The organism is Aliikangiella coralliicola (genome assembly GCF_007004725.1).
Lineage (GTDB): Bacteria > Pseudomonadota > Gammaproteobacteria > Enterobacterales > Kangiellaceae > Aliikangiella > Aliikangiella coralliicola.
In genome coordinates this window covers 115,343-173,013 of the sequence record NZ_ML660163.1, presented here as the reverse complement: position 1 = coordinate 173,013, position 57,671 = coordinate 115,343, and the positions used below count along the sequence as shown (strand labels likewise).

The 57,671-nt window shown below is 41.1% G+C and carries 30 protein-coding genes (2 of these 30 running past the window's edge); 14 read left to right on the top strand and 16 right to left on the bottom strand.

The window, feature by feature from the left end; genetic code table 11:
- From FLL46_RS09680 to FLL46_RS09660, 5 genes are all read left to right on the top strand, one after another.
- Positions 1-1,663, top strand: the 3' end of a protein-coding gene (locus tag FLL46_RS09680) for a Calx-beta domain-containing protein (protein ID WP_168204113.1). It extends 4,742 nt beyond the left edge of the window; 1,663 of the gene's 6,405 nt are visible here — the last part of the coding sequence; its start codon lies off the left edge, out of view; the stop codon is at positions 1,661-1,663.
- Between the two features lie 152 nt (positions 1,664-1,815).
- Positions 1,816-2,091, top strand: coding sequence for a hypothetical protein (locus FLL46_RS09675; RefSeq protein WP_142893309.1), 276 nt, complete (start codon positions 1,816-1,818; stop codon positions 2,089-2,091).
- Between the two features lie 92 nt (positions 2,092-2,183).
- Positions 2,184-4,325 (top strand): PKD domain-containing protein, encoded by a 2,142-nt coding sequence (locus FLL46_RS09670; protein ID WP_142893308.1) that lies wholly within the window; start codon positions 2,184-2,186, stop codon positions 4,323-4,325.
- 9 nt (positions 4,326-4,334) lie between these two features.
- Positions 4,335-4,895 (top strand): hypothetical protein, encoded by a 561-nt coding sequence (locus FLL46_RS09665; protein ID WP_142893307.1) that lies wholly within the window; start codon positions 4,335-4,337, stop codon positions 4,893-4,895.
- Between the two features lie 278 nt (positions 4,896-5,173).
- Positions 5,174-6,670, top strand: coding sequence for a TIGR03032 family protein (locus FLL46_RS09660; protein WP_142893306.1), 1,497 nt, complete (start codon positions 5,174-5,176; stop codon positions 6,668-6,670).
- Positions 6,671-6,825: 155 nt separating this feature from the next.
- Here FLL46_RS09660 and FLL46_RS09655 read toward each other — a convergent pair whose 3' ends face one another.
- The 5 genes from FLL46_RS09655 to FLL46_RS09635 all read right to left on the bottom strand — a co-directional run bounded on the left by FLL46_RS09655 (position 6,826) and on the right by FLL46_RS09635 (position 21,083).
- Positions 6,826-12,906: a beta strand repeat-containing protein gene (locus tag FLL46_RS09655; protein WP_142893305.1), complete on the bottom strand. Its 6,081-nt coding sequence runs from the start codon at positions 12,904-12,906 to the stop codon at positions 6,826-6,828.
- Positions 12,907-13,398: 492 nt separating this feature from the next.
- Entirely contained in the window at positions 13,399-16,896 is a 3,498-nt protein-coding gene (locus FLL46_RS09650; protein WP_142893304.1) for a PKD domain-containing protein, read from the bottom strand.
- A 939-nt stretch (positions 16,897-17,835) separates the two neighbouring features.
- Positions 17,836-18,426 (bottom strand): ATP-binding protein, encoded by a 591-nt coding sequence (locus tag FLL46_RS09645; RefSeq protein ID WP_142893303.1) that lies wholly within the window; start codon positions 18,424-18,426, stop codon positions 17,836-17,838.
- Positions 18,427-18,429: 3 nt separating this feature from the next.
- On the bottom strand, positions 18,430-18,912 hold the full coding sequence (locus FLL46_RS09640; protein ID WP_142893302.1) for a sensor histidine kinase: 483 nt from the start codon (positions 18,910-18,912) through the stop codon (positions 18,430-18,432).
- Positions 18,913-19,112: 200 nt separating this feature from the next.
- Positions 19,113-21,083, bottom strand: a complete 1,971-nt coding sequence (locus FLL46_RS09635; protein ID WP_142893301.1) for a 5'-nucleotidase C-terminal domain-containing protein — start codon at positions 21,081-21,083, stop codon at positions 19,113-19,115.
- 352 nt (positions 21,084-21,435) lie between these two features.
- On the opposite strand from FLL46_RS09635, the gene FLL46_RS09630 reads away from it, so the two are divergent.
- The 3 genes from FLL46_RS09630 to FLL46_RS09620 all read left to right on the top strand — a co-directional run bounded on the left by FLL46_RS09630 (position 21,436) and on the right by FLL46_RS09620 (position 26,572).
- On the top strand, positions 21,436-23,517 hold the full coding sequence (locus FLL46_RS09630) for a S9 family peptidase (RefSeq protein WP_142893300.1): 2,082 nt from the start codon (positions 21,436-21,438) through the stop codon (positions 23,515-23,517).
- Between the two features lie 307 nt (positions 23,518-23,824).
- Complete coding sequence (locus FLL46_RS09625; RefSeq protein ID WP_142893299.1) at positions 23,825-24,799, top strand: bifunctional helix-turn-helix transcriptional regulator/GNAT family N-acetyltransferase; 975 nt, start codon at positions 23,825-23,827, stop codon at positions 24,797-24,799.
- A 207-nt stretch (positions 24,800-25,006) separates the two neighbouring features.
- Entirely contained in the window at positions 25,007-26,572 is a 1,566-nt protein-coding gene (locus FLL46_RS09620) for a sensor domain-containing diguanylate cyclase (protein ID WP_168204112.1), read from the top strand.
- 131 nt (positions 26,573-26,703) lie between these two features.
- Here the strand turns inward: FLL46_RS09620 and FLL46_RS27840 are convergent, their stop codons facing one another.
- From FLL46_RS27840 to FLL46_RS09590, 6 genes are all read right to left on the bottom strand, one after another.
- Positions 26,704-28,884: a S8 family serine peptidase gene (locus tag FLL46_RS27840; protein WP_168204111.1), complete on the bottom strand. Its 2,181-nt coding sequence runs from the start codon at positions 28,882-28,884 to the stop codon at positions 26,704-26,706.
- Between the two features lie 410 nt (positions 28,885-29,294).
- The gene (locus FLL46_RS09610) at positions 29,295-29,783 is read right to left on the bottom strand and encodes a hypothetical protein (protein ID WP_142893297.1); all 489 of its coding nucleotides are present in this window, start codon (positions 29,781-29,783) and stop codon (positions 29,295-29,297) included.
- Positions 29,784-29,895: 112 nt separating this feature from the next.
- On the bottom strand, positions 29,896-32,832 hold the full coding sequence (locus FLL46_RS09605; protein ID WP_142893296.1) for a reprolysin-like metallopeptidase: 2,937 nt from the start codon (positions 32,830-32,832) through the stop codon (positions 29,896-29,898).
- 366 nt (positions 32,833-33,198) lie between these two features.
- On the bottom strand, positions 33,199-37,473 hold the full coding sequence (locus tag FLL46_RS09600) for a hybrid sensor histidine kinase/response regulator transcription factor (RefSeq protein WP_142893295.1): 4,275 nt from the start codon (positions 37,471-37,473) through the stop codon (positions 33,199-33,201).
- 62 nt (positions 37,474-37,535) lie between these two features.
- Complete coding sequence (locus tag FLL46_RS09595; RefSeq protein WP_142893294.1) at positions 37,536-37,799, bottom strand: hypothetical protein; 264 nt, start codon at positions 37,797-37,799, stop codon at positions 37,536-37,538.
- 30 nt (positions 37,800-37,829) lie between these two features.
- The gene (locus FLL46_RS09590) at positions 37,830-38,102 is read right to left on the bottom strand and encodes a hypothetical protein (RefSeq protein WP_142893293.1); all 273 of its coding nucleotides are present in this window, start codon (positions 38,100-38,102) and stop codon (positions 37,830-37,832) included.
- An 824-nt stretch (positions 38,103-38,926) separates the two neighbouring features.
- Here FLL46_RS09590 and FLL46_RS09585 point away from each other — a divergent pair.
- The 3 genes from FLL46_RS09585 to FLL46_RS09575 all read left to right on the top strand — a co-directional run bounded on the left by FLL46_RS09585 (position 38,927) and on the right by FLL46_RS09575 (position 50,166).
- The gene (locus FLL46_RS09585; RefSeq protein ID WP_142893292.1) at positions 38,927-48,412 is read left to right on the top strand and encodes a fibronectin type III domain-containing protein; all 9,486 of its coding nucleotides are present in this window, start codon (positions 38,927-38,929) and stop codon (positions 48,410-48,412) included.
- A gap of 834 nt (positions 48,413-49,246) precedes the next feature.
- Positions 49,247-49,450, top strand: coding sequence for a hypothetical protein (locus tag FLL46_RS09580; RefSeq protein WP_142893291.1), 204 nt, complete (start codon positions 49,247-49,249; stop codon positions 49,448-49,450).
- 254 nt (positions 49,451-49,704) lie between these two features.
- A complete protein-coding gene (locus FLL46_RS09575; protein ID WP_142893290.1) occupies positions 49,705-50,166 on the top strand; it encodes a hypothetical protein in 462 nt (153 codons plus the stop codon).
- A gap of 102 nt (positions 50,167-50,268) precedes the next feature.
- On the opposite strand, the gene FLL46_RS09570 is transcribed toward FLL46_RS09575, so the two are convergent.
- Positions 50,269-50,514, bottom strand: coding sequence for a hypothetical protein (locus tag FLL46_RS09570; protein WP_142893289.1), 246 nt, complete (start codon positions 50,512-50,514; stop codon positions 50,269-50,271).
- 517 nt (positions 50,515-51,031) lie between these two features.
- Between FLL46_RS09570 and FLL46_RS09565 the strand changes: the two genes are divergently transcribed.
- The 3 genes from FLL46_RS09565 (at position 51,032) to FLL46_RS09555 (ending at position 53,272) form a co-directional block, all read left to right on the top strand.
- Positions 51,032-51,892 (top strand): hemopexin repeat-containing protein, encoded by an 861-nt coding sequence (locus FLL46_RS09565; protein ID WP_142893288.1) that lies wholly within the window; start codon positions 51,032-51,034, stop codon positions 51,890-51,892.
- Between the two features lie 347 nt (positions 51,893-52,239).
- Positions 52,240-52,614: a hypothetical protein gene (locus FLL46_RS09560; protein ID WP_142893287.1), complete on the top strand. Its 375-nt coding sequence runs from the start codon at positions 52,240-52,242 to the stop codon at positions 52,612-52,614.
- Between the two features lie 118 nt (positions 52,615-52,732).
- Positions 52,733-53,272: a hypothetical protein gene (locus FLL46_RS09555; protein WP_142893286.1), complete on the top strand. Its 540-nt coding sequence runs from the start codon at positions 52,733-52,735 to the stop codon at positions 53,270-53,272.
- 27 nt (positions 53,273-53,299) lie between these two features.
- On the opposite strand, the gene FLL46_RS09550 is transcribed toward FLL46_RS09555, so the two are convergent.
- The 4 genes from FLL46_RS09550 to FLL46_RS09535 form a co-directional block, all read right to left on the bottom strand.
- Entirely contained in the window at positions 53,300-54,247 is a 948-nt protein-coding gene (locus FLL46_RS09550) for a DUF2931 family protein (protein ID WP_168204110.1), read from the bottom strand.
- A gap of 97 nt (positions 54,248-54,344) precedes the next feature.
- Complete coding sequence (locus tag FLL46_RS09545; RefSeq protein ID WP_142893284.1) at positions 54,345-55,679, bottom strand: phospholipase effector Tle1 domain-containing protein; 1,335 nt, start codon at positions 55,677-55,679, stop codon at positions 54,345-54,347.
- A gap of 14 nt (positions 55,680-55,693) precedes the next feature.
- Positions 55,694-56,770, bottom strand: a complete 1,077-nt coding sequence (locus FLL46_RS09540) for a beta-ketoacyl synthase N-terminal-like domain-containing protein (protein WP_142893283.1) — start codon at positions 56,768-56,770, stop codon at positions 55,694-55,696.
- Between the two features lie 294 nt (positions 56,771-57,064).
- On the bottom strand, positions 57,065-57,671 hold the 3' portion of the coding sequence (locus FLL46_RS09535; RefSeq protein ID WP_142893282.1) for an FHA domain-containing protein. The gene runs 293 nt beyond the window's last position; 607 of the gene's 900 nt are visible here — the last part of the coding sequence; its start codon lies beyond the right edge, outside the window; its stop codon occupies positions 57,065-57,067.

Here is a 57,671-nt window from a genome sequence, read left to right as displayed (position 1 = left end):
TGATTCGACTTATGAAGGCGATGAATCTTTTACCGTCACTTTAAACAATTTGCAAAGTATTGGTGATTCTTCACTCGGTTCAGTAGCAACCACAACGATTACTATTCAAGAAGACGACCCGGTTCCACCAGCTGGTGAAATCGGTTTTGAGTTTGCTGCTGATCAAGTGAATGAAAATGATGGTGATATTTCTCTTAAGGTTGTGCGTGATGGGGGAAGTTATGGTGAAGTTTCCGTTTCTTTAGTGACTCAAGATGATAGTGCGACGGCCACTAACGATTATGTGGCTTCAAGTCAGACACTGACTTTTGCTGATGGGGAAATTGAAAAAGTTATCACCATTAGTTTAGTAAATGACAATGTCTATGAATCCGACGAGTCATTTAGCGTAGTTCTATCAAATGTGACTGGTGGTGCTACCTTAGGTACTTCGACTGCAACCGTAACCATATTAGATGATGAACCTGTGCCACCTGCGGGTGTGTTATCCATTGAAAATGACAGTTATCAAGTAAATGAAAATGATAGTTCATTCGATATATCTGTTATCAGAACTGGCGGAGACTTTGGAACAATTAGTGTTGATATTGTTTCGCAGAATGACTCAGCTACTGCAGGTGATGATTATCAAAGTATCAATCAAACTTTAACTTTTGCTGATGGTGAAATTGCTAAAACAGTCTCTGTTAACTTAATTGATGATTCAACCTATGAAGGTGATGAGAGTTTTAATCTAGAGCTGACGAATGTAGTTGGTACCTCAATTAATAATCCGAACAACTCAACAGTCACCATTTTAGAAGATGATGCCGTTCCACCAGCAGGCGTGATTCAATTTAGTGGCGCGACTTATTCAGTTGATGAAGGTGATGGCAGTTTAACGGTCACGGTAGTTCGCTCTAATGGAAGCTTTGGTGATGCAAGTATTGGTATTAGTGTCGAGGGTGGTAGCGCTACTAATCTTTTAGATTATCGATTGAGTGATGAACAACTGACCTTTGTTGATGGTGAAACCAGTCTATCGTTCACAATTTTAATTCTTGATGATAGTGAGTATGAAGGCGAAGAAAATTTAACATTGCGATTAACTCACTTAAATGGTGATGCGAGTTTAGGCAGTATCGAACAAACCACTATTACTATTGCTGAAAATGATCCGGTCCCAGCAAGTGGTGATATTCAATTCAGCGGAAGCTCATTTAGCATTAGTGAGTCGTTTAGTGAATTGACCATAACCGTTTTAAGAGCCAATGGTAGTTTTGGTGACATTAGCCTTGACTATGAATTTACTAATGGTACCGCTATTAATGGTGAAGACTTTAACGCAACTAACGGGACTTTGTTTTTCGCCGATGGAGAGACAAGCCAAACGATAACGATTGGTATTGTTGATGACACTCAGGATGAAACCAATGAGTCTTTTGAGATCGCATTAACTAATCCCACTAACACCATTATCACAGGCGAAAATAGCGCTACGATAACTATCACCGACAATGATGTCTCAGCAGAAGATGAAGAGGAACAGACAGCATCTTCCGGTGGTGGTGCAATGTATCAAATTCTATTTGTGTTATTAATTTTGGTTGGGGCTAGGAAGCTCGCTATGCAAAAGTTTGTTATGCGAAAAGTTACTAGCACTAGTAAAAAAACAGAATTTTGATTGAGTTAAATATTTAATATGATTTGCGAGTTTTACCTCTATTTTAACTCCTTTTGCTATATGAATTTTCTGAGGTAGTAAATAAGAAAAAATGTCGAATCACATTGATTTCTAAAGCGTTGTTGAGAGCCGCAATTGGATAAAAATTAAAAATGATTAAAAAAGAAGTGAGTTTGTATTTTTTGAATGAGAAAGAAGCTTTGCCGCGAGTCCATGTGTCTCTTGTGGATGATGAACTGGTTAAAGCTTTCTCATTTGAACCTTTAGAGAGTAGTTGTTATGGCGAGAGATTTATTCGATGGTTTGAAAAGAATGTTTCACCCGTTTTTAGTGAGTTCAATTTTGTTTTTTATGGAGAATGCCAAGAGTATTTCTTTCTCTATAAAACTTTATACCAAAGAGGCGCGAAAGTAAGCCTCGTTAAATAATATTAATAATAATGATGCACTGAAATTTTGTATCAGTGTATTTCGGGATAGTGCTCTATGAAATTAATCCTGCGACCTTTAGAAGGAGAAAAATGATGTTGTCTAGTTGTAAAGTAAGATCAGGTAAGCAAACTACTCGCCAGGTAAATCTATTTTCAGTACCTGGTATCGCGTTAGTTTTCTCTCTGATATTTGTTATGTCTGCCTGTGGAGGCGGTGGAGGTGGTTCTGCCGATGACTCTGACGGCGGATCTGATAATGGCGGCGGTTCTGCAAATACATTACCGGTGGCAAATGCTGGTGCGGATCAAAACATAAATTTGGGCGCTGTGGTTACATTAGACGGCAGTGGAAGCTCTGATCAAGATGGTGACGCTTTAACTTATCAGTGGTCAATCAATAGCGCTCCTAACAACAGCAGTGCAACGCTCAGTAACGATACCAATGTTTCGGCAACTTTTACACCTGATGTTGTTGGAACTTATGTTATCCAGTTGGTCGTGAACGATGGAACTGGCAACAGCACGCCAGACACTGTTTCTATCTTTGTGGATGCCACAGGTAATAATGCACCAGTTGCAAATGCAGGTAGTGATCAAACCGTTGTCATAGGAGATTTAGTTAGCCTGGATGGCTCTGGAAGTTCCGATGCAGATGGTGATAATTTAACTTATGCTTGGAGCTTTAACAGTGTGCCGCCTAACAGTAATGCCTCTTTAAGTGATGCGAGCTTAGAGTCTCCAACGTTTACTGCTGATGAAGTTGGTGATTATGTGTTGCAATTAGTCGTTAACGATGGTACTCAAGATAGTTCGCCAGATACGGTGATCATCGCTGCTAGTTCGTCACAGCAAAACACGCCGCCTGTTGCTCGCGCAGGTGATGATAAACTGACCTTCATTGGTAACGACTTATCACTTGATGGTAATGACAGCAGTGATGCTGATGGTGATACTTTGAGTTATAGTTGGACTTTAGATGAAAAGCCGGTTGATAGTAATGTTTCTCTGATTAATCCTGATTCTGCAATCCCAGTTTTGGTTCCCGATGCAGAAGGGAGCTATGTCGTTTCTCTGGTTGTCAATGATGGTACTGAAAATTCTAGTTCTGATAGTGTCATTATTAATGTTGCTAATTGGCAAATCAATACCTCAACCCGTTCTAACCATATTGAAGAAAATGGCGAAGGCGTGTTAGTTAATGTTCAATCGGTTTTGGCGACCAGACAAAATAATGAAGAATTTACTTCATTCACCGCGACTGGTATTCCGAACTATACCGTGACCATAACTCAGGATATGATCGACAAATTAGATAGTCGACCCAATGTAAATCGAGATTTTAAGTCGCCTACGCAAAGAACGACTGCACAAGTTGGCGATGTGATTGAATTTGGTCAGGACATTAATTACGACTCCGACCGCACCTGTGATTTGGGCTATTGGCCTCCTGGCCCCGAATGTCCAGTTCTCAAAAATAAAGATAATAAAATTCCATCGTCACCAAAACCGGCGACACAAACCTGCCAGGTTGGTTTAGGTACTGTGGGTGTCATGCTTAACGGAACTTCGGTTTTTAACTGGGGCGATGCCATGAGCTACAACGACGAAGGTGTTTGGAATAATCTTGCGCCGAAATTTGAAGTTTATGATGTGGATATTTGTTCAGGCCATGCCGAGGTTCAAGGCGAATATCATCACCACACTTTTTCCAGTTGCTTGCAAGATTTAATGGGAGATGATGGCTCTAATCACTCACCTATTTATGGTTTTGCAGCAGATGGTTATCCAATTCATGGACCTTATCAAATGCAAGGTGTTTTAGCTAAGACCGCTTGGGTTGAACGTGACTATGATGATCCGAATTCAGCCAGTGGTTGTGGGGTTGCCGGTGAACGTACTTGTCAGTTGGTTGATCAATACGACTTGTCAAAAGGGACGGTTAACGTAACTGCCGGTCCGACTACGAGCGAAGAGTTGGAATCTATTTCAAGAAATCCTATTGATGCAGGTGAAGGCGTTTATTTTGAAGATTATTATTATGATGCCAGCTTAACTGCACAAGGTAATGAGTATCTGGACCAGCATAATGGACATGAACACGATAATCTTGGCTATCATTATCATATTACTGTGGAAGATGTGAATGGAACACTAACACCAGTATTTCCTTATCAAGTCGGGCCGACTTTTTATGGTGAGTTACCAAGCGATGGTATCACTTCCTGCGAGTAGGTCAGCGAAATGTTGATAAATAAAATCGTTCTATTTATCGGTTTGTTCAGCTGGGCACTTAGTGCCCACTCTGCTGAACAATCGATGCCCATGAATCACCAAATGCCGATGAATCATAAAATGCCCATGAATCAAAATATGCCAATGGGACATAATATGGCTGGTATGGTACATGATCATCAACCTGTAGCAGTGCCAGATGGCGCTGCTGTTCCCCAATTAGAGATTCGACTATTCAGGGATGAAATGTCAGGATTTAATCTACATCTAAGACTTGCCAATTTTAATATCGCACCGCCCGAGTTTGAAAAAACACTTGGGCGAATATTGGAAGGTCATGCGCATCTCTACATTAATGGTAAAAAAGTTCAACGTGTTTATGGACGATATGTGCATTTACCGCATGAGATGTTTAAAGAGGGCATTAATATGGTGATGGTTTCATTAAACGCGCATAATCATAATGTTTGGACTTACAAGGAACAGCAGATTTTGGCTTCAATTGCCATTCAGCGCGATAGAGAAAAATTTCACTTGGCTGATTTTGCTTCTTCTCCAATCAAACAATAATTTCAATTGAGAGTAAATATTCGAAAAATACTTTAAATTGATACCCATTGTGCTAAATTTATTTCACAATAGTATCTGCTTTTTGGTTTTGTCCCATAAAAGTAGTTATACGATAAAATGACTCAACTATATGCCATGAGAATGCCGTTTAGGTAGACGCTTAAATTTGAATTCTATATTGTTAGAGTCATTTGTACACTGCTCAGGTCAATTCCTAATGCTTTAGATTCACATTTTTAACCTGTCCTCCATTAACTTCTTAAAGTACTAGTTCCACTATGACAGAAACGAATAAACAAGAATTAACCCCTGAACAACAAGAGCAAAATAAAAATCAGGAGTTAGCCAATCAGCAACAATTGGAAAACCTTGCCAGTGTCCATACCAATGGTTTTACTGAACTACTAAAATACTTCGGCATTAGTTTGGCAATTAGTACTTACCAAGCCGGCAAGCTGATTTTAGCGCGCGAAGAGGATGGTGTCACTAACACTCATTTTCGACAATTTAATAAACCGATGGGTATGGTTGCTTCGGCTGATCGCTTAACATTAGGAACAGCTGCGCAAATTTGGGATTTTAGAAACGTCCCAACAGCGGCGCATAGAATAAGCCCGGTTAAAAAACATGACGCTTGCTATTTAATGCGTGATGTTAAGACAACAGGTGATATCGATATTCACGAAATGGCATGGGTGGATGAAGAGTTATGGTTTATTAATACGCGTTTTTCCTGCTTGTGTACTTTTAAGCCTGGCTTTAGTTTTAATCCGCGTTGGCGACCACCCTTTATTACAGAATATGATATGCGTGATCGTTGTCACTTAAATGGTTTGGCAATACGCGATGGCAAGCCCCGTTATATTACCGCATTAGGTGAAACCGATACCGAAGGAGGCTGGCGCAAAAATAAAGCCGCTGGCGGTATTTTAATGGATATTGAAAGCAATGAATTTATTCTTCGAGGATTATCAATGCCTCACTCCCCACGCTGGCATAATAACAAGTTGTGGTTTTTGGAATCTGGTCGTGGCACATTAAATTATGTTGATCCAGTAACCGGAGAAAATATTGTTCACGCAGAGCTACCCGGTTTTACTCGTGGCTTGGATTTTATCGGTCAATACGCGGTGATTGGTTTATCACAAGTCCGTGAAACCGCAGTATTTGCCGGTTTACCATTAACCCAAACTCAACCGGTGCGCCATAGTGGTGTGTGGATTGTCGATTTAAAAGATGGTGAAATTAAAGCTTTTCTAAAGTTTGAAAAAGGAGTTCAAGAAATCTTCGCCGTATCAGTATTACCCTGGAAATTCCCAGATGTTATTAACGATGATTTAAACTTGCTCGGTAGCACTTATGTGTTAACGGATGAAGTACTTAATAATACCTGTCAACCAGACAAGAACTGGTCGACCGCTGAAATTCATTTTGAAGAAGGCAACCGGTTATTTAATGATGGAAAAGTTAAGGAGGCTATTGAGAAATATAAGCAATGTCTCGAAATGATGGATAACTATGTTCCCGCACGATACAACTATGGTGTTGCATTGGGTAATTTAGACCGTCATGAAGAAGCCATTATTGAGCTTGAAAAAGTGCTTAAAGAAGATATCGGTCACGCCGAAGCAATCAACAGTATTGGGTTTAGTCACAGCAAACTAGGTAATACAGAAAAGGCTAGAGAGTATTTTGAAAGAGCGATTCAAATTAGACCTAATTATGAGCAAGCAAAATCTAACTTGAAGGCTTTAAATGAAAAAGTGAATGAGTAAAAAGTTGCTCTACCATTTAAAGTGTAAATTAAAGTAAAAGCCGCTTTCAAAATTCATTGCTAAAAAATTAGCTCAAACTCAACCTGACAGATACCTGTATGAAAATGGGTAACTGTCAGATTTCATCGTAACTAATCCACTTAAGAAACTAGATTCTACTTAATCACTAACCGACGTCTTGCTGCGGCTAGTGCAGCTATCATTAACAACCACAAGTTAAGCGAACCTCCACCGGATGAAGATGCAAAGTCGTTATCATTGTTGATGACGGTGACTGAACTGATTGGTAGGCCATTGTAATCGGCATCATCACTGCTAGCGGTAATACTAATGCTATAGGCAATGTCACCATCGACAGGAATATCGTCAACACCTGTGACCATGACTGTTTGAGCCGTTGACCAATTATCAGGAGAAAAAGTTAAGCTCGTTGTACTCAGTGTACCTTCTGTCCGATCGTTATTGGTCAAAGTAATAATCACTTCATCGGTGGGGGCTGAACTAAGAACGATTTCAAAACTATCGCTAGTGGCATCTTCATTAGTCGATAGCAGCGTTTTGCTCACTTCGATCGTTTTATCAGAGCCATTGTTATTGTTACTACTTTCATTATCTAAATTGATCACGGTTACGTTCGATAGCAACTGTCCATCGAAATTAGTATCAAGACTACTCACGCCAAAACTGATGTTGTAAGCAATATCGCCATCATTCAGGTTATCATCAACACCGCTAACGGTAATGGTTTGCGCTGTCTGCCAATTATTGGCATCAAACGTCATACTAGAAACACTTAAAGCGCCTTCGCTTGGATCGTCATTGGTTAAAGTAATAGTGACCTCAGCAGTTGGTTCAGAATTCAACGTAACGGAAAATTGATCCTGGTTGCCGCCTTCTGAAGTAACGAGCGTGTTCTTGCTGATACGGATTTCTGAGTTTTCATTGTCAGTATTTAATACCGTGACTCCTGCAAGTGGTAGGTTATTAAATTGACTATCAATACTACTCACTGAAAAATTAATGCTATAAGCTTGGTCGCCGTCATTGATACTATCATCTACGCCAGTCACTGCCACGGTTTGCGCTGTTGACCAATTGCTTGAAGTAAAGGTTAAACTTGATGTGCTTAATATACCTTCAGTCGCGTCTGTATTGGTTAAGTTAATAGTCACATCGGCTGTTGGAGCAGAGCTTAGAACCATGGAAAAACTATCACTAGTTCCATCTTCCGAAGTTAATAAAGTATTTTTACTGACCTCAATACCGGAAGTTTCATTATCTAAATTTAGAACTTTTACATCGCTCACAGATAAACCATCAAACAGACTATCCATACTGCTAACAATCAACGCAATATTGTAAGCTTGATCACCATCATCGATATTATCGTCCACACCGGTCGCAGTGACAGTTTGTGGGGTTGACCAATTGCTTGAGGTAAAGGTTAAACTCGAAGTATTTAATGTGCCTTCAGTGTTATCGCCATTAGTTAATGTCACTGTGACATCATTGGTAGGCTCGGAATCGAGTACCACGGTAAAGCTATCACTGGTGCCGTCCTCAGAAGTCACTAAAGTGCTTTGACTTAATGTAATGCCTGATGATTCATTGTCGTTATTTAAAACAGTGACATCAGCGACTGATAAGCCGTTAAAGTTCACATCGCTGCTGCTGACACTAAAGCTAATGCTATAAGCTTGGTCGCCATCTTCGATCGCATCGTCTACACCGGTAGCCGTGACTGTTTGAGGGGTATTCCAATTGCTTGAGTTAAAAGTTAAGCTCGAAGTACTTAATGTCCCTTCAGTGTTATCGCCATTGGTTAAAGTGATCGTCACATCATTGGTTGGCTCAGAATCCAGCACAACCGTAAAACTATCACTGGTGCCATCTTCTGAAGTCACTAAAGTATTTTTACTCAAAGAAATCCCCGATGATTCATTATCGGTATTAAGAACTGTTACATCGGCAATTGATAGACCATTGAAATTATTATCACTACTACTGACACTAAAACTCACGCTATAAGCTTGGTCGCCATCTGTAATGGCGTCATCCACACCGGTCGCTGTGACCGTTTGAGCGGTACTCCAGTTGCTTGAATTAAAAGTTAAGCTTGAAGTGCTTAATGTACCTTCGGTGCTATCGCCATTAATTAAGGTAATTGTCACATCATTGGTAGGCTCAGAATTCAGTACTAGAGTAAAACTATCTGAAGTACCATCTTCTGAAGTGACTAGCGTGCTTTGACTTAAGGTAATGCCTGATGATTCGTTGTCGGTATTAAGAACTGTCACATCAGAAATTGATTGACCATTAAAGTTTGCATCACTGCTGCTCACACTAAAACTGATGTTATAAGCTTGGTCACCATCTGCAATCGCATCATCCACGCCGGTAGCTGTAACCGTTTGAGCCGTACTCCAATTGCTTGAATTAAAAGTAAGGATTGAAGTACTTAAGGTGCCTTCGGTGTTATCACCATTAGTTAAAGTAATCGTGACATCATTGGTGGGCTCAGAATTAAGCACAACCGTAAAGCTATCTGAAGTACCATCTTCTGAAGTGACTAGCGTGCTTTGACTTAATGTAATGCCTGATGATTCATTATCGGTATTAAGAACTGTTACATCAGAAATTGATTGACCATTAAAATTCGCATCACTACTGCTGACGCTAAAACTGATACTATAAGCCTGGTCACCATCTTCTATCGTATCGTCCACACCGGTCGCCGTGACCGTTTGAGCTGCATTCCAATTACTTGAATTAAAAGTTAAGCTCGAAGTACTTAACGTGCCTTCAGTGTTATCACCATTGGTTAATGTGATGGTCACATCACTCGTTGGCTCTGAATCCAGCACAACACTAAAGCTATCACTGGTACCATCTTCTGAAGTCACTAAGGTATTTTTATTCAAAGAAATCCCCGATGATTCATTATCGTTGTTTAATACGGTGACATCGGCAATTGAAAGGCCGTTGAAATTATTGTCGCTACTGCTAACGCTAAAACTGATGCTGTAAGCTTGATCACCATCTTCTATCGCATCGTCCACACCGGTCGCTGTAACTGTTTGAGCCGTACTCCAATTGCTTGAATTAAAAGTTAAGCTCGAAGTATTTAATGTGCCTTCAGTGTTATCGCCATTGGTTAATGTAATTGTCACATCATTGGTTGGCTGGGAATCCAACACAACGGTAAAACTATCACTGGTACCATCTTCTGAAGTGACAAGAGTGCTTTGACTTAATGTAATGCCTGATGATTCATTGTCGGTATTAAGAACTGTGACATCAGAAATTGATTGACCATTAAAATTCGCATCACTGCTGCTCACACTAAAACTCACGCTATACGCTTGATCTCCATCTGCAATGGCATCATCTACGCCGGTAGCTGTGACTGTTTGTGCGGTTGACCAATTACTTGAGGTGAAGGTTAAACTCGAAGCACTTAATGTCCCCTCAGTACTATCGCCATTCGTTAATGTGATAGTGACATCACTCGTTGGCTGGGAATCCAGCACAACCATAAAGCTATCACTGGTGCCGTCCTCTGAAGTTACTAAGGTACTTTTACTCAAAGAGATCCCTGATGATTCATTATCGTTGTTTAACACGGTGACATTGGCGATTGAAAAACCATTGTAGTTCGCATCACTACTGCTCACACCAAAACTCACGCTATACGCTTGATCACCATCGTCGATGGCATCATCGACACCGGTAGCTGTGACCGTTTGCGGGGTACTCCAGTTGCCTGAGTTAAAAGTTAAGCTTGAAGTATTTAAGGTGCCTTCACTACTATCGCCATTGGTTAATGTAATCGTCACATCATTGGTTGGTTCTGAATCAAGTACCATTGTAAAACTATCTGAGGTGCCATCTTCAGAGGTTAATAAAGTACTTTTATTGACACTAATGCCAACAGTTTCCCCTTCATCCTCATTAGTCGCCGAAACATCAGGGCCTGAAAGTCCAGAATAATTGCTATCAGCGCTACTTGCATCCAGATTAATTAAATAAGTGATATCGCCATCAACAATGTCATCATCAACCCCTGTCACTGTGACTGTTTGCGGAATAGACCAATTGCCTGAGTCAAAAGTTAAGCTCGAAGTACTTAAACTACCTTCAGTGCTATCGCCATTGGTTAATGTAATCGTCACATCATTGGTCGGCTCGGAATCAAGCACAACAGTGAAACTATCACTGGTGCCATCTTCAGCGGTTAATAAAGTACCTTTATTAACACTAATGCCAACGGTTTCCCCTTCATCCATATTAGTCACTGAAACGTCAGGGCCTGAAAGGCCAGAATAATCACCATCAGCGCTACTTGCATCCAGATTAATTAAATAGGTGATATCGCCATCAACAACATCATCATCAACTCCCGTCACTGTGACTGTTTGTGGCATATTCCAATCGCTGGTTGTAAAAGTCAGTGAACTAACATCAAGCAGCCCTTCCGTGGTGTCATTATTCGTCAGTGTAATATCGACATTACTGGTAGGTGCCCTATTTAAAACCACCGTAAATGAGCTATCAGTACCACTCTCACCGGTACTCAAATTACTGCTACTGACAGCAATTAAATCATTCTCTTCAATGGTCACTGTGGCGGCTGATGTTTCATCGATATCTAAGCTATGTGTACCGCTTGAGCTATAGGCGGGATTCGATAAGGTGACAGAAAAATCTTCATCCCCTTCAAAAATACTATCTTCAGCGATATTCAAAGTAATGGATTGTGAAGTCACACCGGCGGCAAAAGATAAGGTGTTAGTCACCGCCGTATAATCATCACCTGAAGTGGCTGTATTATCGCTAGTCGCATAGTCGACGGTAGTGGCATCATTGCTACCAGTAAAATTAACCGTCAAGGTTATCGTACCATCGCCTTCATTGACGCTGTAATTCTCATTATCCCATGAAAAACGTGGGCGATATTCAACCGCACCGATATCACAGTTGCCATCGTCACGAGCTAAACCGCGTTGATCGGTATCAGTGGCTAAGCCGATACCACAATTAGTGTTATCTCCAGCATCGATCACGCTGCTTGTGTAAGCGGGGGCGAGTGTATAGGTATCTCCGCCGTTATCAGCCAACGCTCCTAAATTGGGATCGCCACTTAAAGCGGGGGTACCACAATAATAACTCGTAGCATAGGTTCCATCTCCTGTGCCACCGTCTTCTATTAAATTATTCACTTGGGTTATTGGGGTACTACCTTCCCTAGTACAATCCAGTGAATTTCCTGCTATAACCGTATTGGATATTGTCGCGTTACTTGGTTGATATACGTGCAAGCCTTGAGCAAAAGGGGCATTTCCACCTACGGCACCACTGTAGGCTGTTGTGCTAGCAGCACTATTGCCTGAAATAGTGCTATTGGTAACTGTTACATTATTAGCGCCGAGGTATGCCCCGCCGACTGTGTCGGATGAGTAATTATTAGTTATTGTTGAGTTATTAATGGTTATGTGATTACCGTTAGCACTATGGAAAACATGGATTCCTGCTCCCCGTGTACCTCGATTACCAGAAATCGTACTGTTATTAACGGTTAAATCACCTCTACTTACTCGAATACCTGCTCCGGAACCACCATTGATAAAACTACCTGAACTCGTATTCTCACTGATGGTTGAATTGTCGATTGTAACGTTTGTGATAGCACCAAAAACACCGCAGCCCCTTCCTCCACAATTATTAGCAGTAATCACCGAATTGCTCAATGTCAAAGTGCTAAGTGAATTCGCGTCTATATAAACAGCTGAACCACTCCCGCTGTTTCTTGTATTAGTAATCGTCAATCCGTTTAGATCAATGGTTTTACCACTAACGTTTCTGGAAGAAATTGCGGTATAGCTATCGTCGCCATCGATTGTGATATCAGGGGTATTATCACCATCAATATCCCCGTCGATAGCGGTATTTTCTGTGATTCTTGTTAAATTAGAGGCTAAAGTGACAGTACTTCCACTTAAGCTGTTGTCAAACACAATGGTATCGTCGCCACTGCCAGCAGCACAGTCATCTTCCGCACTGTTATCATCATTGTTGGCTGAAATGATGGCTTCGCGTAGCGTACAAACCGCATCATCAACAGTGGTATCATCAGTACTGGTTACCGTAATGGTTGCGGCCTCTGTTGAACCAACCAATAGCGCTTGGCTAACCGCTAAAGCTAAAAGACTTTTCTTGAGTGTTATTGGGGATGACATATTAATTCCTACATCGTTTCTTTTGAATAGCAAATCGTCTATAAGCGATTGCTTTTTAATTAGTTCGTTTTGCTCATTTATTGCGATTTATGTGCCAATCTTGAATTTTCTTTAATAAACAAAGAGTTAGCTAAAAAACTTAACTGATGGCACTGATATGCGTACTTTTTATAAGAGAAATGCTGATCTATAAGCACTAAATGCTTAAACCTAAAAACCTCAGTTGAGCGACTGCTAACGGTATTAACAAGTAACAGAGTGGGGCTAAATGAAGGGAGAAAGTGAAGGGAGGAGAGGATAGCATGTTACTAATACCAAACATGCCCTTTCTTACAAAATTGATTAATCTATACCCTGCGTTGGTAGGAGCCACAAACCGTGATTGAATATGAGCTAAAATGGGCAGCATTAAATCCGCTGCCCTTTTAGTTTTGATAGATTTATTAACAGAATACCGATTATTAACAGAGCACTCTTTATACTTAAATGTCTTTACCTTCGACGAAAAAATAAAAGACCTGCTAATAACATCCATGCACCGAAGCTACCGCCGCCGCCGTCGCTTTCATCAGGTTGAGTTTGCGTCTCTGCATCAATGGTAATTGTTTTAGTCGTTGTTGCACTGCCGTCGAGCTCATCATTAACCGTTAAAGTGACAGTGTAAGTACCATCGTCGGCAAAAGTATGCGATGGGTTTGATTGTGTGGAAGTGTTACCGTCACCAAAGTCCCAAGAGTAACTTCTAGGATTAGCACTGACAGCTTGCTCACTAAAGTTTACCGTTTTACTCGATACGGAATAATCAAAGTCTGCGAGAACCTCGCCTCTCAAAACAGCATTACCTTTGCGATAGATTGACTCTAACTGTTCACTTTTTACTACAGTAAATAAGTCTGAAGTCGTTACTTCTTGAATGAGCGTAGTAGAGCTGTCTAAATTCTCATAACTATTGAGTGCCTGACTTAGCTCTGTACTGTTAAATGTCACGCTACTTCCCTCTAACCAGGATTTAAATAAAAGCACCGTACCGGTAGAAGCATCGACTAATCGCCAGCTATATTTTAAATTGTGACCTTCTGGATCGACTGCTGGAGACCATGAGAATTCTGTTGTTTGCGAACTTTTATGATTGAAGCTTGCGGTTTGTAAAACCGGTGCCGATGGCGCTTGATCCGCTTGCACACCAAAGTATGTTTCAAGAATGGCAGCACCAGCGTCTCTAATTTGTTGTCCGTACGAATGATCAAAATCTTCGAGTAACTGATCATAAATTTGGAACTTCAATTGGTTTTCACCCAATGCGGTTTTTTCTTCATGGAACAAAGTTAAATCTTCATTGGTTCGAGGGGCTTGATCCAAGTAGCTTGTCACTCGCTCGAGTGCACCGTCACAAGCTGGATAGGCAGATAGTTGATTAGCCGTGTCAGTTGATGGATGGATACCCCAAAAGTGAAACAAACTCGCCAAATTACATTGAAGCGCATCAGAGCCGGTTAATAAAAATTCGTCATGCGAAACGCCATATTGGGTATCCGCTGGTGTTCCGCTAAGTGTATCTTGTACGTAGAACTTTTCATAAATAGTACCAATGGCTTCCCATCCACCAAAAATATCAGCGAGATCGACAAACTTAGCGTGACCTCTTGCTTGGTATGAAGTTTCAATGGGTTCAAAGTCTGTTGTAGGGTCCATGCCGATAGGGTTTCCGTTCCTAAAGTTATGCGTCACCATCCAATCGATTGCGGCATCAGCACGACTAAATTTTTGATAACCTGATACTGCTAGAGCTTCGTCATAATCGAGTCCAAATAGCTCATTAAAAACGGCTGCCCCAGGCACGTTAACAAAGGATTCTTGTTCGCCGACATTGATAAATCGACCATAGTGGTGGTGACCCAATTCGTGCAACATAATCGCGAACTCTTCACCGCCGGCCCAATCACCACTGTTTAGCACGCCAAACGGTGAGTAATTCCCATCGGTGATCCCATTTGAACCTTCTGCCCAAAAACCGGGTGTAACTGGATAGCCTCCCGGGTAAGAACCAACCACAGCGGAAGCGGAATCTAACATATAGCCTTCAGCTCTGACTCTTTCGAGAGGGCGACCATGGAGAACTTGAAAAATATCCATAATCTGATCCCATTTTTCCAATAACACGTCAGGCTGATCAAAATTTTGAATGTCTGAAGTCGGTACTGTAATTACAAATTTATCAGATTCAAATTCTGCAAAAAGCCCAGGATATTGTTTAATTGTATTCCATTCTACCAGCGAGGTTTCACGACCCGTTTTGGTTGAAAAGTACGGTGCCCTTACGGCGTTGTTAATACCAATATCTATCCATCCTAAATCTGTGCCCTGAGGAACAAGAACATAGATGCCGCCGCCAAACGGATTAATAACGTCAAATTCAGCCGCTTCAATTCGGTAGTCGACGCTTATAAGCGGAAAGCGATTGGTCGAGGATATGAGTGTGTGGTTTTCATGTTGTCCACCAACACGAATATGTAAGCCAGAATCGACCAGCGCGGGATCAACTGTAATGGTGACAGTTTCTCCAGCAGGCGCATAAAAACCGGTAGGGCGATACACATATGACGTGAGTTCGCTGTTCGGGTTTAGTTGCATACCACCCATTAAATAACCAGGGTCGAGCACATATTGCGCTAAAACTTCTGCAGAACCATTTTCAATTCGTGCGGCGTTGTTTGGTAACTGACCGGGAAAGTAAGAGTGCTCTGTGAATGTGATATTTTCCGCCGCAGAAGCATTTGCGGGAGTTAAACCACTCTTCATCATCCACACGCCTAAATCTACGTAGGCTTTTGAAATCGCTGTGAAATCATCATATCGACTATAATCTGTATTGTCCCGATTGATGATTACATAAAGAGAACCATTTGATTGCGCGTGAGCATCGATAAAAGCTTTTGCTTCTGAGCTAAAATCGGCAAAATTAGTCCCTTCCAGATTTGCTCGAATGCTGACTAATAGTTGCTCTTGATCGGCTTCTGAAAGAGTGGCTGTGCCTTGAAGATGTTCTGTTAAACTAACCAGTGCTGCACGAACTATATTAGCGTCCCCTGGAGGTTTGGGAGATTGGATGATAAGGTTATCGACCACAAAATCTGCAACTGTCACTGTCGTGTTTACCCCACCATCAATTTCAGACTCGTAGTGCCAGGGCGGTGTTTCTCCGTCCGGTGAATAGTGAGCACCAACCCGAATTTTTCTTGTTGCTAACCAGTCAATGAAAAGAGAAGGGTCAATGGTGTTACCATTGATATTAGCTGTCAGGGATTGCTGATATATTCTGCCGTTCATGCCAAAAGAAACCACTTCTTCAGCAAAATCTACGTCAACTGAAACAGTATGCCATTCATCCATTGGAATATCATAAAAGCGAGCGGCAATTTCAGTGTCGCCAACCCCAATATTAAAATCGACGAAAAGCATACCTTCAGCTTGCCACTCGATTTTCTCGTTGTATGCGGTGACTTTGAATCCGGGTTCTGAATAATCCCAAGTCTTATTACTCACTATCACTCTGGCACTTTCGTCAATGCCGGTGTTCGGGATCATAAAATCAACACTAATATAAAAAGATTGGTCTCTGTCGATGTCTTGACTTAGTTGTAGCGGCAGATCTATCCAACGCTTTCCAGGCATGTTGAGCCCCATGCCATTTTCAGATTGCAGGTAGCTTTCGTCGCCATGGAGAGTTAATGCATATTGGCTAGATTCGTCAGATAAATCATTTTCAAAACGATAATTAGAGTCGATGGTAGCTAAAGTCTTAGATGCAACCTGTGGATGAGCAACCACTTTATTGTTTTTCTTAATCACACCATCTTGCGCTTGGTTATATTTAGTTGCCGGTCCGTGTGCAACAGCTGCATAGGGTATCAATGCAAAAAAGGAAATTAAAGGTAATAGCGATTTTCTTAAACCTAGGTTTTGAAAGAAATTTTCGATTGAATGTTTCATGGATTCACCTGACTACAAAAATGTTTTTACGATCTGTATTAATGGAAGAAATTCCGGAATTACTATCACCGCCATCGATTTTGATGGCAGAATAGTCATCTTCTGAATAACAAATCGTCTATAAGCAATTGCTTTTCACTAGGTCAAATAAAGCGATTTATGTGCCAATTATGATTATTATTTAATAAACAGAGGGTTAGGGGAAAAATATAAGATATAGAACTCATATTTCTATTTTCTATAAGAAAAATGCTGATCTATAAGCACTAAACGCTTAGAGCTATAGTGGAGTCGGTTGTACTAGACACCGATATAGTTGGTTTACTATTTAATGAATTGATTAACTCCAACGGATTAACGATGTCGATAGGTTTTCTTTAATGCCGGTATTGTTATGAGAAATTGTTGGACGGCTAAAAAATTCGGCCGTTACTATCTTTATAAGGGCTAAATACCAAAATTAACTCATTCAAGTAAGAAGTAAGTGATCGACTATCAAATGAGAGTCGATTCAGTTCTCAACGATTGTTTCTGTAAGACATTGTTTTAAGTTGAATATCTAATTAAAATCCCATGTGTTTTCGCAATGCACTTGTATAAAACTCTTAATCTTTGAGTGATTTAGTACGACTCGCGAATGATGAGTTTGAACTAAAGGGTCTGGAGCATTCAATAGGATAATTTAGATGGCCATATTATGCTTTCAATTGTTGGCCACATTATGGTTTCAAGAACAAAATACTACGTCGGATCCGACTCATAATCGGTTGGCCCACCCGGGGTCGCGCACGACTTCAAGTCTGTGAGGGCCCACTATTTTTGCGGCAAACCCAAAGTTTTCTTTTCTTTCTAAGCATCGTTATAGTGTATCACTACGTTTATGGTTTATATGAAACTATAGTTGCGACATTTACTCTGCAGGTTGAACTACTTAGGAGCTTAACTGGTTTCGTGTTTTTCCAACCACTCCGCGAGCTCTTTAAACCGATACTTCTCAACATATGGGCGTGTTTTATTAAGAAATGGGGCAAGCTCCCGTTGCAGCTCAAGTTCTTTTAGAATTGAGCGGATACCTAGAATGTTGTGACGCTTAGTCTGCTCAATTAAAGCATCAAGTTGATGTTTTTGAGGGAGAATAATTGGCTCATTTTGTTGAGCTGTCGTAGCTGAGATTGACACATCATCAGAATTAATATTTTCTTTTCCGATTACGGGTATATTTAACTCAAACCAAAATTTGCTACCTTTTTTAGGTTCGCTTTTTAGTTGTAGTTTTGAACCCATCAGTTTTACGAGTCTTTGACTAATTGTAAGGCCCAGACATGTACCTTCCGCGCGCGTTATTGCATTGTCAAGTTGCTGAAAGGGTATGAAAATAGATTGCAGTTGTGATTTTTCAATACCGATTCCGGTATCTTCTATTTCAAATTTGAGGCGGCAAATATCTGACTTAATGGATTTTAGCCTAACCGAAAATGATACATGTCCTGAACTGGTAAATTTAACCGCATTGCTCAGAAGATTTAACAAAACCTAGCGTAACCTTTTATCATCTATTTTCACTATTGAAGGCAAATCTTTATCAAAATTATATGCGAAAGGCAGGTTTTTAATCTGAGTACTTATTTGTGTCATTTCGATCATGGTTTTTAAAAAGCTATGTAAATCAACTTCTACAGGATGAAGTGTCAGGTTTTCTTCATTGGCTCGTGAAAACTCAAGGATGTCGTTGATCATTAGTAGCAGGTGATCGGCACTTCTATCGATCGCCTTGATGCCCTGGCCATAATTATTCATCATTTCCAGATCTCGTTTGTATAACTGAGTGTATCCGAGAATCGCATTCAAGGGAGTGCGAAGTTCGTGCGTTACATTAGCCATAAAACGGCTTTTCGCCTGGTCGGATGCTTCCAGAATTTGCTTGGCAATGTGCAAACGATGATACATTATCACTAACCACACTGTTGCAATTAATCCAAAAACTAATCCAGACTCGGCAAAGAGCTTAGATTTCATTGGATTCAGTTAGGGAACTTTTAAGGACTGAAGCTCGAGAAAGATGTGGACCTGATAGTGAAAGAATACCCCAATTCTGGGCGTAGATGTTAAGTCAGTGTGCCCACGGAGTGCTGTGAGTATTCTTGCATCAACCCGACCTGGAGGATTGATAGAATTGAAATAGCTGTCCAATAGAACAGCTATTTTATTTTTCGATGCTAGTAACCAACACAATCGTTATTAGTACCATGGTCGCATCCATCGCGGCCTATATAGTTTTGAGTTGAATACTCAGAAACTGGCAATTTTTGAACTGGCTGTGCGGCATTGGTTAAACTTTCAACATAGTCGATAAAGCCCTGAGCGTATTCTGTGTAAGTGTCAACAAAATCACCGGCTTCGAAGACTTCGCCAAAAGTTGTATATCCGTCACGACCCGACGCAATAAAGTCATTAGTAACCACCGTATAAGTCGCCGCTAATTCGATAGCTGTCCAATCGCCGGCCACTCGTGAATTGACTTCAACGTTACTAATGCGGCTACCATGTGCTTGAGAAGCATCAACTGAGAAACGTAAACCAGAAGCATAGGGATATGAACCGCTTGAACCATCATTGTCGAGTGTATTTGCTAATGCTTCTTCTAATACATCAACAATTTGCTGTCCTGTCATTTCTAAAGTGACTAGTGTGTTTGAGAAAGGTAGCAAGGTATAAGCGTCACCGATTGAATAATCACCAGCAGCAACATCAACACGAACACCACCACCATTTTGAATTGCAATATCAGCTGTAGGAGTAACCGTTAGAAAAGCTTTTGCGACGACATTAGAAATATCGCTGCCATAAACATAGTTTGCTGAGACATCGCATAAGTTTGAACGACCTTGTCCAGGGAAACGTTCTAAACAAAGATCTTCCGCTATGGTGCCAATGATAGTTTGGCGCAAAATATCGACATCTGCGTCAAAAGTTTCAAGCATGACTTGAGTCGTTGCATCAGAAGGCGTAACCACAACTTCAGGATGACTTGTTAGTGAAGCAATTACTGTCCCGTAATCTGCACCAGAGAGAACCCGGTCGTCATCGTCAGCATGTTCATAACTAATTTCAGCTTCTATTGGCATATAAGGGTGACCACCACAAGAAGTCACATGACCATTCTCATCGAAACTTACATCCAGTTTACCCATGATATGAGCATATTCCCAAGCTTGAACAACACAGACTTTATTGCCGTCTAAATTGGTAGCTTCTGCTGGATAATCAGCAACTGGATTGAAACCTAAATCACTAAATGTGCTGTCGCCTAATAATGTGTGAGAATCACCACCAACAATCACATCAACACCAGTTAAGGCTGCAGCTAACGCTAAATCATTTTCGTACTGATAGTGAGTCATTAATACAATGTGATTAACACCCATCGCTGTCAATTCATCGATGTATTGTTGTGCTGTGGTTGTTTCGTCCAGAAATTCAGTGGTTGCATCTGGGCTAGAAGAGTTTTGTGTTTTTCCTGCGATATCGATGCCGATAATGCCAATTTTGTGGCCGCTTCTCTCTATGATAGTGTAAGGCTGAATATAACCAGAAGACACTGCAGAAGTTTCGCCGGGAACAATGTTAGCTGCTAAAGTAGGCGTTTCACACGCAGTCGAATTTAACCAGTTTAAAAAGTTTGCTAAACCAGAGTCGCCGTCGTCGAATTCATGGTTACCTAACGCGAATGCATCAAAACAAACTTGATTCATCATTGCCGCGTCGGCCTGACCTTTAAACAAGCTGTAGTATAAGGTTCCAGTAATTGCATCGCCGGAATGAAGTTTCAATACATTTTCTGACTGACCTTCTAAAGTATTAAACAGGCTCACTAACATTGGAAAACCACCATAATTAACAGTGACTTCTTCAAGCGGATTGCCACCATCTATTGTGGTTGTTAATCCGAGACCAGTCACATCAAGATCGAAATCATCTTTTGCAATATGCGAGTGGTGATCGTTCATATGTAGGATGGTTAAGTCAAGCGTCATATCCGCATTTTGACCCGCAGATCCCTGGATTCCTTGTTCGCCTTGAGGACCTTGAACACCGTCTTCTCCGTCGGAACTACAACCAGTCAACAAAACGGTCCCTAATACTAAACTTGTTAATGATTTTAATGAGCTCTTCATTATTTTATTCATTTTTCTGCAACCTGATTTTTCCTGAAATTTGCTCAAATAGTTGAAGTGCTTTTAAAAAACTCACCTAATATTTGAGTTCTGAGATATTTGTTGGGCGCAGTATAGTTTGTGAAAATGTTTATTTTTGTGAATGTTTAATGACAGAAATATTATCCAAAATGGATCAAGTTGTTCTTTTAATCACTATTGGTAGGTTGGAATTAGGCTCTCTGACAATGAGTTCAGATTCAGCGAATTTGCCCTCTTGATCAACAACCCTGCCTACAGATACATTTTGAAACAGGACGCACTACCCTATGTTTTAGAGGTTTTGATACAATGTATCGGAATTAAATTGTGAGGCTAAAAAATAATGAACAAAACTCTCTCGTTGCGAACCATTACCACACTGGTCGCAAGTCTTTTATTAACTGCAAATTTATCCGCGAAGCCAGAGTCCAAGGAAGAGAATAAAAAACTCCTCAACTACAAGGACCTTTTCAGTTTAGAGTATGCCGCGAACCCGGTGGTCATGCCTGATGGTGACCATGTGGTTTACGAACGCCGTAGTATGGATATTATGTCCGATAGTGTGCGCAGAAATTTATGGACAGTGGCTTTAGATGGCAGTGCTCATATGCCGCTGTTGTCGGATTCAAAAAATCACTATAGTCCCGTTTTTTCTCGCGATGGTTCTAAAATGGCGTACCTGTCGAGCAAAGAAGGTAAGGTGCAAATTTATGTAAGAGATGTGAAAAGTGGTAACACTGCCCGAGTTACTGATGTGACGATGAGCCCTAACAGCCTCAGTTTTTCGCCTGATGGTAAGCAGATTGCTTTTGCTATGTTTACGCCTGCCAAAGCCAAACCTTTATTTAGCCTGTCATTTAAACCTAAAGGTGCAAAGTGGGCGAATGATGCACAATATATTGATAAGACCTTATACCAACAAGACGGTGCTGGGATGAATAAACCCGGGAACCTTCAGATTTATGTGGTACCGGCCATTGGTGGCACTCCCCGACAAATTACTTCGAGCGCTCACAATTATGCAGGTTCTTTGGCCTGGACCAAAGACAGTAAGCAAATTATTGTGTCGGCCAACACTAGAGAAAATTTTGAATTCGATATTTTTAACAGCGACTTATTAGCCATTGATGTACTAAGCGGTAAGGTCACCCAATTAACCAAGGCCACTGGCCCAGAAAGCTCACCTAAAATGAGTCCTGATGGAAAAAGAATTGCATTTACGGGATTTGAAGATGACGGAAAGTCTTTTCAAAATAGCGAGCTGTATGTGATGAATGCTGATGGCAGCAACATTAAACAGTTAACCCCAAAACTGGATCGTTCAGTGCAAAATATTCGCTGGGCGGAGAATAGCAAAGGAATTTATTTTAGTTACGATAAAGACGGTAAAAAGCGGGTGGCTTACGTCAATCTGTCTGGCAAACTTAACAATAAGACCAGTTTGTTGGGGGGCATGAGCCTTGGTAGACCTTACACTTCAGGTCAATACGATGTCACTGATAATGGTGATGTGGTTTACACTCATTCCAGCGGGAATAAACCGGCTGATTTAGCGGTAGTTGATAGACGTGGTCGAGTTACCATGCTCACTGATCTTAACGGTGATGTGTTTGATCATAAAACTGTGAATAAGCCAGAGTTACTCACTGTAAAAAGCTCTGTCGATCGACGGGATTTACAAGCCTGGATTGTGACCCCGCCGGATTTTGATCCCAAGAAGAAGTATCCAATGATTTTGGAAATTCATGGCGGCCCTCACACAGCCTACGGCCCTGGTTTTTCATCGGAAGTGCAACTCTTTGCAGCAGCCGGTTATGTCGTGGTGTATGGCAACCCGCGTGGTTCTACTTCTCAGGGAAGTGAGTTTGCTAATTTAATTAATAAAAATTATCCGTCAAATGATTATGATGATTTGATGGATATGGTGGATGGTGTGATTGCCAAAGGCTATGTAGACGAGAAAAATTTATTTGTTACCGGTGGTTCTGGTGGTGGGGTTTTAACCGCCTGGATTATTGGCAAAACGAATCGATTTAAAGCCGCGGTTGTCGCCAAGCCAGTGATTAACTGGATTAGTATGATTGGTACCTCCGATATTTATACATTTATGACCCGATACTGGTTTACCGATTTGCCGTGGAAAGATTACGAGCAATATTGGAAACGTTCACCTTTAGCGCTGGTGGGGAACGTGGAAACACCAACCATGGTGTTAACGGGCGAACTCGATGTCCGTACTCCTATGAGTGAAAGTGAGCAATATTATGGTGCTTTGCGGTTGGAAGGTGTGGAAAGTTCGTTTGTGCGTATTCAAGGGGCTTATCATGGGATTGCGGCCAAGCCTTCTAATTTAGCGAGAAAGATTGGGTATATTTTGGCTTGGTTTGACAAGTATCGAGAGTCGGAAGAAGAAAAGAAAAACTAAGCATTTAAGTTCGAAAGGGTAAGAGATGGCCTGACACTCAGCATATGAATCTGTAGCTGATTGGCTATTAGTTGAGTGTCTGGTTATTTTGTTTCTGTTTATTTTGTTATCGTTACTTTGTTCTATCAAGTTAATCCCGCCAAGTTCTCAGTGTAGGAAAAGTCAAAACGAGAGCCAATTTTAACCGGGTTAAAATTATCAAGGTGTTTTTAGTTCTTGAGTATTTTTCAATGATAAGGCAAAAATATTTGACTTATATATTAGTGTTTATATAATTAATAATATATTTCCGTATCTGGAGAATATTATGCAAAAAATAGACTTCTTAGATGAACTGGGTGAAGTAGCCCTTGGTAGCCGACTAAAAAGGCTAAGTGAGCGATTACTTAATGATGCCAACAAGGTTTATATGCACGCAGGACATGAAACTCAACCCAAATGGTTTACGCTATTATCACTATTACATCAGCGACAGAAAGTTACTGTAGTTGATGCCGCAGAGTTACTTGGGTTAACCCAGCCAGCCATAAGCCATTTTTGTAAAGAGCTGGTTGCTAAAGGACTAGTATTAAGCTTGCCATGTGAGGATGACTCGAGGCGTAGGGTGATGTCACTGACAACTCAAGGTGTTTCTTTGGTAGAGGAAATTCAACCTATGTGTCATTCAGTCGAATTAGCAGCAAAGCAATTATGTGCTGAGGCTGGCGAAAATTTCTTTGAATCCTTGAAAGCGCTGGAAAAAGCGTTTGAGCGTCGTTCTTTGTTTCAAAGGTACGTTGAAATTATGGAAAATCCTGATGTTAACTCTGAAGTGGAAATTGTGGATTTCACGCCTGCGTTGGCTGGTTATTTTAAGTCCATCAACAATGAATGGATAGTCGATATGTTTGAGTTAGAAAGTAGCGATCGAGAGATTTTAGATAATCCACAAAAAGTCGTTATCGAACCCGGCGGTAAAATCTATTTTGCCAAACACCCCACACTGGGGATCGTTGGAACCTGTGCTTTATTAAAACAGGGACCAGGCCGATTTGAACTCACCAAAATGGGTGTATTAAAAAGTGCTCGAGGATTAAAAGTTGGTGAAGTTTTGCTAGAACATGTTATTAAGCAGGCTGACCAAATGTCGGTAAACAATTTATATCTGTTGACGAACAGGAAATGTCAGGCGGCCATTCATTTGTATGAAAAACTGGGTTTTGAGCACGATGTTGAAATTATGGAAAATTATGGAAAAAAATATCAACGCTGCGACGTAGCAATGAGGTATTACAAAGAGTGATTGATAAAAATTTTGACACTTTGCCGGAACCCATTTTTTAACTAACCATATTAGATGGGCTATTTGATAGCAGATTAAATATAAAGCAACTACAATTTATATTCGGCTCTCTCTTTATTACTCGATATGGTGGTTTCTCGGAAAGCGTTTGTCATTTGGTTAGAATTACTGCTTGTTGTCGGTTTATTTTTTTCTGTAATCCGTCTAATGCCAGATAGTTTTTTTGAACGCGAGGTCGAAAATTACTGTGAGCCAAAAGCGGAGCAGATTAACGCTTTGCAAACAGTGAAAGAAGAAAATAAATCGCAATTTAAAACGTCGGGTAACAATCAGTTTGACCAGTATCTCTTAACATTCGAACATTGCTCATCAAAAGACTATGAACTGATTGTGATTGAGTTGTTATACTTCAAAGCAATTAAGTTCATGACTCCCGGTAAGCCAGGAGATGAAAAAAGCGAGATCGATTTAAAAGTTGTTAACTATCCTTCCTCAAGATTTCAAGCTTATCAGCTAGATTCTCAACTCGACAAGATCGTGGTTGAAGTTAGAACAAAAGTGAGTTCGCGAATTAGTTTCTACCTGGTCAATCAAGCTGAGTTTATCCAGTCAAATCACAATGCCGTTGTGTATTATGCGATATTGTTTAGCGCTTTTATTACAATCGCAATATTTAATAGCCTCATCTACTTTAGAAGCGGAGACTCTGATTACGCAGCCTATCTGCCCTTCCTGTTTTTAAACGCCATTTTTATCTTTTTATCTGAAGGCGTATATCGATATTTAAATTGGGAATGGTTTGATCAGCTGGGAGCGGCGGTTACCTGGCTAATCGCTGCTAGTTCAGTTTTCTTCGCTAATCGATTTATTATTCGTTTTACGCAGTTAGATCTTTATTATCCAAAACTAACATTGTGGGCGTTAAAAGTTCCTGCGCGACTATGTATCAGTTTTGGGGTAATCGCGCTCTTCCATATTAATATTGGACTGGTTGTTATTCAGCTAATGTCATTATGGCTGTCGATAGTGACTTTCCCAATGTTGATCCCACTACTTAAAAAACAGGTGTTTTCGATTGAATATGTATTTGTGGCGTGGTCGATTATCCTGTTGGCTATAATCGCCAGGGTAAGTTATGGACTTGGTGTCTCTGAGTTGTCTAACCTGGTCATTTACGGTGTTGCTGTTGCTTCCTTATTTGAGTCTTTGCTGTTGTCTTTAGCTTTGGGAGATAAGCTCGTCCAATTTAAAAAGAGAGAAACTCGGCTCTATGAGAGAACGTTAACTGACGAGCTGACCCAACTCAATAACTTGCGAGCGCTTAAGGAAGAGGGGGGTAAGGTTTTCGAGATGAGTAAAACAATGAATAGCGAATCAGCCCTCGCTATGGTTGACATTGATCATTTCAAACAGGTTAATGATAACTTTGGTCATTTAGCCGGGGATAAGGTACTTCAGGCCGTTTCAATGCGGCTAAAACACGCGCTTAGAGAACAAGATATTTTAGGACGATACGGTGGCGAAGAATACCTCATTATCATGCCACAAACACCGCTGAAAGATGCTCAAAAAATAATGGCAAGAATTCTCAATAAAATTAATCAACAAGAGTTTGTGATAGAAAAGCAGTTACTAAACTTAACCGTTAGTATTGGGTTGACCGCAATAACTATTGACGATAACAATATTGAAGAAAGTATTTCTCGCGCAGACCGCGCACTATATAAAGCCAAATCAAGTGGACGTAATCAGATTATTTCGGTTGAAAATTAGCGAATGAAAAGTACTTATTTGTTTAGTCAAATATTCGCGAACGCCACTCAAAAAAAAGCGACTCTAATGAGTCGCTCTAAATTAAAAATAAACTCTAATCGTTATTATTTGGCTATTGTGTTCTCGTGCGCTTAAAAAATTACATTGACTTCCGCAGAGCAAGTTGAAGAACCTGCTTCACACACTTTATAGGTGTAAGTCCGTCCGCCACGATTACCTGTTGCATCAGTGTAAGCTCCGTCATTTGCTGTTGTCGCAATTTTTGAACCATTGCGATAAACATCAACATTTGAAGTGGTTGCGCCGCTCCACGTAAGGTCTATGCTATGACGCCCTTTGACTTTGTAACCTGAAGCTGAAAGTTCAACACCACCTGAGCTGGCACTGGTAACAGTTACCGTTTGTGTTGAAGTATCCGTTTGGCCGGCAGTATCCGTTACTGTCAGTGTGACAGAATATGAACCGTCTGCCGAGTAAGTGTGACTTGGGTTTTGTGATGTGCTGCTTGCGCCATCACCGAAATTCCAACTGTAGCTATTGATGCCATTATCGTCAGAGCTGTTATCATTGAAGTTACATGCTAACTCATTACAAGAGTAACTAAAGCTCGCCGACGGAGGATTATCAACCGAACCACCACCACAGGCCTGGCCTGCAAGGTAGTTGATCGCGGCTTGCGCTTTTACTAATCCATAACCGGTTTTATTGTCACGGCCTGCAGTGTCCAAATCTTCAGCTGTCGAGTTTAGTGCATTTCGAACTTCCGTTGCGGTACAGCCAGTATGGTGAGACCAGACAAGCGCTGCAACCGCGCTCACGTGAGGCGTCGCCATAGACGTTCCGTTGTAATAATCCCAATCTTGATTACCCGACTTGGAGAAACTAGCTGACTGACCTGCTTTTGTTGCCAACTCAAGTCCCGTTGCACGATCAACCGAAGCTGTCGGAATACCTGATATTTTATTGTTAAAGTCGACCATAAATGGTGCCTGTAATCCTGGACGAGCTGCATTACTGTAAACCACAATGCCTGCCGCGCCTGCGTCAGCGCAAGCATTCGCACCACGGTATTCAGGATAAGAATTTTCAGTTGAAGTGGTGTTATCGCCCTGGTTTTCACCACGTTCAACTAAACAGATTTTGCCGCTCATATCGCCGCAAGAATAAGATGTGCCAGAGGTCGTACAAACGCCTAAATTACCTGAAGCTGAGCCGTTATTGCCACTAGGATCATAAGACAGGCTGCTGTTATAGAAGATGTGAGGAACAACACCGTTAGCAAAGTAGTCAACACCACCAACGGTAAGTTGTGCTAATTGCCCGTCGCCTAGACCAACGCTAGATAATACAGCTTCACCAGGACCGGATATTTCGACCTGATTTGTGCGTTGAGAAAAGTTAGCGTGCATTTTTCCAGAATCTACCGCTGCAACAGAAACAACTGCGTCGTAAGATGCCGGGTAAGAGTGGGCTGTGTTACCATCGTTACCTGCCGCGGCAATGCTTAACACGCCCTGATTATAGTAGTTAGTGAACGCATTTCTTTCTGTTTGGCTGCTACCGCCACCGCCCAGGCTCATGCTTACAACATTGGCTCCAGCATTTACACATTTATCAACTGCAGAAACCAGGCTTGATGAGTAACCCCAGCCTGACTCGTTAAACACTTTGATAATATGCAAATTGATATTGCCATTGGGCATTACACCCACAACACCTGAACCGTTGTTAACAGCCGCTACCGTGCCGGCAACGTGAGTACCGTGCGAGCCGCCTGGCGTAGACCAGTTTCCGGTTCCGGAGTCATTTGTTCCCGAAACCGTGTTACCGCTTAAATCTGTGTGACGAATATCGTATCCTGAATCGATAATACAAACGGTGCGGTTACCGGCTAAGCTATCAGAGGCAACATCTGCTTCAACAGCGCTAATTCCCCATGGTTCTAGTTCTGTTGTGTTTAAGTTGGTGCTAAGTAGTTGACGTTTAGCATCAGTTTCAATGAATTCAATATTCGGATTGTTACGAAGCCCTTTTAAAGCTGCTGATGGAACTTCCATCGCAAAAGCATCGTGTTTTTGCAAATCGATTTTGATTTCACCGCCGACACTTTTCGCAAGCGCTTTAGTATCGCGACCTTTTCCCGGTGAAAATTTAACGATGACGCGTTCAAGAGCTGTACCATTCGATTTTGCGCTCTCTGCGGTTTCTTTATTAACTAAATTTAGCTTTAAATTGCTTGCCAGTGTGACACCTGAAGTAGCGCCAAGTGCCAATAAAGTGGCGGCAGCGACTGTTGTTATTTTGGATTTCATTATTCCTACCTTTTCTGTTTTAAGGAGTTGTTAAGCCTGTTGTCCGTTTGTATTTATTGTATGAGTCGTATTTGTTCGACCAGATACAGGCTTGTGAACAATCAGCGATTTCAAAGTGATGTTTTTACTTAATAAAACGATTTAACTTGAGTATTTCGCCGAGGGAATAGTTTTTAGCACTGGCTGCCAGAATTGAGCTAGTAGAGAAGCGACAATTTTTGTTTGAAAACCGACAATTGATAGTTGAAGTGAGGAATAATGGTAATATTTCACAACTGTATTTAAAAATAGCGTTCGTTTTTGTTCATTAAAAACGCTATCAATATGGAAACATTATGAATTCTGTAAGTTTTTCTATTTATGTATAGTTGCTTGAACTTTCGAGGGGGAGTACAAGTAACTGGCAAAGATTACTCTTCGCCAGACAAACAGTGAGTTTGCATCTTCTGATTGTATTTTTCCGCGTATTCGACTGCTTTCTTACGGTAGGCCCGATGTGTATCGCCGCGCAAAATGTCACCAACACCAGGTAGATATTTGTGCCCACAATTTTTATCTATTTTGGCTTGAAGGGATGAATCAATGCCTGGCATGCTGGCGCCTCTACCTGCAATCATCCAAACTCGAAAGTCTTTTTTCTCGATCGCTTCGTTATATTCTTTGTCCAGATCGGCTGATTGCGCCCACTCTAACGCTTCAATTGCGCTTTTCTCTTCTTGCCTTAGTTGTTCAACCGCTTGCTGGTTTTGCCTATCTTGTTTAACTTTGTCGGGGTGTTCTTGAGTTTGTTGAGGCTCTTTTTTTATTTCCTCCTTCGATTCACTGGGAGTTTCTTGACAGGCACTCAATGTCATTAAGGCTAATGTAATCGCTGCTAATTTTGGGGTGTTGATTTTCATAGTAAATTCGCATTATTAAAATTTAAAAAACGATCAATTAAAATGCCTGACTGAATGCTTAGATAAAACTCAGTCAGGCTAAAGTATTTAGTCAGCTTTTAGACAAATAGTTTTAGTTTTTTGTCGCCGACCTTTTTATACTCGCAATAATCAGAAGAATTAACCACAATCCGTTGAGGCTTCCGCCGCCCCCACTACTTTTTTTGTTGACAGTGATGTTACCGGTTGCATTTGCTGTTAGACCGGCGCTATCAGTAATGGTGTAAGAAAAACTTTCGCTACCAACGAATCCTTTAGCTGGTGTATAAGTTAGCGATTGTCCATCAGTGGCAACATTTAAAGTACCTGTTCCACTATAATTGACGTTGCTAATTGTCAGTTGATCGCCAGCATCGACGTCGGTATCGTTGGACATAACATTAAGGCTGTTGTTTTCGCTGTCTTCAGTAATGCTTATTGTATCATCACTCGCAACTGGTGCATCGTTAACCGCGTTTACTGTTACATTCAATGTTACTGAGTTACTGTCGAGTTCACCGTCATTGACGACAACGGAAACTTGGAGGTTTCCATTAAAATCAGCGTCCGGTGAAATCTGGTTATCAGTCACTGAGTAATTACTTCCATCGCTAATTTCCAGTGTAAAATCGGTATCATCTACGTCATTAATGATCAAGTCACTCAGATTGAGTGTGAGGCTATTATCTTCATCGGTACTCAGTGTATTCCCAGCATCACTAATTGTCGGCGCGTCATTAACAGGCGTTACCGAAATGACAAAAGGAAATGCCAGACTATCCCATTCACCATCATTCACTGTTACGCTAACACTCAGCTCACCGTTAAAATCTAAATCAGGAGTAACCTCTGTCCCATTGACGCTATAGTTTTCGCCATCCGCAATACTTAGCGTAAAGTCGTCAGGATAATTACTATCTTCATCGGTGACAGTTAAGTCATTCAGAGTGATTGTTATTGGTTGTTCTTCGGCGGTAGTGGCAGGTTGCTGACCGTTGATAACAGGGATCCCAACCGACTCAGTTATTGTAAAGTTTGTCGGCGATATATTAAAGAAGCTATTGTTAGAGCAGGCGACTTTTACGCGCGCATTTTGAGTATTAATGTTTGGCAAAGTGATCGCTTGACTACCGTCATTTGGCGTCTCTTCCGCAACCATGTATTCAAACGTTGTACCACCATCTACCGATACACTGATATTAACGGAACTACAGTTAACACTACCGCCGTTTGTATTCGCGACATTCCAGTCGGTGGTCATTAGCTTGCCACCGTCAGCGTTGATATTTGTTGCTGGGGTGGTCACGATAAAGGGACCTGCCGTATTATCAACCGTCACTGTGGTACTATCCATGCTTACACCGCCACGACCATCGCGAACCGTTAAACGAAAATTCATTGTACGGTTAGTCGTCGGTAATACTTCTTGTATTGAAGAAGTGCCGTTAACTACTGCGCTTAGCTGTGGAAATGTTCTACTCGGACTGCTACTCGGAAGAAAACTTCGAAACAATGGCCGGCTGCCATCATCAATCATCTCTGAGGCGCTAAATGTTTGTGGGCCAAGATCCATTTGCTCCCAGGCATAGCTAAGGTTATCTCTATCTTGCGCGTCTGCATCGCTAGCGACACCGGTTAGTGTGAAAGGGGTTTGCATGGGAATCGTTAGACTGTCGCCAGCTTCCACCGTGGGGATACTATTGTCCAGTGAAGAGAGAGTGCCGCAACTGGCGCCATTTGATTGCGTGATGTAATGACGGATTTCGTCAATGCTATTGCTATGGAATAATGCATCGCTATTATTTTGTATATTTTGACTACTACAAATTCCCGCATAAGCCATAATCGTTGTTCCACTACCAGGTTCAAAAGCGTCGTTCGATGCGCGGTTTCCACCACCACAACTTCCGTCGCCACCATTGAAAGTGTGATTGCCGCCAAATTGATGACCTATTTCATGGGCAACATAATCAATATAAAAAGCATCGTTCACAGGACGGCCTCTTCCAGTCACACCGTCGGCTTTTCGGCTGCCGCAAACGACTCTTAGTCCTGCCAGTCCGCCGCCAGCGGTATTGAAAACGTGTCCGATGTCGTAGTTGCTATTGCCGATTGCGTCGTCGATGGCAGCTTTATTTTTATTAATATCGCCAGTGTTATTATCAAAAGGGTCGGTACTTGGATCAGTGAATATTATCAGATCATTGTTTTCGACTAACACGAGTTTAATCGCCAGATCTCTTTCATACATTTCATTAACGCGATTGATTGCTGTGGTGACTTCACTCAGCCCATCGGTAACGGTGCCCCCATGAAATTGAGTGTATTCTGCAGCAGCGCTAACGGCCAGTCGATAAGTCCTAAGTTCATTTCCAAAATCTTCTGCCAGCTTCTTTGTATCCGGTATGTTTTTATCCAATTCATCGTAAGTAAAAACTTGTTCTAAAGATAAGTTTTCCGCTTTTGATAACGCGTCGCTTCCATAATAGACTCGGTACAGATCACCACCATTATTTGCCGGGTCAATAAACTGTCGTTTGCCGCCAGATTGAAACATTCCGTGAAAGCCGTGAGGCGTTATGTCAAATCGCCCTGTATTTTTGGGGTTATCGATTTGATAACCAGAGAAGGTTTTAATTGATGGATATTTCTTCGATAACTTGGGCGGCAAAACAGCTGATTCAAATAAAATGAAGTCGACAGTATTACCATCTGCAAGGGGCAACTGAATCAAAACACCATTGTCTGAATGTTTTGTTGAAGGTTTTGACTTTTCTGAAATATAGTTTTGAAGTTTAGATGTCAACGAATTGATATCTAGTTGGTATAGCTTGTAAGAATAGTTCGGCGAATGTTCACCGAGATCTATTGAATGTATTTGTTTTGAAATATTTTGCCATAAAGGCGCTCCGACTTGTGATTTATCGATACCTGTAACATCGTTTCCAGCGTTTGTGAAAGTCGATAATATTAGTGATGAAATCAATGTCGTTGAAGTTGCTAGTTTGGTTATATGTCGCTTGGTTTTCATTTTGTATTCTCAGCGTTTTTTTAACATTCGGCGAGTTATAATTGGTAGACTGAGGCGAAAGCCCAGATATTGATTCTGATTAATGACGAGCAATTCCGACTTTGGCTTGTTTGAGTGCGAGCAATATTCACTGTCATAGCGAAATATTCTAGCGGCTCTTATTCTACCCATTGGTTAATTAACCTTATCCTAACCTCAGGTTAATAAGGATATTGCCAATCTATCAAATCTCTCTGAGTTATTTTATGAGCTAACTCACACTGTGAAAGAATATCGTGTCTAAGAGTTCTCAATTAGCGTATATTTTGCCTGCGCTATATGAGATTGTGAAGGCTGAGTGCTCAAACTTCAAAGGGAAGAACTATATTATCCTGCCAATGTTCTTTGATATTCTGCCGGTGTTTTATTGAATTGGGCCTTAAAACACTTTCCAAAATAACTTTGCGACGAAAAACCTGTCTCTATTGCCGTGTATCCTACGCTGTGATCTTGTTCCAGGAGCTGCTTAGCTTTTTCTAAACGAAAACGCCTGAGATACTCTGCTGGCGTCATATCAAGCACGTTCTTGAGTTTTCGAAATAACTGACGTCTACTCATGGCTGCTTCGACAGCGATTTGGTCGATGGATATGGTTGAATCAGTATATAGTGCTTCAAGAACCCCATTCAAACGCTCTACAAACTGATGCTGCTGTTTATTTTTATGGTGCTCAAGATCTTCTGAGGAATTTTTTTCTGACGAACTTTTTTCCGATGAAATTGTTTCTTGCATAGGAGACGGTTGAAACAGATTCTCGCCAAACCGTTTCTTTAAAATATCTCGAATGGACAGTAAATTATTCAGTCGTATTTTGAGTTCTTCGACATCGAAAGGTTTAGTCAGGTATTCGTCGGCTTTTTCACTCCAACCTTTTAAACGGCTATTGCGGTCTCCTCTGGCGGTAAGAAGAATAACCGGAATATGACTGGTGACATCGTCTTGTCGTAGCTGGCGAGTGGTTTCATAGCCGTCCATTTTGGGCATCATAACATCACTGATAATGAGATCAGGGACTTCTTCTTTTGCAATCTGGAATCCTTGCTCGCCATCACTCGCTGTTAGAACTTGATAAATATCACTAATACTAGAGCTAATGTAGTCTCGCATATCGGAATTGTCTTCGATGACAAGCAAGGTTGGTTTGGTTGAATTATCCTCATTTTCCTGACTATGTTCCTGCATTGTTGTCAGTACTTGTTTTTCAGCTAAATTTATCATTGGATTTTCGGTTAAACTCATCATTTCCATGGCGATGGTTTCCGCATTAGAATTTTCTGCTGCAATTAAATTTTCAACTTCGTTGATTATCGGCAGAGTGACGGTAATTGTTGTTCCCTGGTCTAGTTCGCTGGTAACCGAAATGGAGCCTGCGTGAGATTCAACCAGTGATTTTACCAGGGCCAGACCAATACCTGCGCCTGTCACTTGTTCGCTGCGTTCATCATGAACGCGATTAAAACGCTCAAAAATCAGCTTAAGCTTATCTTTCGGAATTCCTATACCGCTGTCTCTGACGATAATTTGATATTGGTTGTTAACAATTCGCGTAGCGCTGATTGAAATACTTCCACCGGCTTGCGTATATTTCACTGCGTTCGATAGAAGGTTGAGTGTGATTTTTTCGATGGCGTCCACGGTGAATTCGAAGTTGACATCATCGATGGTTTGAACCTCAAAAGTTATTTTCTTTTCTTCAGCAAGGTCGCAAAAGGATTCAGCAAGCATGCGAATCGTTTTGCCTATGGCCTGTGGCGATCTTTGGGTAATTGACTTAACCCGGAAGGTTTCCAGATTAAGTAGTTGATCCACCATGCGCAACAAACGATAACCATTACGTTGAACAATATTCAGTTTTTTAGTTTCGTTTTCGCCTGGTTTGCTTTGTAGTAATTGAGATACCGGCCCGAGAATTAACGTCAGTGGCGTACGAAACTCGTGTGAAACATTGGCGAACTCTTCGTTCTTACGGGAAAGCAACTGTTCGACTTTCTCTTTTTCCAGCGCAAGTTCTGCAGTGCGTTCCTCTACACTTTTTTCCAGCTCTTTTGAGCGTTTTATTAATGTTTTTGTTCTGTAGCTGATAAATAGATAGAGAACTATGACTGAAAGAGCAAAGTATGAAACGTATGCCAGGTTGGTTTGCCACCAAGGCTTGGCAATATTGATTTTTAACGATGTTACCTTATCGCTCCAAACACCTTCTTTATTTGCCACTTTTACTTTAAAGATATATTGGCCGGGCTCAATGTTGGTGTAATTGGCATAGCGCCTATCCGCAGAAACCTCGTTCCAGGTCGGATCATACCCTTCAAGAATAAAAGCGTATTTTAACTTTTCAGGTGATAAAAAATCGACCGAAGAGAATGAAAAGCCGAACACATTTTGGTTGTGTTTCAGGTGTAACTGTTTGGTCTCGCTAATGACATTCTTCAACGGAGAATCGTCCCAATCTTTTTTTAATTTCACCGGTTTGTATAAAAGGTCAAATTCATTGACAAGAACCTGGGTTGGGGGGAGAGCTGTTTCAACTTTGTTTGGATTAAACCGATTAAAACCATTGATTCCACCTGTCCATATGAGGTTTCTTTTTCGATCATAAATCACGGCGCCGGTGAATGAATCTGCCTGCAGTCCGTCTTTTTCTAGATAGGTAGTAATGTTCTTTCTATCAGCTGAAAGTTTGGAAAGTCCTTTGTCTGTCAATATCCAGTAGTTTCCACTGGTGTCTTCTATGGTCGCAAGGGTGGCATTGCTAAGCAGTCCATTGTTGGTGCTGTAGTGCGTGACTTTTCCATCGGTGGGAGAAAACTCGTAGATACCTTCTCCATAAGAATTTATCCATAGTTTATTTTTTGAGTCAATGTAAAGAGATTCTAGCGACTTTGGAATATAACCAGCGCTGGATTTCTCGGTAATATAGTGAGTAAATAAACCGGATTCTACATCGAGCTTCCATAATCCGTATTTATCCGTTGCAATCCATAGTTGGCCGTTGCCGTCGAACCTTAAATCACTGATTGCTTTGACTGCTTTACCTTTGATACTTTTTGATACTGGATACCAATTCGTCACTTTTTTCTCTTTAATATCGAACTCATAAACTCCGTTATAGTGGGATGCAATCCAGACTTTGCCTTTTTTATTCCCTGTGATCGTTGTTATGACGGTTAGACTGGTTTTTTGATCTGAATAGTTAGCGAGATCAAGCTTCTCAAATTCCTTTTTTTCTGCACTATAACGGACTACTCCTTTTCTAAAAGTACCGATCCAGATATCGCCATTTTCATCTTCATAAATTGACACAATATTTTTGAGCAATTGCGGATCTTCAATACCTTTAATTGAGCTAATTGACCGGCACTGGTTATTCGAAAGATTGATGATATTCAACTTGCTGCCGAATGAGCCGATCCAGAGATTATCGGAAGAGTCCAGCAGTGAGGCGTAGATTGTGTTGCCCGATAAACAGTTATTATTGGAATCCTTTGCTCGGTAGTGTTCAAACACATGTTGTTTTTCGTTGAGTAGATTGATACCTAAATTAGTACCAATCCAGACGAGGCCATCGTGTGTTCGACTAATAGACAATATTTGATTATCAATCAGGTTGTAGGTGTTCGAGGTCGATTTTGTAAACTGTTTAACGCTATTATTTTTTAAATCAAGTACAAATAATCCTGAGCGATTTGTCCCAAGAAGAATTTTTTCTTCGTCCAGTAGAAAGAATTGTTTAAATATTCTGCCCGACAACAAGCTTGATGAAATGAACTCCGGACTTTCTAAAGTTTTGTCTAATAAGTATACGCCTTCTGGCGTTCCAACTAAGACTTTGTCGTCAGGTAATATCATTATCTGGTCAGTATCTTTTCGAAATACGACATTTGTATCCAGACTTAATTCACTCTGGTTTTCTGTAAACACTCTATCTATGTTTAGTTTTAGAATGCCCTGTTTCGTTGCGATTAAAAACTGATTCGGCTGCAATTCTTGAATTCTTTTTACTCTCAATAAGTCAGTCTTTATTTCAGTTTTTAGAACTATTTTTGTTACCTGTGTTCTATCTTTTGAAATAAGGAATAATCCGTTTTGAGCAGTTTCAATCCAGAGCCTTTGAGCCGTATCTTCAAATATCGTCAGTATCAAAGAGTTGGAAAGGGTATCAGCGTGTATACTTTTTGTATTAAGTGATTTGAAGTTATCCTGACTGCTGTTGTAATAACTCAACCCTTTGTCGGAACCAACCCAAAGTTTTTGATTAGTATCAAGGAGCAGAGCGCGCAAGGTAAAATGTTTAAGTGAATTTTCCTCATCAGTAGTTGGTCGATAAATTTTATTATCCAAACCATTGAACCTGTTGAGTCCGTCAGCAGTAGCAATCCAGAGATAACCGTCGGCATCCTGTTCCATACCATATGTTACAGGATGAGATAGTTTATGATTGTTCGCCGGAGTCAGAAATTTGTAATTAACGCGTAGGTGCTCAAGTACGTTGTTTTCGAGTCGTTCACTGGTTTCGAATGCGTTGGCGCACGGAATCTGACTGCATGTAAAAAATAACAGCAGCAAACTAATGAAAGGAACGGGCGCTAACTTATTGTTCATAATTCGACGGCTGTGGTGCAGATTGGCTGTCCAAAAGCCAACCTGTACAAGTCAAGATAAATTTATATTCCTATAGGGTCAACTGGATCCCCTGGATTTGGTTTAGGATCAGGCCCATCACTTACAGTATATTCAACCACAAACTCGCTATCTTCCTCTACAATTGAATGACAGGTAATTCTGTAATTTTGGCAGAACATTACAGCAAAGTCGTAGCGACTAAATTTATAGGTGTAGGTAACTGTTTCATAACTTTCAGCTCCTGAGGGAAAAAGTAAACTTGAAGTTAAAGCCGAGCCTATGGCGAGTTTTTTCATTATATTCATAATACTTCTCCTTATATTACGGTTATTAAATTACGGTCTTCTCGGATCAACAGGGTCGCCTGGATTTGGCCGACCAGGATCTGGGTCATGTAAATGACTCCAAGTATATTCAACCATAAACTTGTTACCTTCCTGCACAATTGAGTGACATAAATGTGCGTTCATGTTACAGAATGCCGTTACCTCATAGTAGTTATAGAATGTAATCGTGTCGGTAAAAGTTTCATTACTTTTAGCTTCTGATGTAAAAAGTAAACTTAAGATTAAAGCAGAGCCTATGGCGAGCCCTTTCATTATTTTCATAATAAATTTCCTTATATTAAAGTCGTAAAAATAGCTCGCTAAAAGTGCGACTATTCACCATTAAACTGGAGCGCTGAATAAGTGTCTGATCAAAATGACGCTTACCATCATTTTGGTCTGGTTATTATTCAGTCATTGATGTCATAAAACGAATGGCATATTGGCGTTTTTCATCACATTCCCCTTAAAAACTGATGAATAAGTGAACAATTAGAGAGTGAACCTTGGAAGTTCTATTTCACTCTATCAGTGGCTTGCGATATTCACTATTACTGGAGTGCCAACCATTCTGAATATAGTGCCAAACATTATATTCGAATGTGAGATGTTAGCTTTTTTAAATATTCGGTTCAATTTGAAACCCGCTTTATTGGGCACAGTTGGTAATAAGTCACAATTAGTGTGGAAGAAACCAGGGAGTTAAAAGGCGGCGGGTGTATCAAAAAGAAAGCAATATCAGTATCGCTTATTAAGGGTAAGCCATACCTGAAGATACTTTCCTGATTATTGATGCACCCGCCTTAAGTTGCCACGGCAAGATGAAAGAAAAAGCGAGTAGTAAGAATAACCAACTCAATGTCACAGGGCTGTCACTATAGTGACAAGTTTTCGAGAGTTTGTGCCAACCTCATATTTTTAATGTTAATACTTCCGACACTTCCCACAATTGGCCCTGATTTACCATAAGTTGGCACTGAGGTGACAGCGAGAGTTTGCTGTTTCTGGAAAATACTTACCTATAAAAATTAGTTATTAAATTTAAACGATTTTGCGCTGCTAATTATTTTCGGCGGTGACTTATCGATCTCCAGGGAGACATATTTATGTACCGGTATTTTCTCGTTTTATTATTCATTTTAGCGTGTGCGTGGCCTGAACAGGCAGAGGCAGCCTGTCCGCCACCACCGATCCGGTTTGCCGCTGATGCCACGGACGGTAAAGGCGGTATTTTAAAAGAACAGGAGAAGGGGCGCTCTCTTAATTCGAGAGGCACTTTAAATGGATCCAAAAGTGGTAGCAAAGACAAAGGCTCGGGAGAGTCTTTGATTCAAGCATCATGTGGTAGTACTACAACACCAACTCCCGGAACGCCGGGAACAATGTCGGTGCCATCTACCGATAACAACGGTGCTTTTACTATTCGTTGGGGGGCATCATCGAATATTCAGAAGGCTGGTTACTATATCCTTTATCAGTCAAAAAATGGCAGCCCTTATACTGTTGTTAGTTCTCCTACCTATACCTCAACCAGTCATGCTTTTAGTGGGGTAGGTGATGGTAGTTACGTTTTTAAAATCAAAGCCTGTAATGTCGATTTAAAAATCGGTAATGAAAAATGCTCGGGCTTTCGAACCAGTAGTACAACGACAGTTAGAAATACACCATCAACACCTTCCAAACCGTCAGATATAAATACCACCAGTACTTCATACACCGTTAGTTGGAGCAAGCCTTCAGGCAACGCAACTTACTATGTTGTTCAGGAAAAAGTCGGTAGCGGAGGTTGGTCAACAATTTCCGGTAAACTGGCTGGCACGTCAATTTCTCGAACCGGCCGGTCAAACAACACCACTTACTATTACCGGGTTCAGGCTTGTAATCAGTATTCTTGGTCATGCTCGTCATATAGTTCGCAAAACACCGTTCGAGTTGAGCTCAAGCCGTCGACGCCTTCAACACCGAACAGTTTGAACTCCACCTCGACCAGTTATACCGTTAGTTGGAGCAAACCATCTGGCACTGTGAATTTTTACAGTGTTCAGGAGCGCGTGGCCGGTGGTAGCTGGTCAACGATTGCTTCGAACCACACTTCAACTTCAATTGCTCGTAGCGGTAGAAGTAACAACACAAATTACGAATATCGGGTTCGCGCTTGTAATAGTTATACTTGGGCTTGTTCTGGTTATAGTGGTTCCAATAGCGTCAAGGTTCGTTTAGTTCCTTCAACACCCGCGGCCGCCAACCCGTCAACCTCAACTGATACTAACTCGGTTACTGTTTCATGGCCTGCAGTAACATACGCGTCGTATTACAACATTCAACGCCGAAATAACTCTGGAGGCTGGGTAACTGCCGCCAATTCAGTCACAGGAACCAGCAAATCTTTATCTGGATTTACTGATGGTAGTTGGGATTTTCGTATCCAGGCTTGTAATGGCTATTCATGGGCATGTTCGGGATTTGGTGCAGATGGTAGCTCTGTTATCTGGCGAAAAGTTCCTTCAGTTCCTGCAGCGCCAACTGTTCCGTCGTCTGATATTGACGGCAGCTATACCGTCTCCTGGACCAAACCATCTGGTAGTGTGTCTTACTACGATTTAATCGAGCGTAAAAATAATACAGGCAGTTTTTCAACCGTCGCAAACAATACCGTAAAAACTTCCGCGGTCTTATCAGGCAAAGCTGATGGTGCTTATGATTATCAAGTAAGAGCCTGTAATGGTTATGACTGGGCTTGCTCGGGTTATTCGGCAATCAGTGGTGATGTCAGTGTTTTACACGTGCCAGGTGTTCCTTCAAGTATTTCTAATCCATCGACCGATACTGATGGTTCGATCACCGTAAGTTGGGGAAGCGCAACTGGGCGTGCTGCAGATTACAGGTTGGAGCAACGAAAAAATAGTGGTAGCTGGACGCAAATTGCTGCTAGCGATTCCACGAGTAAGGCTGTTCATAGTTTAACTGACGGTAGTTACTCATACCGAGTTAGAGCTTGTAACGCGAGTGGGTGTAGTGGGTATCGAACAGGTTCTGCTGCGACGATAATTAGCTTAAAACCTGGCACACCAGCTGCACCATCTGGGCCTTCAACTTCCACTGGAAGCGTATCTGTCAGTTGGGCAAGTGTATCAAGAGCTACTTATTATGATTTACAAAAACGTCACAACAATGGAAGTTGGGCAACAGCGAAAGCGGGTGATACAAATACTAATGAATCTCTGTCTGGCTTAACTGACGGCAGTTGGGATTATCGAGTTCGTGCTTGTAATACTTATAGCTGGTCTTGTTCCAATTATTCTGCCGACTCGTCGAACACAACAGTAAGGCTGATACCCTCTGTGCCGGCAAAACCGACAACCTCTACCACGTCAACAATTACTGGAAGTTATACAGTAAACTGGACTAAACCGTCCGGTAGTGTGAGTTATTACGATGTTCAGGAAAGAAAAAATACACTGAGTTGGGCTAATTTAGTTACCGGCCAAGTGACAACTAATGCTGCAGTTTCCAGTCGCACCACCGGAAATTGGGATTATCGAGTTCGTGCCTGTAATGGTTATTCATGGGCCTGTTCTGGTTACAGCGCTGACTCAACTGATGTTAATGTACGTCGAGTACCGGCAAACACTTCAATTACCAAACCGACTTCAAATGTAAGTGATTCTGGAAGTTTTATGCTTGAATGGAATTCAGCTTCTGATGCAACACTTTATGTTTTACAGCAACAAATTAATGGTGGTTCCTGGAGCACGTTGCAATCTAATTCAAGCCGCACTTATTCTGTTTCTGGTTTAACTAACGGGACCTATGGTTATCGAGTAAAAGCTTGTAACGGTGGAACCGATGTTTGTTCGGCTAATTCTGTGACGAAAACGATCGCTGTTTCTGTGACACCTGTTTATGCAAGAAAATCATCCGCATCGGTACCAGATGCCGCGCTGATTACACCTACTGTGCCAGCCAATCAAGCGGTTGGTGCATTGGAAGGTCAAGCAGGGGTTTCTGGCGGTGCGGCAACTTACTCGGTGCCAATCGCGATTCCTCCTGGGCGCGCTGGGATGCAGCCGAAAGTATCGCTAAATTATTCTTCGCGTTCTGGTAATGGAATTGCTGGTGTTGGTTGGAGTTTGAGTACTGGTTCATCCATTCATCGCTGTGGAAAAACTGCGGCTCAAGATGGCTTTGGCTTTGGCGTCACCTATAGCGCGACTGAAGATCGTTTATGTTTAGATGGTCAGCGACTAATGGTTGTATCTGGCAGTTATGGAGTTTCAGGGGCAGAGTATAGAACTGAACTTGATACTTTTGTTAAAGTTAAACAGTCAGGCAATATTAATGGTGCCACAACAAGCTTCACTGTTTATCATAAAAGCGGTGATATTACGCAGTACGGAACGTCTGCAGACTCACGCCAACAAGCAGGTGGACGAAGTGAAATTTTAACTTGGGCAGTTAAGAAAAAAGAAGATAGGGCTGGAAACAATATCTTCTATAACTATGCGGAATTTGGCGCTGGAGAACACTTAGTTACCTCACTCGATTATACCGGCTATGGAAGTTCTGCGGGTAACCGACATGTTCGATTTAATTACCAGGAAGGCGAAAGAGCAGATGCTTCTGTTTCCTACATGCAAGGCGGACTTACGTTAAAAACAAAACTGCTTGAATCGATAGAAACTTACGTTGATCAAACTAAGGTTCGCAGTTACACGTTAGCTTATAACGACAGCACAACCTCTAAACGAAAAGTGGTTTCTACAATTACTGAGTGCGCGTTCGATGAAGGTGGAGTTGAAGCATGTTTGCCGGCTTCATCGTTTGACACTTATTCACCAAACTTAGATTGGGCAGATGTTGATAGTAGCGATGCTAACCAATCTCCTATAGGTGATTTCGGCACGCTGAAAGGTAGTGATCGAATTATGCTTAAAGATCTAGATGGGAATGGTGTCGCAGAAGCTCTTTACATGGATGAAAAGCAGGATGGAACATTCGATGTTCGAGTTTATATCCTTAACTCTGAAGGAAAGTACGTTGAACACGCTTCAGCAAATCTAGGTGGCTATGATCATTTAGTTTATGCAGGAATAGAAGGTGACATAAATGGTGATGGAATTACTGATTTTATCACTGAAGAGAACCGACGATTGGTTTACTTCCAGTTTGATAAAAACTTTAACTTAGTCAGACACGCTACCAGTTTTTACTTTACTTCTGGATATGATCGAATTATCGCAGGACAAGGACTACAAGTAACTGACGTAGACTCGGATGGTTATCAAGATATCTTGTTTACTAAGTTGATGAATAACTCTCGCACTAAAGTTGTTTATTACCGAAATAAAGGAAATGGCAATGTAGATTTTAGTGGACCGCATATTGTTGTTGATGTTAGTGGTACTTCCTGGAATTCGGTCGCACAAGATTTTGATAATGATGGTTTGGTTGATTTTGGAGAAATGGCGTACGGTCCTAGCGGAAGAGTCAATGGTATTTATTTCTCTCAACGCTCAACAAGCGGGATCTTAACAGCATCAAGAGTATCTAGTGGTAGTTTAGGCCTGGATAGCAGCGCAGACAAAGCTGTATTCGCGGATCTCAATGGTGACGGTCTAAAAGATTATGTATTTGTCAAAAATTCAAATTGGCATGTGCAAGTCAATAAAGGAAATCGTACATTCAAAGCTGCTCAATCACTGGGGACCAACGTTGGTATCAGTGATATGTACAGCTATCCTGCAGGAACTGACAGTCATGACAAAATAGAAAAGACTGGTCGTGTTGTTGCTGCTGATTTTGATGGAGATGGTGCTGAAGAGTTAATGGTCGCAACCCATTCTACAGATAGCTTTATGGTCACATTTTTTGGTGAAAGATTAGAGTATCCTGGTGGTCCATCGACAGGTCAGTTCTTGGAAGTCTGTGTTAAGGACGATGAACTCTATGTCAAAAAAGTTCTCGTAAAGAGTTGTGGTGGAGGTACTACTGGCCCTGACTTCGACGCAGATTACAGCATATTCGATTTTCGTCGATTCCATTGGTCCATTGTTGACTTCAAAACGGATAGTTCCGCTAATTTAGTGCACGAAAGAACAATCGCTGATGTCGTTAATGCACCGCTCAATGGAATTAAGTTACTTGACGGAACCCGGGCGCTTCCTCTTTCATTTAATGATTTCAATAATGATGGGTACTTGGATTTTTCATACCAAACCATAGACGGATTCACCTGGCTGAAAGATGGCAACTATGTAACGGTTCAAGGTATCACAGTCACAAGAGGCGGATTTGGTGGTTCGTTCCAGTCTACTCCTAGCCCTATCGATGGAATGTTCATTCATAACAATGCTATTGCACATAGCAAACAACTTGTAGATACGGCGTATCGAGCAACCGATGGATTGGTGAATGTATCTGAATGGGATTTTGCACCGATTTCTCGTCCTGAACTAGTAAACGGTAGTCGACTTTATACGGTTCCAGATAATCGTTATATTGACAATGATCCAAATGGCGAGCATTTCTATTTTACTTCTTCTATGCCTGTGGTTACTAACCTTCGCCAATCTGACGGTATAGGTGGTATGGATGAAACAACCTATCGTTATAAGGAAGCTATCTACAATCGAATGGGGCGTGGGTTCCAAGGATTTAGAACGGTAATTATTGAAAGTGAAAATGGCCAGAGAGCAGTTTCTGACTTCTCTCAAATATTCCCATATGCAGGAAAACTTGAAGAAGCTCGAACTTGCTTAATTAGTGACGATGAACTCTGTAAAACAGATCCGTTAACTCAATCGACAGTAACTTTCGATTATAAGAATACCGCTAATAGTAAAGTTTATTGGACGTTCCCAACGCAGAGCATTGCCAAGACTTTTGATTTAAATAATCGAAGTACTCAACTATCGAAAAAGACGACAACGATCAGTAAGTCGGATACAGATGACTTTGGAAATGTATTAGTAAAAACTAACCGCCTCGATAATGGATTTAGTGATATCGAAACTAAAACGACAAATCATTTCTACGCACACGATGAAAACGATTGGTGGGTGAACAAACTTAATTGGTCTGAAGTTAGGTCTGAGACTATTAGCAATAGTTCAGCAGTTTATAACTCTATCCTTGATCCGGTTAAAACAATTAAAACTACAATTGCTAGTTATGATGGTAACGGCAGTCGCAAGCCTTCGAATGTCGAAACTAACCCTGGCGATGGAAAGATTGTAACTGTCAATTCTGTTTTCAATGGCTACGGTCTTCCAACAAATGTAACAACATCAAGTGCAGGAGAGTCGTCACGAGTTATTACAACTGGATACTCAAGCGATAATTATTTTGTTGCATGGGTAGACAGCGGTTTAGGCAAGGTTCACACATCATCATATGCTACCCATGGTCAGCCGTTTTCTAGTACTGATGTGAATGGATTGATTACAAATCATGACTATGATGCATTCGGTCGTGCTGAAAAAGTAACGCCGCCAGTTGGAACTGCGCAACCCGCATATTCTCGAATCGCAATTTGTGCTGGCGATTGTGATGGGCATGGATTTAATACTGACGTCGCGAGCAGAATTGCGTACAAACAAATGAGTTATACCGCTGGAGCGCCAGAAGGTATTGTTTATAAAGATAAGTTCAATCGGGCGATTGCAACGGCTACCAAAGCGTTTGATGGATCGAGTTATATCTATACAACAGTGGTGTATGACAAATTTGGGCGTAAAGTTTTAGAAACTAATCCTTCTTACGACGCTTTCAATACCAAAGGTGTTCATTACAATCGATACGATGCTTTAGGGCGATTAACCGAAAAAGCAACCGACCAAGCACTTAACAAACAAATGGTTGTTACCTATTCTCATTCGGGACATAAAACAGATATTGTCGCAAATGGAGAAGGTAAGCTGCTTAACATGAGCCGAACCTATGCAACTGATGGCCAATTAATTCAAACGACGGATGCATTATCAGGCGTTACTCAGTATGCATATGATGCAATGGGGAATCCTGTTGTATTAAAGGACGCAAATAATCACCCTATTACCGCGACTTATAACGCACTAGGCCAGAAAAAGTGGGTCGATGATCCAAACATGGGTAAGAAGATTTTTGCTTACACCGGATTTGGAGAAGTCGATAGTGAAACCGATGCGAATGGAAACACATACTCGTACAAGTATGATGTTCAAGGAAGACTATACGAACGTTATGTAAATAACAGCCTGGAAGCCAGTTTTACGTTCGATAGCGCTTCTCAAGGTGGCAGTGGGGTATGTGTTGGGTTACCGGTTAGTGAAACTTCAACAAACGGTAATCAGTTCACGCTTACCCATACATATGATAGTTTCTGTCGGCCAGTCCAATCGACAACGACGATAGATGGTGATGATTTCGTCATGTCCACGCAATATGACAACAACTATGGGCGAATTAAAGCTGTAACTTATCCAACGGGAATAACGTTAGAGAATTGGTATACCGCCGAGGGTTATCTATCTCATCAAGTTAACGCAGCCAACGATTATGTTTATCATGAAATCACTGCTGCTGATGCCAGAGGTCAAGTATTGAACGCAATTAAAGCTAATGGTGTTCTCACAGAAGGTCGCTCATACGATTCTGTTTCGGGTCAGTTAACTGCTGTATATACCAACGCAACTAATTTGGGAACTCAAAGACACCGAATTGAATATGTTGATTACGACGGCTTTGGTAATTTGAAAAAACAGCGTGTCGAAACAACAACCAACAACGGCGTTGTAACATCGACTGAAGAATATATCTACGATGATTTGCATCGGTTGACTCAGTCTTCGCTTATTTTGTCAGGAAATACAACTTCAATTGATTACCGTTACGACGCAGTCGGGAACCTGACTCGTAAAGATGATTTTGCGAGCAGCTTTGCTTATGGCTCTCTTTCAAGAAGTATCGGAAATGCGGGCCCTAATGCAGTTCGGTCGGTTACGAAAGTTGGCGGAGGCACTGTAACCTATCAGTATGACAATAATGGTAACCGTACTCATGAAAATGGTAGTGAAGTAATCCGATATAACACGTTTAACAAACCTGTTTGGATTAACAAAGGCGGAGTTGTCAGTAACTTCTACTACGGTTCTGACCAAATGAGATACAAGCAAGTCAAGACGGGTAAGTCAGGTGGTGATGAAACAACTATTTATATCGGTAAAGCTTATGAAGAGATTCGCTATAACGGTAAGACAACTAAAAAATCATATCTAAGCGATTCAATCATTACGGAAAAGGTTGAAGGAAATTCAACTTCTTACGAAGCGGGTTTTGTTCACCGCGACCGACTGGATTCTGTGGTGACGATTACGGATGAAAATGGAAACGTGGTTGACAATAAGAGTTTTGATCCGTTTGGTAAACCGCGCAAAGCAACTATGGAAAGGATCGATCCTACTGAAATAGCAACGTTAACAAATGTTGCCAATGTAGGTGGATATCTTAACAACGGAGATTCTACTGAGCTTACTACTCGTAGAGGTTTTACGGACCATGAGCATTTAGATGACGCTGAGCTTATTCATATGAATGGTCGGGTGTATGATTACAATATTGGACGTTTCTTGAGTGTTGACCCGTTTATACAAGAACCTGGTAATTCTCAGAGTATGAATCCATATAGCTACATTATGAATAATCCAATGGCTGGAACAGATCCTAGCGGGTACTACGCGGATATGTTGGACAATGGGCGATGTACCGATGCCAGTTTTGCATGCTTCATGAGTATGATGGGGATCGGTTGGGCTATGGATAATGGTTCAAGTAGACGACAGTCTGCTGCCGAGAGAGCGGCGATGTTTGACAAGATGATTACTGACATAATGACAACCGCTGATAGAAAAGGAAAGGAGTGGCTAGAGAATCGAGGAACTGTGATTATAACACGCGAGACTGCTTCTACAGAGAAAGTTAAAAAAGCACCGGGCACTGGACCAAATGGAACTACGGGTCCTTTGAATGAAGGCGAAAACGGTCCTCGTTTTGAAGACCCTGAACGTCAAGCGGCCTATGAAAGTGCTGGCGCTGCTCTGGAGGCGACTCTGGATCACAGACTTGCAGATATCTCTCTTGACTTTAATCCATTTAATGAATCAACCATGATAGCGAATATGTGGGGGTATAAAACCCCTGAGGAAGGTAATAAAAATTTCGTTAAAGATGTTAAGAAAGCAGCTAAGCAGATGGGATCAGATATTGCTAAAGTGGGCAAGAAATCCACTGTTAGCCTACTAAGGATAGTAGAAAAGCTTGGAGACAATGTCTCTGTACTGTCAGCTTGGGGGGCAACTGCTCCTACACCGGTCGCACCGGCGTTAGCAAAAATATCAATGGGTGCTACATTGATAAGTGGTGCCGCTGGAATGACTGCCGACTTGGTTGATGAGGGTTCTATCAATTCTAAATCTACAAAAGGATACAAAGCACTCGGAGTTGCAAAAGCTGCTGAATTTATAATGGTCAAGAAGTTTGGAGTTGGTCATGGGAAAGCGGCCCAATGGGAGGCCTCTATCAAACTTACCACCAAGGAGCTACTTTCAGAAGAATAACTCTCATGGTGAGTATTGATTCATGATAATTGATGCTCACCATTATTTAATTTGAAATGATTATTTAGAATAAAAACTCTGAGTTGAAGAGTTGGGCTTTCCCAACGAATTTAATTAGTTATTTTAGTTTTTATTTACTGAGGACCGTAATTCCAATGGCTAAGCTTCAAAAATATGAGTGCTGTAACTGCGGCGAGATCTTCGGAAGTAAGTATTTTAATTGGTATGCATATTACAAAAAAAAGGCATTTCATTCTTGTCCTGGTTGTAAATGTAAGTTGGTCCCTTTTTATGATTTCAATCGTCTTGGTTTTTTGAATAATGCTTCAATGCTTTTTTTTACATTGATGTTTATTGCATGGATCTTGAGTAGCTATTTTAACTATTCAAATTTAGGAAACTTAGCCATCATGGTTTTGGGCCTAATCGGCGGAACGTTTCATGTTATTTATCGGCATATTATTAGCTTAGCTGAACAGGAGGTTCTCCAAACTAGAATAATGCAGAACGACTAATGCAAATAAGAATGAAGCAAGAGAGGGCACCCGTTAGCAATGGTAGTCTCGGACATTGTTTGAGGTTATTCATAATGCAACGGTAGATAATAATATGACTCATCTATATTTGGTATCACTGATACTTTCAATCAACGTTTAATGGATTAACTAGTAAAGCTTGGGTTGTCAAACTCGTAATTTTTGTAAATTCGAAATTTGTCACTCTCAAACCAACTCTTGGCAATCTGGTGACAGCAACTTTCTCCCAAACCCTTAGAATTTGAGATGTCTTAATTAAAGATTTATTAAAATCCAAACGATTCCTAAGGAAAAAATTATGAAAAAAAATCTTCAAAAATACTTTTTTGTGTTTAGTTTATTTTTAGGTGGCTTAGCTGGTGGAAATGCCTTTGCATTCAATGATGACGATGAATATGCCGAATATTATGACTTCCCCACGATGCAAGCGTGTATTGCTAGTTGCGAAGGTAGTTGCGCATCGGCTGGTGGTGCGGCGAGGTGCTTTTGGCGAATTAAGTAGCCTCGAACGCTGTTCGAGGTTTTTCTCAAAGCGATAACCGGCGCTAAACGGAGATTGAATGACTCAATGCCAAAACGACTGAACTACCAATCAGTTATCGTTGTTGCTTTTAACCAATAAACCTCGATTATCATCGAGGCTACGCCTATGTCTATTGCAATAAATATTTGTATAGCGGCTTATCAAACGAAACTAAAAATTGAGACTGTTTGGTTTAAGTAAAACCAAGTTAAAAAATATCATAAGGAGAAAACATGGCAGAGGCAGGTGGAGCAATCATCATAAAAGCTCCAGGTCATATATTAGATGCGTTGGAAAGCGATGGAACCGTCCCTTGGCAAGAACTGGTTAAGCTAGCCGAGTATGCCGAAATCAAATCATTGAAAGGTTCTAACGTGATGCTGGATTTTTATGATGGAAAAGCTTTCTATCATGAGGGGGTAGAAAGAAAAGGTGACTTTCTTGAAATTACCATTTTTGGAGAAGAGTGGATGTATTTTTGTAACTCACTAACCAAAAAAGGCAAAAACATCGAATTGTACGGTTCCATCTTTCACGAATATGGTGCGACCGAGTTTTATGCGTTAAATTCAGATGGTGGGCGCTATTGCAGGATCGTCGATTATGAAGGATATCAAGAAGTTAATGAGGATGTAGTTATTAATGGTTGGAAGAAGAATATCCCGGATTCTATTAAGCCAATGTTAGAACTGTAAAACTAAGGTAACCTCGAACATTGTTCGAGGTTTTTCCCAATGCAATGGCAGGGGAGCCGTAATTGGACTATTTCTTTTCAGTTAATTTATGCGACCACCGAACTATGTTCTAGTTCCATCAGGATCTGTAGGGTCACCGGGGTTTGGTTTCGGATTATCAATCCTGTAGTATTCTACTACATAGCCTTTGCTTGTTTGTACGATAGAGGTGCAAATCACCTTGCCCGCACAGAATTTAACCACTGAGTTATAAGTAAGAAATGTCGCGGTATCACAATAAGCCTTTGTTGAAACGAGTAAACTTAAAACTAAAGTTAAACTTACTGTCAGTTTTTTTATTATATTCATAATAAATTTCCTTATATTAAAGTCGTAAAAATAAATCGTCAAAAGTACGATTTTTCATCACTAAAGTGGAGCTCTGAATATTCAACAAAAATGATGTTAAACGTCATTTTGCCTGGTTACTATTCAGTCAGGTTGTAATAAAAATAGTTGTCATAAAACGAATGGCATACTGATATGATCCATCACATTCCCCTTAAAAATCGATGAATAAACGAACAATTTGATAATGAACCTTAAAGTTCTATTGTACTTTATCAGTAATTTGAGATATTTATTGGCTTCAGAGTGCCAACCATTCTAACTATAGTGCCAAACATTATATTTCTGTGTGAGATATTAGCTTTTTTGATAGTACTGTTCAATTTTAAATCTGTTTTGTGAGCCAAATTGGTAATAAGTCACTCAACCAACAACATATGGCACCCTATTGATAACGCAATGGCGGACAATAGACCTAAAATTCCTTCGTGTTGAGATTAAACACAATGCTAGAAAACTATTACACAAAGGAAGAAAAATGAATAAGTCTAAAATAGTAAACTTGATTTGCAAGTCTGTTCTGTTTGCTCCATTAGTATTTGGAGTTGCGTCGACCAATGCCGTAGAAGACGATGCCACTAATTCGCCGGTTTCATTAGAGTCGACCTTAGATAGTCTCTCTCCAAACCAAATGGTTAACAATTGGAGTAAGGATTTAACCACTATCAATTCAAGTTCATCAATTGATGAAATGGTCTACTTTTTTAAAGAAGATAAATACACTGCATGGGATGTTAGTGCTCGCGGCCTGGAGCATGGCCCTGTTGATATTTATCGATATTGGCCAGGAATGCCCTCTGCGGATATTGATGCAGCTGTAATGAAGGAAAAGTGGATATACATGTTTAAAGGAAGTCAGTATGCAGCCTGGAATGTTAATTCAGGAAGTACGACCCATGGACTTGTCGATATCAGCACTTACTGGCCAGGCATGTTTTCCTCTAACATTGACGCGGCGGTAAGAAAGAAAGGTTATGTTTATTTCTTTAAAGGTAGCCAATATACCGCATGGGATATTGCTAGAGGACGGCTAGAGCATGGCGCCAGAGATATTTCCACTTTTTGGCCTGGAATGATTTCTTCCGATCTTGACGCAGCGACTTCTAAAGAGGGTTATGTCTATTTCTTTAAAGGAGACCAATATTCGGCCTGGGATATTGAGCGGGGTAGACTCGAGCATGGACCAAGAGATATCAGCACTTTCTGGCCTGGTATGTTTTCGAGCAATATTGACGCCGCAGTCCATAAAGCAAACATTAGCAGCGGCGGTTCTGGTGGTGGCTCCGGCGGCGGCACAGGTGGCGGTGGTACTGGCGGTGGTGGAGTAATAATCCATTAAGTACAGGTTCGCGAGAATTGAGTTTTTCGAAATAATATCAAAAGCTTGTTAGCCTCGATCTTTGATTGAGGCTTTTACTGGATTCCGTTTGATGTGCACTTTTCTCGAAAGCACCAATGTTATCTGATGTAAGGATTATTACGTATATCACTCTTCTATTTTTGGCACCATGTAGAGAAAAAATTGTAGCCAACTCTATTGTTTATACATTCCTTTAAAAACCGTTGTAATAGTTTGTAATCGATTTTATCAGGGCAAGTTGATTTAATTATTTCCGCCAGGAGTTAATCGTTAGTTAACTCATGTTGATAGTCTTTTTAATCAATCAAATTTAATAAGGATATATTATGAAACTTGCAAAATTATTTTCAGCTTCTGCATTATTGTTTGCTTCTTCAAGTGCATGGTCAGGCGCTTACTTTAATAATGAAGTTGATGTCACTGATACTTACCTCAGAGGAAGCTTATCTTCTGCGACAAATTCTTCAGATTCAACGCAGTATGTCGGCTGCTACATTAATTCCTATGGGACCGGTGCTACTGTGGTTTGTTTGGGGAGAACAGCAAGCGGCACGATAAAATCCTGCATTGATAGCTCACCGAATGAAGCCACGCTTAACGCTGTTGCGGGTTTAAGTAATTCTTCCTATTTGTACGCGACATTCAGTGATGGGAAGTGCACACGGATTTCTATTCATTCAAATAGTGCTTTTAATCAATAACCGAGTTTAACTGCGCAGTTAATACTTCAGATAATGATGGTGACTCTTGTGGAGGAGTCACCAAAATCTAATTAAGTTGATTTATTTTAAATAAACAAATTAAACAGGGCGTATTGTTATGAAAACTATTACGACGTATTTTTTCGTTGCAGCATTTCTTATTTCAATAGGATTAAATGTTGTCAGTTTGTTGGCGTCTAATAATTCAGAGGCCCCTCGTGGATTTGTTACACAAGCGGCAGTTGTTAACCTGAATAATTCTGAAGAACCTTCGGCGGATTTAAGAGTTACACTTGAAGAAATCAAAGTTATCTTAGCTTCTCAAGAACAACGTCAAATTGATACTGAAGAAAAAATACATGACTTGCTTGCTGCTACTAACCGCCATCAAACTATGCAAGAAGCACCTTTTGATATAGCGCATAGTCGCGCTGAAACAGATTTGATAACGATGGCGGAAGACGAGTTTGAGCTGGTAAAAACTAGAGTTGATGATCAAATTTACTCAGGTCTGTGGACTGTGAAAGACGCGGCTGCACTAGCGCAAACGAGCGACCATATGTCCCATGAACAGCGTTCTAATCTGCAGCTAAAAATTGTACAAGCTATTAATGATGGTTTATTGGAGCCAGAAAATATTCATCTTCCTTTATTTTAGGTGGCTTAATAAAACGTAATTAAGTTTTTAATGCTCAATACCCACTTTGCGTAAAGGAACAATGATATCTTCTGATGTGAGGTTAATCGCATAGGCAATTCGCCCATTTTTCTGACGCTGAATATCGAAAGTCAGGTAAAAAGGGGCCTGTGTCTGTTGTTTGATTTCGTTGAATGCCCGAGAAATATCATCAAAGTCGAAGGTAAAAGTCGCTTTAACCGCTGAGAGTCCATCGGCCTTCCATTTAAAGGTTAATTTTTGAGGAATGGTATGTTCGCGATCATTCCAGTCATTTCCATGGTCAAGACTATAGTAGTCTCTCTCGCCATTGAAAAACTCAATATCTCGAATTAGATCGGGTGAGTCAAGGCCAATCACTTTCGGTTTCCAGGGAAAGCGCTGAGCGTACTTTTCCCAAATACCAAAGGGAATTTTCCCCTGTTTTATTTGTTGATACTGAACATCACTTAATGCCTCTTTTAGCGACGATTCAATATAGTCTTCACGACTAACATTGGGATTATCCAGCACTCTGGTCCAAGGCACATCGATCTTATCCAGTTGTCCTTTAAACACTTCAATCTGACGGCCGATCCCAACTGCCCAAACCGTCACATAGCCACCTGGGGTGACACCGGCAACTAATTTACGAAAGGTGGCATCTTCAGCGGTTCGCGGGCTGTAATATTTGCTTTTGAATAACGCCAGAATGTGCTCATAAGGCAAATCAAATTCTCCGCCATAAAACACATTCTCAGCATATGAAAAGCATAATATATCAAAACGATTTGGCAGCGGTTTTTTGTCCGCGCCAACAATATGCGTACTAACCGCTGTTCCCCAACCGTGATGAATTCCGGCTTTAGTTGGGATATATAATGAGCCACCTTTACTATCGTAAAAATTCCCTTCAATGATTCTCATCGGGAATCCTTCTGGTGCACTTTCGCTCGCAAGCCAATCAAATTTATTCATTGATGTTTCACAACCTGTCAATGTTAAAAGGGTCATCTTTAAAGTAAGAAAAAATACAATTTTTCGAATAATCTTCACCGCAATTTTATTTGTCTTACTAACCATCGTAGTACAACCGTTTGCGTTTGCCATTGATAAAACGCGGTTCCATTCCAGTAGAGCTATAGTGGGCCGAATAATGCAGATGTGCATGCCTTAACCAGGGAAGCCATCCTTTATTATTCTGCCAATCTTCTGGTTTGGAGCCACCTTTTTTAGCGTAGGCCTTTAGTTCATCTTTTATCGGAACCAACTTTGGGTCCCTGACGTCATTTTCTGTTTCGAGCGCCGACTTGATATTGAGCCCTGCTTCGCGTGCAAATTCCGCCATAATCTGCAGTGGTATACGATCATATTCAGCGGCGACATAACGATTCACCACCAACTTACAAATGCGACTTCCCTTAGGCACGCGAGGGTTGCCTTTTTCGGGACAATCAATTTTGATTTCCTCGCAATCATACCAACCTGCGTCGATGAGTTGTTGCATTTCTTCTTCAAGTTGCGCTCGAAGACGTTTATTAATAATTTGTGCTTCGAGTGCATTATCCACATAACCACCGCCAATATCAGAATGCACGCCGGGCAAATATATTTCCTTGCCTTTGCCACCAGCACTGTCAATGTTGCTTAGCGAGAAGTTAGCTCGATGTTCTTCCGCTGCAGCCAGTTGTACTACTTGATTGGCGAAACTAACTGCGTTTAGGCGTAGTAGTTTTGCATTCAGTTTATGCTCTATGGGTAAACCAAGGGAAGCGACCGTATCATAGAGACCGACAAATTCGACCTCTATTTTTTCTATTTCAAAGCCAACCCTTTTTAACTGGCGCGACAATTTATAGGTTTGAAACGGTGCTTCGTCGAGAACGTAGTTAATAAAGTGCCTCGCCGTGGCTGCGCCGCGACTAAAACCAAAAGCATCGATCGTTATCTTTTCGATGATAATGTCGTCAGGTTGATACCAATCCTGTATAGCCCAAATAATTTGATTAAAACCGCTTTTAGCGCGAGCGCCAATACCTGCTTCTCCCTGGCCCAGTGCCTTGCCCAGAAATGTGTCCGTACTTCGGTCGATGGTGCCCATCCCTTCAACATAGAAGGCTTCACTATTATCAACGTCGCAGGCCTTATCGACATATTCTTCCATTTTACCAACGTTCGACACTTCATTTTCGTAACTGCCATAACCACGAAAACTTTGAAACCACGAACGCTGAACCTTTTTATAAACGTCGGAGTTAGCTTTTCGTTCGGCTGTATTTGTTCGATTATTTAAAGTGCCATCAAAGAACAGAGAAAAACGTAATTTGACCTTTTTCTTTTTTTCTTCTTCTTCTGGCTTCTCTTCCGTTGGCTCTGGTGCCACGAACATGCTTTCGCCAATTTGAGTCATGTTAATCCTTGTTTTTATGCTTCAATGGGTTCTTTTTCGAGCAACAGAGCCGAACGCCACGGACCATCTGATGAACACTGTACCATATAGTATTTTGCCGCAGGATTTTTCAACAAGTCGAGGGCCGCGATACCCGTTAGCACTGCGCCGCTGGCCGCGCCAATATCTCCGTAACAATCTGCTGGATGTTCGATATCGAGATCTTCGTCGAGTTTAGCGCTGCTACGCATGATGGCAACCCCCAGCTCCTTGGACCAAAAGGATTCGCCGTTCATACTCGAATAAATTTTTTTAACCTGGGCACTTTCCAGTGGGGACAGAGCCGCTTTTGTTGCCGCGTCCAAACCATCTCCTCTATTCGGTTCGCTGGCAAACATATGGCCTGCTTCTTTCGCCAGACCCGGTTCGTGGAGGACGATAACCTGACCGTCTACATTCAACGCTTTGTTTTTATCTTTCGTCAGTAACAGAAAACCAGCACCTTCTCCCGGAACAAAACCATCTTTACTGTTTTTTGTTAACACTCGGTTTGTCTGTGCCAAGTGATGAATCAATGGTAAATGCCAATAACTGTCACTTCCGCCAACCAAAACACACTCTTTGTTCTGGTTATACAAATAATCAATAGCCAACTCAAGCGCGTGTATCACGCCAGATCGGCCGGTATGAAACACGTGCAAATCTGACAGGCTCAGTGGAACCCCTTCTCGGTTTAACAAATTTTTTAAAAATAAGTTCTGGGGGATCTGTTTGATGCCAGGTATTGGCTCTGGCAAAGCGAGAATTAAAGGGATCGAGCTATCAGTCGAAGTACTGGAAAGGGCTTCTTGCGCGGAGATGATGGCCATTTTAATCATTCGATCATACATATCGCTGTAGTACTCGCCTTCATCGATATCTAGCGCAAAACTGTCAAAAAGTACTTCGGGGACACCCGACATAGTTGCCGCTTTGTTATCGGGCGTCATATATTCTGAGACTTGGTAGCTACTGATTTTGGCTCGCACAGACGTAGCTGTCATAGAGGCATCATATCCGGTAGGTGTAATCATCCCTATGTTTGCGAGGTAGGCTTTCCTGATTGTATTCACAAATATTGACACACCTGAAAATATAAGAATCGCTAACAAGGTATATTATATGAAAAATCGGCGAATGTATCGCACATGTTCACACTTCGCCGCATAAATTATGACAGGCCAAAACTGTGCCAGTACCTCAAAGTAGTCATGCTTTTCGATGATTTTTTGCTGACCAGAAACGCAGATGCAATCTGATTATACAAATCTAACAAATTAAGCCTATTTTTAGTTTCAGGTGAACAATATTATCTTGTCTAATATTATCGATGTTCTCCTGAAAAATTAACTCGTGTTAATTCGACTTTAGTAGCCCTTGTTTATTTCGATTTTACACTCGTGTAGTCTCATTTCACCTCGACGCCTTTCGATTAAATGTTGACTCCAATTCTGAGAATATTCTTTAATCGCTTTTCGAGCTCGGTAGATTTGAATATTGAGGTGATTCATGTCGATACCTAATCGATGTAGGACTAAATCATTACTCATCCAGCCTCGATCGCTCTCTTGTGCATCACTGTCCTCTAGTCTGTGGCGGGCGAGTTCCAGTATCAGATAGTGATGGATTTTTCGCCCTAAATTAAACTCTTCGTTTTGCGAACGAAAAATAATGCCCACATGCTCTTCATTGCGACTAACATCAAAAATAATTTCCGGAATCTCTCGTTTTTGATCGGCAACATATTCCGTTTCTTGCAGTAAGAAGTTTGGAAAGAAGTGCCAGTGTTTTCCTTCCATTAAAAAGCTAAAGCCTTCTGAAATTGAAACGTGTTCATGATCTTTTTCAAAAAACCAATGTTGTCCTTGCTGAACGATTTGGCATTCTGGCGTATTTTCATCTGGCAAAATATTCAGGGGTTCTAATTCGATCCAACGAGAGCTTTCTTTATTCAGAATGATGGGCTTCGGCGCT

Coding starts and splice junctions, on each gene's coding strand:
- FLL46_RS09575 (WP_142893290.1), top strand. CDS start 49,705: ATGGCAGAGGCAGGTGGAGCAATCATCATAAAAGCTCCAGGTCATATA.
- FLL46_RS09550 (WP_168204110.1), bottom strand. CDS start 54,247: ATGAATAAATTTGATTGGCTTGCGAGCGAAAGTGCACCAGAAGGATTC.
- FLL46_RS09650 (WP_142893304.1), bottom strand. CDS start 16,896: ATGAAACATTCAATCGAAAATTTCTTTCAAAACCTAGGTTTAAGAAAA.
- FLL46_RS09620 (WP_168204112.1), top strand. CDS start 25,007: ATGCCAGATAGTTTTTTTGAACGCGAGGTCGAAAATTACTGTGAGCCA.
- FLL46_RS09555 (WP_142893286.1), top strand. CDS start 52,733: ATGAAAACTATTACGACGTATTTTTTCGTTGCAGCATTTCTTATTTCA.
- FLL46_RS09625 (WP_142893299.1), top strand. CDS start 23,825: ATGCAAAAAATAGACTTCTTAGATGAACTGGGTGAAGTAGCCCTTGGT.
- FLL46_RS09630 (WP_142893300.1), top strand. CDS start 21,436: ATGAACAAAACTCTCTCGTTGCGAACCATTACCACACTGGTCGCAAGT.
- FLL46_RS09580 (WP_142893291.1), top strand. CDS start 49,247: ATGAAAAAAAATCTTCAAAAATACTTTTTTGTGTTTAGTTTATTTTTA.
- FLL46_RS09670 (WP_142893308.1), top strand. CDS start 2,184: ATGATGTTGTCTAGTTGTAAAGTAAGATCAGGTAAGCAAACTACTCGC.
- FLL46_RS09600 (WP_142893295.1), bottom strand. CDS start 37,473: ATGAACAATAAGTTAGCGCCCGTTCCTTTCATTAGTTTGCTGCTGTTA.
- FLL46_RS09570 (WP_142893289.1), bottom strand. CDS start 50,514: ATGAATATAATAAAAAAACTGACAGTAAGTTTAACTTTAGTTTTAAGT.
- FLL46_RS09605 (WP_142893296.1), bottom strand. CDS start 32,832: ATGAAAACCAAGCGACATATAACCAAACTAGCAACTTCAACGACATTG.
- FLL46_RS09640 (WP_142893302.1), bottom strand. CDS start 18,912: ATGAAATCTAAGCTCTTTGCCGAGTCTGGATTAGTTTTTGGATTAATT.
- FLL46_RS09610 (WP_142893297.1), bottom strand. CDS start 29,783: ATGAAAATCAACACCCCAAAATTAGCAGCGATTACATTAGCCTTAATG.
- FLL46_RS09590 (WP_142893293.1), bottom strand. CDS start 38,102: ATGAAAATAATGAAAGGGCTCGCCATAGGCTCTGCTTTAATCTTAAGT.
- FLL46_RS09635 (WP_142893301.1), bottom strand. CDS start 21,083: ATGAATAAAATAATGAAGAGCTCATTAAAATCATTAACAAGTTTAGTA.
- FLL46_RS09675 (WP_142893309.1), top strand. CDS start 1,816: ATGATTAAAAAAGAAGTGAGTTTGTATTTTTTGAATGAGAAAGAAGCT.
- FLL46_RS09655 (WP_142893305.1), bottom strand. CDS start 12,906: ATGTCATCCCCAATAACACTCAAGAAAAGTCTTTTAGCTTTAGCGGTT.
- FLL46_RS09560 (WP_142893287.1), top strand. CDS start 52,240: ATGAAACTTGCAAAATTATTTTCAGCTTCTGCATTATTGTTTGCTTCT.
- FLL46_RS09665 (WP_142893307.1), top strand. CDS start 4,335: ATGTTGATAAATAAAATCGTTCTATTTATCGGTTTGTTCAGCTGGGCA.
- FLL46_RS09585 (WP_142893292.1), top strand. CDS start 38,927: ATGTACCGGTATTTTCTCGTTTTATTATTCATTTTAGCGTGTGCGTGG.
- FLL46_RS09565 (WP_142893288.1), top strand. CDS start 51,032: ATGAATAAGTCTAAAATAGTAAACTTGATTTGCAAGTCTGTTCTGTTT.
- FLL46_RS09660 (WP_142893306.1), top strand. CDS start 5,174: ATGACAGAAACGAATAAACAAGAATTAACCCCTGAACAACAAGAGCAA.
- FLL46_RS09595 (WP_142893294.1), bottom strand. CDS start 37,799: ATGAATATAATGAAAAAACTCGCCATAGGCTCGGCTTTAACTTCAAGT.
- FLL46_RS09545 (WP_142893284.1), bottom strand. CDS start 55,679: ATGACTCAAATTGGCGAAAGCATGTTCGTGGCACCAGAGCCAACGGAA.
- FLL46_RS27840 (WP_168204111.1), bottom strand. CDS start 28,884: ATGAAATCCAAAATAACAACAGTCGCTGCCGCCACTTTATTGGCACTT.